Annotated in this window: 52 protein-coding genes and 1 pseudogene (1 of these 53 cut by a window edge); 24 read left to right on the forward strand and 29 right to left on the reverse strand. The window is 70.8% G+C overall.

Annotated features, from left to right (window positions below; genetic code table 11):
* Positions 1-52: 52 nt before the first annotated feature.
* The 4 genes from ABT294_RS44170 to ABT294_RS44185 form a co-directional block, all read right to left on the reverse strand.
* Complete coding sequence (locus tag ABT294_RS44170) at positions 53-700, reverse strand: hypothetical protein (RefSeq protein ID WP_350812474.1); 648 nt, start codon at positions 698-700, stop codon at positions 53-55.
* A gap of 173 nt (positions 701-873) precedes the next feature.
* The gene (locus ABT294_RS44175) at positions 874-2109 is read right to left on the reverse strand and encodes an RNA polymerase sigma factor (RefSeq protein WP_350812475.1); all 1236 of its coding nucleotides are present in this window, start codon (positions 2107-2109) and stop codon (positions 874-876) included.
* 18 nt (positions 2110-2127) lie between these two features.
* Positions 2128-2520 (reverse strand): YciI family protein, encoded by a 393-nt coding sequence (locus tag ABT294_RS44180; protein WP_350812476.1) that lies wholly within the window; start codon positions 2518-2520, stop codon positions 2128-2130.
* Between the two features lie 183 nt (positions 2521-2703).
* Positions 2704-3642, reverse strand: a complete 939-nt coding sequence (locus ABT294_RS44185; RefSeq protein ID WP_350812477.1) for a zinc-dependent alcohol dehydrogenase — start codon at positions 3640-3642, stop codon at positions 2704-2706.
* Positions 3643-3885: 243 nt separating this feature from the next.
* On the opposite strand from ABT294_RS44185, the gene ABT294_RS44190 reads away from it, so the two are divergent.
* Entirely contained in the window at positions 3886-4530 is a 645-nt protein-coding gene (locus tag ABT294_RS44190) for a TetR/AcrR family transcriptional regulator (protein WP_350812478.1), read from the forward strand.
* Between the two features lie 111 nt (positions 4531-4641).
* Positions 4642-5538: a TIGR03619 family F420-dependent LLM class oxidoreductase gene (locus tag ABT294_RS44195; protein ID WP_350812479.1), complete on the forward strand. Its 897-nt coding sequence runs from the start codon at positions 4642-4644 to the stop codon at positions 5536-5538.
* 170 nt (positions 5539-5708) lie between these two features.
* On the opposite strand, the gene ABT294_RS44200 is transcribed toward ABT294_RS44195, so the two are convergent.
* Both ABT294_RS44200 and murQ read right to left on the reverse strand, forming a co-directional pair.
* On the reverse strand, positions 5709-6785 hold the full coding sequence (locus ABT294_RS44200; protein ID WP_350812480.1) for a serine hydrolase domain-containing protein: 1077 nt from the start codon (positions 6783-6785) through the stop codon (positions 5709-5711).
* Positions 6786-6912: 127 nt separating this feature from the next.
* Positions 6913-7812: an N-acetylmuramic acid 6-phosphate etherase gene (gene murQ / locus ABT294_RS44205; RefSeq protein WP_350812481.1), complete on the reverse strand. Its 900-nt coding sequence runs from the start codon at positions 7810-7812 to the stop codon at positions 6913-6915.
* Positions 7813-7869: 57 nt separating this feature from the next.
* Between murQ and ABT294_RS44210 the strand changes: the two genes are divergently transcribed.
* The gene (locus ABT294_RS44210; protein WP_350812482.1) at positions 7870-8982 is read left to right on the forward strand and encodes an exo-beta-N-acetylmuramidase NamZ family protein; all 1113 of its coding nucleotides are present in this window, start codon (positions 7870-7872) and stop codon (positions 8980-8982) included.
* 2 nt (positions 8983-8984) lie between these two features.
* Here the strand turns inward: ABT294_RS44210 and ABT294_RS44215 are convergent, their stop codons facing one another.
* The 8 genes from ABT294_RS44215 to ABT294_RS44250 all read right to left on the reverse strand — a co-directional run bounded on the left by ABT294_RS44215 (position 8985) and on the right by ABT294_RS44250 (position 18099).
* On the reverse strand, positions 8985-9848 hold the full coding sequence (locus ABT294_RS44215) for a GNAT family N-acetyltransferase (protein WP_350812483.1): 864 nt from the start codon (positions 9846-9848) through the stop codon (positions 8985-8987).
* Positions 9849-9852: 4 nt separating this feature from the next.
* Positions 9853-10863 (reverse strand): ABC transporter ATP-binding protein, encoded by a 1011-nt coding sequence (locus ABT294_RS44220; RefSeq protein WP_350812484.1) that lies wholly within the window; start codon positions 10861-10863, stop codon positions 9853-9855.
* The gene (locus ABT294_RS44225) at positions 10860-11882 is read right to left on the reverse strand and encodes an ABC transporter ATP-binding protein (protein WP_350812485.1); all 1023 of its coding nucleotides are present in this window, start codon (positions 11880-11882) and stop codon (positions 10860-10862) included. Before ABT294_RS44225 ends, ABT294_RS44220 begins: the two co-directional genes overlap by 4 nt.
* A 2-nt stretch (positions 11883-11884) precedes the next feature.
* Complete coding sequence (locus tag ABT294_RS44230; RefSeq protein WP_350812486.1) at positions 11885-12790, reverse strand: ABC transporter permease; 906 nt, start codon at positions 12788-12790, stop codon at positions 11885-11887.
* Complete coding sequence (locus ABT294_RS44235) at positions 12787-13794, reverse strand: ABC transporter permease (RefSeq protein WP_350812487.1); 1008 nt, start codon at positions 13792-13794, stop codon at positions 12787-12789. Before ABT294_RS44235 ends, ABT294_RS44230 begins: the two co-directional genes overlap by 4 nt.
* A 3-nt stretch (positions 13795-13797) precedes the next feature.
* The gene (locus ABT294_RS44240; protein WP_350812488.1) at positions 13798-15624 is read right to left on the reverse strand and encodes an ABC transporter substrate-binding protein; all 1827 of its coding nucleotides are present in this window, start codon (positions 15622-15624) and stop codon (positions 13798-13800) included.
* A gap of 158 nt (positions 15625-15782) precedes the next feature.
* A complete protein-coding gene (locus tag ABT294_RS44245; RefSeq protein WP_350812489.1) occupies positions 15783-16781 on the reverse strand; it encodes a zinc-dependent alcohol dehydrogenase family protein in 999 nt (332 codons plus the stop codon).
* Positions 16782-16905: 124 nt separating this feature from the next.
* Positions 16906-18099 (reverse strand): M20 metallopeptidase family protein, encoded by a 1194-nt coding sequence (locus tag ABT294_RS44250; protein ID WP_350812490.1) that lies wholly within the window; start codon positions 18097-18099, stop codon positions 16906-16908.
* A gap of 61 nt (positions 18100-18160) precedes the next feature.
* Here ABT294_RS44250 and ABT294_RS44255 point away from each other — a divergent pair, with 61 nt between their 5' ends.
* Together ABT294_RS44255 and ABT294_RS44260 are read left to right on the forward strand one after the other, a co-directional pair.
* Positions 18161-18940, forward strand: a complete 780-nt coding sequence (locus ABT294_RS44255; protein WP_502912220.1) for an HAD-IIA family hydrolase — start codon at positions 18161-18163, stop codon at positions 18938-18940.
* A gap of 42 nt (positions 18941-18982) precedes the next feature.
* Positions 18983-19624: a hypothetical protein gene (locus tag ABT294_RS44260; protein ID WP_350812491.1), complete on the forward strand. Its 642-nt coding sequence runs from the start codon at positions 18983-18985 to the stop codon at positions 19622-19624.
* A gap of 12 nt (positions 19625-19636) precedes the next feature.
* On the opposite strand, the gene ABT294_RS44265 is transcribed toward ABT294_RS44260, so the two are convergent.
* Complete coding sequence (locus tag ABT294_RS44265) at positions 19637-20101, reverse strand: NUDIX domain-containing protein (protein WP_350812492.1); 465 nt, start codon at positions 20099-20101, stop codon at positions 19637-19639.
* Positions 20102-20180: 79 nt separating this feature from the next.
* Between ABT294_RS44265 and ABT294_RS44270 the strand changes: the two genes are divergently transcribed.
* Both ABT294_RS44270 and ABT294_RS44275 read left to right on the forward strand, forming a co-directional pair.
* Positions 20181-21107 (forward strand): acyl-ACP desaturase, encoded by a 927-nt coding sequence (locus ABT294_RS44270; RefSeq protein ID WP_350812493.1) that lies wholly within the window; start codon positions 20181-20183, stop codon positions 21105-21107.
* 9 nt (positions 21108-21116) lie between these two features.
* The gene (locus ABT294_RS44275; protein ID WP_350812494.1) at positions 21117-23105 is read left to right on the forward strand and encodes an ABC1 kinase family protein; all 1989 of its coding nucleotides are present in this window, start codon (positions 21117-21119) and stop codon (positions 23103-23105) included.
* Here the strand turns inward: ABT294_RS44275 and ABT294_RS44280 are convergent.
* On the reverse strand, positions 23069-23428 hold the full coding sequence (locus tag ABT294_RS44280; RefSeq protein WP_350812576.1) for an aldo/keto reductase: 360 nt from the start codon (positions 23426-23428) through the stop codon (positions 23069-23071). The two genes, ABT294_RS44275 and ABT294_RS44280, sit on opposite strands and share 37 nt — an antisense overlap.
* Before the next feature lie 188 nt (positions 23429-23616).
* Here ABT294_RS44280 and ABT294_RS44285 point away from each other — a divergent pair, with 188 nt between their 5' ends.
* Positions 23617-24186, forward strand: a complete 570-nt coding sequence (locus ABT294_RS44285; RefSeq protein WP_350812495.1) for an NAD(P)H-dependent oxidoreductase — start codon at positions 23617-23619, stop codon at positions 24184-24186.
* 51 nt (positions 24187-24237) lie between these two features.
* Here the strand turns inward: ABT294_RS44285 and arfB are convergent, their stop codons facing one another.
* Positions 24238-24645 carry an alternative ribosome rescue aminoacyl-tRNA hydrolase ArfB gene (arfB, locus tag ABT294_RS44290; protein ID WP_350812577.1) on the reverse strand — a complete coding sequence of 136 codons (408 nt, stop codon included), beginning with the start codon at positions 24643-24645 and terminating at the stop codon, positions 24238-24240.
* Between the two features lie 171 nt (positions 24646-24816).
* Between arfB and ABT294_RS44295 the strand changes: the two genes are divergently transcribed.
* A complete protein-coding gene (locus ABT294_RS44295) occupies positions 24817-25635 on the forward strand; it encodes a hypothetical protein (protein ID WP_350812496.1) in 819 nt (272 codons plus the stop codon).
* A gap of 34 nt (positions 25636-25669) precedes the next feature.
* Here ABT294_RS44295 and ABT294_RS44300 read toward each other — a convergent pair.
* A pseudogene (locus ABT294_RS44300) lies at positions 25670-26863 on the reverse strand (RNA-guided endonuclease InsQ/TnpB family protein); the annotation flags it as partial.
* A 115-nt stretch (positions 26864-26978) separates the two neighbouring features.
* On the opposite strand from ABT294_RS44300, the gene ABT294_RS44305 reads away from it, so the two are divergent.
* Together ABT294_RS44305 and ABT294_RS44310 are read left to right on the forward strand one after the other, a co-directional pair.
* Positions 26979-27557, forward strand: coding sequence for an HAD family hydrolase (locus ABT294_RS44305; RefSeq protein WP_350812497.1), 579 nt, complete (start codon positions 26979-26981; stop codon positions 27555-27557).
* A 131-nt stretch (positions 27558-27688) separates the two neighbouring features.
* On the forward strand, positions 27689-29215 hold the full coding sequence (locus ABT294_RS44310) for an alkaline phosphatase D family protein (RefSeq protein ID WP_350812498.1): 1527 nt from the start codon (positions 27689-27691) through the stop codon (positions 29213-29215).
* A 53-nt stretch (positions 29216-29268) separates the two neighbouring features.
* On the opposite strand, the gene ABT294_RS44315 is transcribed toward ABT294_RS44310, so the two are convergent.
* Complete coding sequence (locus ABT294_RS44315; protein WP_350812499.1) at positions 29269-30783, reverse strand: efflux RND transporter periplasmic adaptor subunit; 1515 nt, start codon at positions 30781-30783, stop codon at positions 29269-29271.
* Positions 30784-30959: 176 nt separating this feature from the next.
* Here ABT294_RS44315 and ABT294_RS44320 point away from each other — a divergent pair, with 176 nt between their 5' ends.
* From ABT294_RS44320 to ABT294_RS44345, 6 genes are read left to right on the forward strand one after another with little or no spacing between them, the layout of a single operon-like run.
* The gene (locus tag ABT294_RS44320) at positions 30960-32063 is read left to right on the forward strand and encodes an efflux RND transporter periplasmic adaptor subunit (RefSeq protein ID WP_350812500.1); all 1104 of its coding nucleotides are present in this window, start codon (positions 30960-30962) and stop codon (positions 32061-32063) included.
* Complete coding sequence (locus ABT294_RS44325) at positions 32060-32791, forward strand: ABC transporter ATP-binding protein (protein WP_350812501.1); 732 nt, start codon at positions 32060-32062, stop codon at positions 32789-32791. Before ABT294_RS44320 ends, ABT294_RS44325 begins: the two co-directional genes overlap by 4 nt.
* On the forward strand, positions 32788-34047 hold the full coding sequence (locus ABT294_RS44330) for an ABC transporter permease (RefSeq protein ID WP_350812502.1): 1260 nt from the start codon (positions 32788-32790) through the stop codon (positions 34045-34047). The genes ABT294_RS44325 and ABT294_RS44330 overlap by 4 nt, the downstream gene beginning before the upstream one ends.
* 21 nt (positions 34048-34068) lie before the next feature.
* Positions 34069-34602 carry a hypothetical protein gene (locus ABT294_RS44335; protein ID WP_350812503.1) on the forward strand — a complete coding sequence of 178 codons (534 nt, stop codon included), beginning with the start codon at positions 34069-34071 and terminating at the stop codon, positions 34600-34602.
* Positions 34599-35291, forward strand: a complete 693-nt coding sequence (locus ABT294_RS44340; RefSeq protein ID WP_350812504.1) for a response regulator transcription factor — start codon at positions 34599-34601, stop codon at positions 35289-35291. Before ABT294_RS44335 ends, ABT294_RS44340 begins: the two co-directional genes overlap by 4 nt.
* Complete coding sequence (locus ABT294_RS44345) at positions 35288-36739, forward strand: sensor histidine kinase (RefSeq protein ID WP_350812505.1); 1452 nt, start codon at positions 35288-35290, stop codon at positions 36737-36739. The genes ABT294_RS44340 and ABT294_RS44345 overlap by 4 nt, the downstream gene beginning before the upstream one ends.
* 114 nt (positions 36740-36853) lie before the next feature.
* Here ABT294_RS44345 and ABT294_RS44350 read toward each other — a convergent pair whose 3' ends face one another.
* On the reverse strand, positions 36854-38245 hold the full coding sequence (locus tag ABT294_RS44350; RefSeq protein ID WP_350812506.1) for an FG-GAP and VCBS repeat-containing protein: 1392 nt from the start codon (positions 38243-38245) through the stop codon (positions 36854-36856).
* 67 nt (positions 38246-38312) lie between these two features.
* On the opposite strand from ABT294_RS44350, the gene ABT294_RS44355 reads away from it, so the two are divergent.
* Entirely contained in the window at positions 38313-39542 is a 1230-nt protein-coding gene (locus ABT294_RS44355) for a cytochrome P450 (protein WP_350812507.1), read from the forward strand.
* A gap of 6 nt (positions 39543-39548) precedes the next feature.
* On the opposite strand, the gene ABT294_RS44360 is transcribed toward ABT294_RS44355, so the two are convergent.
* From ABT294_RS44360 to ABT294_RS44380, 5 genes are all read right to left on the reverse strand, one after another.
* The gene (locus tag ABT294_RS44360; protein ID WP_350812508.1) at positions 39549-40961 is read right to left on the reverse strand and encodes an MFS transporter; all 1413 of its coding nucleotides are present in this window, start codon (positions 40959-40961) and stop codon (positions 39549-39551) included.
* Between the two features lie 13 nt (positions 40962-40974).
* A complete protein-coding gene (locus tag ABT294_RS44365; RefSeq protein WP_350812509.1) occupies positions 40975-41571 on the reverse strand; it encodes a TetR/AcrR family transcriptional regulator in 597 nt (198 codons plus the stop codon).
* 164 nt (positions 41572-41735) lie between these two features.
* Positions 41736-42377, reverse strand: a complete 642-nt coding sequence (locus ABT294_RS44370; protein ID WP_350812510.1) for a biliverdin-producing heme oxygenase — start codon at positions 42375-42377, stop codon at positions 41736-41738.
* Positions 42378-42525: 148 nt separating this feature from the next.
* Entirely contained in the window at positions 42526-43899 is a 1374-nt protein-coding gene (locus ABT294_RS44375) for an FAD-dependent oxidoreductase (protein WP_350812511.1), read from the reverse strand.
* A 30-nt stretch (positions 43900-43929) separates the two neighbouring features.
* Positions 43930-44580 carry a PadR family transcriptional regulator gene (locus tag ABT294_RS44380; RefSeq protein ID WP_350812512.1) on the reverse strand — a complete coding sequence of 217 codons (651 nt, stop codon included), beginning with the start codon at positions 44578-44580 and terminating at the stop codon, positions 43930-43932.
* A 371-nt stretch (positions 44581-44951) separates the two neighbouring features.
* On the opposite strand from ABT294_RS44380, the gene ABT294_RS44385 reads away from it, so the two are divergent.
* Together ABT294_RS44385 and ABT294_RS44390 are read left to right on the forward strand one after the other, a co-directional pair.
* Complete coding sequence (locus ABT294_RS44385; RefSeq protein ID WP_350812578.1) at positions 44952-45422, forward strand: RrF2 family transcriptional regulator; 471 nt, start codon at positions 44952-44954, stop codon at positions 45420-45422.
* Positions 45423-45827: 405 nt separating this feature from the next.
* On the forward strand, positions 45828-46994 hold the full coding sequence (locus tag ABT294_RS44390; RefSeq protein WP_350812513.1) for an MFS transporter: 1167 nt from the start codon (positions 45828-45830) through the stop codon (positions 46992-46994).
* Between the two features lie 171 nt (positions 46995-47165).
* On the opposite strand, the gene ABT294_RS44395 is transcribed toward ABT294_RS44390, so the two are convergent.
* The gene (locus ABT294_RS44395; RefSeq protein ID WP_502912221.1) at positions 47166-48260 is read right to left on the reverse strand and encodes a serine hydrolase domain-containing protein; all 1095 of its coding nucleotides are present in this window, start codon (positions 48258-48260) and stop codon (positions 47166-47168) included.
* A 943-nt stretch (positions 48261-49203) separates the two neighbouring features.
* On the opposite strand from ABT294_RS44395, the gene ABT294_RS44400 reads away from it, so the two are divergent.
* On the forward strand, positions 49204-49344 hold the full coding sequence (locus ABT294_RS44400; RefSeq protein WP_350812515.1) for a hypothetical protein: 141 nt from the start codon (positions 49204-49206) through the stop codon (positions 49342-49344).
* A gap of 10 nt (positions 49345-49354) precedes the next feature.
* Entirely contained in the window at positions 49355-49804 is a 450-nt protein-coding gene (locus ABT294_RS44405) for a hypothetical protein (protein WP_350812516.1), read from the forward strand.
* On the opposite strand, the gene ABT294_RS44410 is transcribed toward ABT294_RS44405, so the two are convergent.
* The gene (locus ABT294_RS44410; protein WP_350812517.1) at positions 49771-50433 is read right to left on the reverse strand and encodes a response regulator; all 663 of its coding nucleotides are present in this window, start codon (positions 50431-50433) and stop codon (positions 49771-49773) included. The two genes, ABT294_RS44405 and ABT294_RS44410, sit on opposite strands and share 34 nt — an antisense overlap.
* Positions 50430-51695: a sensor histidine kinase gene (locus ABT294_RS44415; RefSeq protein ID WP_350812518.1), complete on the reverse strand. Its 1266-nt coding sequence runs from the start codon at positions 51693-51695 to the stop codon at positions 50430-50432. Before ABT294_RS44415 ends, ABT294_RS44410 begins: the two co-directional genes overlap by 4 nt.
* Positions 51696-51870: 175 nt before the next feature.
* Between ABT294_RS44415 and lon the strand changes: the two genes are divergently transcribed.
* Both lon and ABT294_RS44425 read left to right on the forward strand, forming a co-directional pair.
* Positions 51871-54231: an endopeptidase La gene (gene lon, locus ABT294_RS44420; protein ID WP_350812519.1), complete on the forward strand. Its 2361-nt coding sequence runs from the start codon at positions 51871-51873 to the stop codon at positions 54229-54231.
* 197 nt (positions 54232-54428) lie between these two features.
* The gene (locus ABT294_RS44425; RefSeq protein ID WP_350812520.1) at positions 54429-55604 is read left to right on the forward strand and encodes a Fic family protein; all 1176 of its coding nucleotides are present in this window, start codon (positions 54429-54431) and stop codon (positions 55602-55604) included.
* Here ABT294_RS44425 and ABT294_RS44430 read toward each other — a convergent pair.
* Positions 55528-55816: the 3' portion of a MarR family winged helix-turn-helix transcriptional regulator gene (locus ABT294_RS44430; RefSeq protein WP_350812521.1), read on the reverse strand. 176 nt of this gene lie beyond the right edge of the window; the window shows 289 of its 465 coding nt (coding positions 177-465); the start codon falls outside the window, past its right edge — the gene reads right to left on this strand; it ends in the stop codon at positions 55528-55530. The genes ABT294_RS44425 and ABT294_RS44430 overlap by 77 nt on opposite strands.

Consider the following 55816-nt stretch of genomic DNA (forward strand, 5'->3'; position numbering starts at 1 on the left):
AAGATCTTGGGGACCGCTCACCGCCCGCCGCGGAGCGGGCGGCGTGGTGACATCACGCGACCTTGGCGTCCGAGGCCGTCCAGGTGTTGCAGGCCTGGGGTCCGCCCGCCTTGTAGCCCTGCTCGAACCAGTAGAGTTCGTTGCCCTTCAGCGCTGGGTTCCTCGCCGGTCGCCCGAGCGCCCAGGCCGCCGCGCCGGCCAGGCAGTCCTGCTGGTAGGTGTACCGGCGCTCGTGCTGCTCGTGGACCTTCAGGTCGCCGCCGAAGTCCAGCTTCTCGTGAGCCGTCGAGATCCCCGCCCGGATCAGGATGTAATGCCCGTAGACGGAGGCCATCTCGTGGAAGACCCGATGGTCGTCGCCGGCCTTGATCCAGTCGTCTCCGAGGGCGACGGAGATGCCTTCAAAGCCGTACACGGTCATGGTCGGCAAATGCTTCTGGATGGGCGAATAGTGGAGCGCGAGCCGCATGTCCTTCACGCCCCAGACCTTCTTGAGGCAAGCGTGCACGATCCCGATGTACTTCTCGGTGGCGGCCCTGCCCTTGCCCTTCTTCGCCGCGCACGCCACCTTGGGGAGCTTGCCCGCCTTGTAGAGGGCGTTGTCGGTCAGAAGGGGCTTGCCGGTGATGGGGTCGGCGGCCGCCGTACCGGACAGCACGGTCAGACCGAGTGCCGCTCCCGCCAGGAGTCGAGTGATCATCGTGGCAGCCTAGCCAGCGGGATTGGCGCGGAATTGGCGCGATCCTTAGGCGCCGGGTGCTGGTGCCGAGGGAAGGCATGGTGGTCCGCTGGTCGCGGGCTACGGGTGCGGGGCCTGGGCGTGGAACTCGCGGGCGGCCGCGGACAGGCCGGCGATCACGCTCTCGACCTCGGCTATAGCTGGCGCAGTCGCCGGTTGAGGTAGCGCTGCTCCGGCAGGCTCGTCGTCAGTTGCGCGGCCCGCCGGTAATGGTCGGCCGCGGCCTCCACATCGCCGTTCAGCTCCAGCAGATGGGCGCGTACGGCATACAGCCGGTGATGCCGCTGCATCGCGGGATCGGTCAGCAGCGGATCGAGCAGAGCCAAGCCGATCGTCGGGCCGTGGGCCATCGCGACGGCGATGGCATGGTTGAGCGTCACAGTCGGGGCGGGAGCAACTCGGCTCAGCATGTCGTACAGAACGCTGATCTGCATCCAGTCGGTGGCCTGGTAGGTCGATGCCTCCGCGTGAACTGCGGCGATCGCCGCCTGGATCTGGTAACGGCCGACGTGACCCCGCGGCAGCGTCCGTTCCAACAGCGCGACACCCTCGGCGATCAGATCGCGCCGCCAGCGGGAGCGGTCCTGCTCGGCCAGCGGCACCAGATCACCGGCAGAGTCGGTCCGCGCCGGCAGCCGCGCGTGCGTGAGGAGCATCAGCGCCAACGCGCCGGACACCTCGTCATGGTCGGGCAGTGCGACGTGCACCTGACGGGTGAGCCGGATCGCCTCCTCGGCGAGTTCGACGTCGACCAGGGTCCCGCCGGAGGTGCGTGTGTAGCCCTCGGTGAACACCAGGTGGCAGACGTCGAGCACAGCTGCCACCCGGGACGGCAGTTCCTCGTCCGACGGCATCGCGAACCGTGCGCCTGCGCCACGCAGCGTCGCGCGGGCGCGGCTGAGACGCTGGGTCATGGTGCGGACCGGCACCAGGTACGCGGCCGCGATCTGCTCCACGCTCAACCCGGCCACCGCCCGCAGGCTGAGCGCCACCTGCGACGGCCTGCTCAGCGCGGGATGACAGCACAGGAACAGCAGGCGAAGTGTGTCGTCGACCTCAGTTGCGGGAACCTCGTCCGCTCCAGGCGCCACGCCGATGTCATCTGGCTGTCGTGCCGCGTCCAGCGCCTCGCGGCGGGCACGGGCCGAGTCGGCCCGCGCCCGGTCGATCAGGCGCCGCGACGCGACCCGGATCAGCCAGGCCCTCGGATTGTCGGGCACTCCACCGATGGGCCATTGAGAAGCGGCGGCCTCCGCAGCTTCCTGGGCGGCGTCCTCGCAGTCGCCGAGATCGCTGTACCTTCGCAGGAGCGCGCCGAGGACGTGTGGCGCCTCCCGACGCCACACGTCCGCGAGTATCCGCTGCACCATACGATCTGCTTGAGATCGCTATTGGTCGTCGCCGCCTGGCCACATCATCGGCCGCAGCTCCACCGTCTCTCCGGGGCCGGCGAACTTCGCGGCGACCTCTTCTGCGCGGGCCTGGCTCTCGACGTCGATGAGGAAGAACCCGGCCAGATGCTCCTTGGCCTCCGAGTATGGGCCGTCGCTCGCCAGCGGGGAGCCGTCCTGCCACCAGTACAGTCGTGCGGCTGCGGGGTCGCCGAGTGCCTCTCCGCCGAGCAGTTCGCCGTTGGCCTGCAGTTCGGACATCACCTGCTCGAATTCGGCGTCCAGCCGCTTGCGCACGTCATCGGGCAGCTGGTGGTAGGGAGCAAGGTAGTCGATGGTGGGGTGTCCCCACGGCTGCGGATTGGAGTGGATCAGGATCACGTACTTCATGGCTGTCAGCTCTCGTCTCGTGCGACGGCCGCTCCGTCGCTTAACCGGGACGTCGGTGCGGACTCGCTGATGTCGACACTATCCAGGAGTTCGAGACGTGCTGGTCCCGTCCCATCTCGTCGCTGACTCAGTTGCCAGGTCCGGTCGGCGTCCTTCTCCCTGCCGCACGCTGCCGGAAGGCTCCTATCGGGAGGGCTCCAGCACCACCTTGATCGCTCCTGCGGACCTGTCGCGGGCCACTCGAAACGCCTCGACGGCGTCGTTCAGCGGGAACCGGTGAGTGATGACGGTTTCTGCGATCTCCGGCCGGGCGGCGAGCATGTCCGCAACCTGGCCGAACTCCCGCACGCCGTCGGGTCGGCCGTAGGCCATGGCATTGACGTAGGTCAGCTCCTTGATCAGGCTATGTGTCGCCGGGAGGCCGATCGTGTCGTTGTAGACGCCCAACACGACGACCCGGCCACCCACCGCAGCCAGTTCGGCGCATCGGGCCAGGCCCGACGGGCTGCCGGCGGCGTCGATGACGACGTCGTAGTCGCCCTTCGGGCGTCCGGCGCCGAGGCGCTCTGCGGCTGACCTCTGGTGCTCGTAACGAGCTTCCACATCGACGTCGAAGCCCAGATGGCGCGCGACGGCCGCCGCGAGGAGCGCGATGGATCCCCCGCCGACGACAACCATCCTCTCACCGGGCCGCATCTCGGCCTTCCGCACTCCGTGCCACGCGACGGCACCGGGCTCCACCAGGCAGGCGTCTCGCACGGGCAGGGCGGCGGGCAGCGGCAGCAGCGTGTATTCCGGGACCACCACGGATTCCGTCATTCCGCCATCCCGGAAGATGCCCAGCGTGCCGTGCGCCGGGTCGGCGCAGCGCTGGGTATTGCCCGCCGCGCATTCCGGGCAACGACCGCAGTAGATGGACGGCTCGACCACGAACGCGGCACCGTCGGCCGTCGTTCCGGCGAACTCGTGGCCGAACGTGAAGCCTTGGAGTCCGCTCGCGACGAACGCGACATCCGTGCCGCAGATCCCCGCCGATGCGATGTCCAGCCGGACACCCGACCCCTCCGGGGCGACCACGTCCTGCACCTGGATCCCAGCGTCCGTGTTCCTGACAGCCAGCACTCTCTTTCCTCCCCCGTGGCTCCGTCTGGTTGCCAGACATGACCCACCTCTTAAGCAAACGACGTTCGCTTAAGTTAGCGATCTCGTTTTGCTTATGCAAGGCATGGGAGGCTGGACTTCGACATGACACGAGAGAAGCCCAGCTCACCGAACCGCGCCCGAACCTCATCGCCGGACCGGCCGGGCTCTGCATCCTGGTGGCTCGCGCGCGGCGAGCCACCCACGCGCAGGCGGCGGAATCGGATGCTTTCCCTGGAGGCGATCGCCGACACCGCGCTACGACTGCTGGACGAGCACGGCATCGAGGCGATGACCATGCGGCGACTCGCCGAGGACCTGGGGTGCAGCCAGTCCTCGCTCTATCGGCACGTCCGCAGCCGGGACGAGCTGACGATCATCGTGGCCGACCAAGCCATCCGGCTGGGGCTGCAACCACCACCCCCGGGTCTGGACTGGCGGTCGGAGGCGGAGCGGTTGGCGCGCGCCTTCCGCCGCTTCCTCCTCGGTCATCCCTCCGTCGCCCTGCTCCTGCGCGGCACCGAGCGCCTCGGTCCGAATTCGCTCCAGGGAGTGGAGTTCGCGGTCGATCGGTTCATCGGCGCGGGCCTGAGCCCGAGACACGCAGCGGCAGCCGCAGGCGCGTTGGCCACCTTGGTCATCGGCTCTGTGCAGTTCAACCTGTACCTCGACGCCACCGACCCCGGGGAACAGCAGGCACGTCAAGCGCTCTACGAACGTCTCGACCCGCAGACCCATCCCCGGATGGTGCAGCATGCCACCGACATCGCCGGGGTGGGAAGCGATGAGGAATTCGAGTTCGGGCTAAGGATGTTTCTGGACGGCATCGCGGTCGCGGTCCGCGGTACGACCGATCAGCTCGATCTCTGACGCGGGTCCGGCGGGGTGCCGATACCACGCCGGTGGGCGGCTCGTCTCGTGCTTCTTCGCAGGTCACAGGCTCCTTGCTGGAGAGAATTCGCGTCGGTCAGACTAGGGCGCATGAGAGTCGGTTTCGCCGTGCCGCAGTCAGGCCCCTGGGCCACGCCGCAGAACATGCGCACCATCGCCACGAAGGCCGAGCGGCTGGGCTACCACGAGCTGTGGACGTTCCAGCGGTTGCTCTACCCGGTCGGCCACCCGATGGGCGCCACCTACCGCAGCGTCCACGACCCGGTGGTGACCCTCGCGTACCTGGCGGGCGTGACGAGCACGATCAGGCTGGGCGTCGCGGTGATCAACGCGTTCGTGCAGCCGGTGCCGCTGGCCAAGCAGCTCGCCACCCTCCAGACGGTCTCGGACGGCAGGCTGACGGCCGGGATCGGGCTCGGCTGGCTCCTGGAGGAGTTCGAAGCCGCGGGCGTGGGTTACGAGGGGCGCGGGCGCCGGGGTGAGGAGTTCGTGGAGGTGCTGCGCAAGTCCTGGACGGACGACGTGGTGGAGCACCAGGGGCGTTTCTACCGGGTCCCGCCGTCCCACATGGACCCCAAGCCGTCCCCGGCGCCGCCGCCGATCCTGCTCGGTGGCACGGCCGAGGTGGCGCTGCGCCGCGCCGGGCGGCTCGGCGACGGCTGGGTCAGCTCCAGCCGCGAGGATCTGTCGCGCATCGGCCCCCGGATCGACCTCATCAGGTCCTCGGCCCGCGAGGCGGGCAGGGATTCCGACGCGCTCCGGTTCGTCTGCCGGGGCGTCACCCAGGTCCGTCAGGGCGGCCTCCCGGACCGGCGGCCCCTCACGGGCTCCTACGAGGAGATCAGGGCCGACGTGGCGTCCCTGGCGGCTCATGGGGTGACGGACGTCTTCCACGACCTCAACTTCGACGAGGAGATCGCCACAGCGGACCCCAAGGACGCGATGCGCCGCGCGGAAGAAGCCCTGGAAGCCCTCGCCCCCGCCTGACGCGCCTACAGCGCGGAGGGGGCTCTGGAGGTCGGTTCCCCGCCTGTCGCGTTGGAAGCTCCCGGAGGTGTCCCCGCCTGTCGTGGGGCGCCTGTTGATGAGGGGTAACGTCCCTGATGAGCGGGCTGTCCGGGGGCGTCGCTCTGGTGTGGGCGGCTTGGGCGCCGGTGTCATGCCTGGTCGGCCAGGCGCAGGGCCTCGGCTGCGACCGCGTGGCGCAGCGTGCGGATGCCGTCCCGGCCCCGTACCGGGTGGACGGCGTTGGTCAGCAGCACCGCGGTCAGCTGGTGCGCCGGGTCGACCACGAGCGAGGTGCCGGTGAAGCCCGAGTGGCCGAAGGCGCCGGTCAGGGGGCCCACGATGCCGGGGTCGCCGATCCGGACGCCGAGCCCGTGCCGGAACGCCGCACCCTCCGCCCCCTGGTCGCGCCGCATCTCGGCGACGGTACCCGGACGCAGCATGGCCCCGCCGTCCAGCCGCAGCGTCTCGCCGAACACGAGCAGGTCGTCGGCGGTGGAGAAGACGCCCGCGTGCCCGGCCACCCCGCCCAGCGCGTAGCACGTCTCGTCGTGCACGTCCCCCCGGACGCACCCGGGGCCAGGACGCTCCGCCTTCCACTCGGTGGCCGCGATCCGCGACAGGCCGGCCGGTTCCCACCGGGCACGGGCCGTCGGGCGGTAGCCGGTGTCGGGCAGGCCCAGGACGCTTGTGACGCGGGCGTGGACGAGCTCGTCCAGGGGCGCTTCGCCCGCCACCTCCGCGACGTGGCCCGCCATCACCAGCCCGACGTCCGAGTACAGGTACGGCCCGCCGACCGGCGCGGTGATCGGCGTGTCGGTGATCGCCGCCAGCCGGGCGGCCGGGTCCGCGCCGGGCAGTTCCAGGTCGATGCGGCGGGTCGGCTGGAGACCCGCCGTGTGCGTCAGCAGGCGCCGCAGCGTGATTCGCGGGTCACGCCCCGGCAGCCAGGTGGCCACTGGTTCGTCGAGGTCCAGGCGGCCCGCTTCGACCAGCGACAGGATGGCGGACGTGGTGAACAGCTTGCTGATCGACGCCAGGTCGAAGACGGAGTCGCGGCGCACGGGCGGCCGGTCCTCCGCGAGGGTGCCTTCGGCGTCGGCGTACCGCACCAGCTCGCCGGTGGCCGACGCGGCCACCACGGAGCCGTTGACGGCGATCAGCGCGACCGCGGCGGAGCACACCCGCGGCACCCCGTCGGCCAGGATCGCGTCCAGCCGGTCCGCCATCGTCCGTCCTCCCCGTCAGTGGTACGAAAACCCCGAAACCCGCCCAGTCGGGCCGCCCAAGTCAGGTCACCCAGGCAGGCCGTCCCATCGGGCCGCCCAGGTCAGGTCGCTCGGGCGAGCCGATCGGTCAGCTGCTCAGCGCGTCGCTGAGCCGCTCGCCGTGCGACTCCAGCAGCGCCCGCGCCCCTTCGGGGTCGAGCCCGTGCTGGATCATCAGCACCGCGATCTTCGCCTGGCCGCCGGCCGCGTCGAGCGCCTGGGTGGCGGTGTCCTGGTCGGCGCCGGTGATGTCGCTGACCATGCGGACCGCCCGCCCGGCCAGCTTGTTGTTCATCGCCGACATCTCGATCATCTGGTTCCCGTACGTACGGCCGAGCCTGACCATCGAGATCGTCGAGATCATGTTGAGCACCAGCTTCTGCGCGGTGCCCGCCTTGAGCCGCGTCGAGCCGGTGACCACCTCGGGCCCGACGACGACCTCGATCGCATGCTCGGCGGCGGCCGACAGCGGCGCGTCGTTGTTGCACGACAGGCCGACGGTCAGCGCGCCCCGCCGGGCGGCCTCGCCCAGGGCGCCGAGCACGAACGGCGCGCGCCCGCTGGCGGACACGCCCACCACCGAGTCGAACGTTCCCACCTCGAGGTTCGCGATGGCGGCGGCGCCGGCGGCGTCGTCGTCCTCGGCGCCCTCGACGGAGCGGGTCAGCGCGTCCGGGCCGCCGGCGATGATGCCCTGCACCAGCTCGGGGTCGGTGCCGAAGGTGGGCGGGCATTCGGACGCGTCGAGGACGGCGAGCCGTCCGGACGTGCCCGCGCCGACGTAGAGCAGGCGCCCGCCCGAGGCCATGCGCTCGGCGATCGCGTCGATCGCGGCGGAGATGGCCGGGACGACCACGGCGACGGCGGCGGGCACCGCGGCGTCGGCCTGGTTCATCAGTCGGGCGATCTGCTCGGTGGGCAGCCGGTCGATCTGGCTGTAACGAGGATCGCTCTGCTCGGTGGACAGCTCGGGTAGTGGATCGATCATGACGCTAATTTCCACCCTTTACTTCTCTCTTGTAAATATCTTTCAGACAATGGGTTCATGTCATACGTACGCACCGGAGCTGAACGGCTGGCCGCGGATCCCGCACTCGCCGGAGGAGCCCGTCTCGGCCTGATCACCAATCCCACTGGCGTCCTGCCTGATCTGACCCTCACCCTCGACGCGCTGAGCGCGGCGGGAGCGCCGCTGACCGCCCTGTTCGGCCCGGAACACGGCATGCGGGGAACCGCGCAGGCGAACTTCAGCGAGGGGGACACCACGGACCCCAGGACGGGCCTGCCCGTCTTCGACACCCACAAGATCGATGGGGCGGCGCTGGACGAGGTGGTGGCGCGTTCCGGCGTGGACACGCTGGTCTTCGACATCGCCGACGTGGGCGCCCGCTTCTACACCTACATGTGGACCATGTACGACCTGATGGCGTCGGCGTCCAGGCTCGGGGTGCGGTTCGTGGTGCTGGACCGTCCCAACCCGCTGGGGGGCCTGGTGACGGAGGGGCCGCTGCTCGACCCGGCGTTCGCCAGCTTCGTCGGCAGGTTCCCGCTGCCCGTGCGGCACGGCAGGACCGCGGGGGAGCTCGCCACGCTGTTCGGCTTCGACCTGGACCTGCACGTCGTCACGATGGACGGCTGGCGGCGCGACATGGGCTTCGACGAGACCGGGCTGCCGTGGGTGATGCCGTCGGTCAACGTGCCGACCCTGGACACCGTGACAGTATACCCGGGAACCGCGCTGTTCGAGGGGACCGACTTCTCCGAGGGGCGGGGCACCACCCGCCCGTTCGAGCTGGTCGGCGCCCCGTACGTGGACGACAGGTTCGCGCCCGAGCTCAACGCGCTCGGGCTGCCGGGGGTGCGCTTCCGTGACACCTGGTTCACGCCCACGTTCCACAAGCACGCGGGCGTCCCGGTCAGGGGGGCGCAGCTGCACGTGTCCGACAGGACGGCCTTCAGGCCGGTGCTGACCGGCCTGTCGATGCTGCACGTGGCCCGCGTCCTCTACCCGGACCACTTCAGCTGGCGGGGCCCCGACCTGTTCATGGACCACCTGTGGGGCTCCGACACCCTCACCAGGTGCCTGGACGCGGGGGAGGACCCGCGCGAGCTCTGCCCCGACCCCGCACACCCCGAAGGACCACTGCTCTACGCGTGACATCACGCCAGGTCGCGACGGTAGAGCCAGAAGACGCGTTCCGCTCGCGCGCCCACGGCGCGCGAGTAGAACCGCAGCGGACCCACCCAGCCGATCTGGGCGTCGGACTGGCCGGCGGCGCGCTGCTCGGCCAGGCACCGCCTGAGCAGCACCCTGCCGACCCCCAGGCCCGTCGCCGTGGGGGCGGTGCCCATCGGCCCGAACCACGTCGGCCGGGCGCCCCACGCGGCGAATCCCAGGATCTCGCCCTCGCGCTCGGCGTAGTGCAGCCCGGCCGCGTGGGCGGCCTCCCAGGCCCAGCTGTCGTTCCACTGCTCGCGGACGAACTCCACGACCCGCTCGCGGCTCTCGCCGGCGGCGTGGACGGCCACCCCGGCACGCGCGAGCCGCGCCACCTCGGAGTCCACCGACAGGTCCACGGACAGGTCGGCCGTCATGTTCCAGGCGACGTCGTACCGCTCGTACCCCAGGCTCTCGGCCAGGCACGCGGCGGCCGTGTAGCGGACGTCGATGCCCGGCCAGGCGTAGCACGGCGGATTACCGGTGAAGCGGGCCTGCGTCGCCCCCTCGATCCGCAGCCACTCCTCGGCCGCGCGCACCAGCTCCCTGCCGCGCCCCCGCCCCTGCACGCGCGGGTGCACCGCCAGCAGGTCGAGGTGCCCGACCGCGGGGTCCCGCGTGGAGACGGACGCCATCACCACGCCCCCGTCGTCGCCGATGGCGGTCCACCGCCGGCCGGGCGGCGGCTCGGCCAGCCTCCGGACGAGCGCCGCGGCCTCGCCGGCGTCGTACACCAGCGCGGCTTGCGCCACCTCCGCGGCCCCCAGGAGCAGGTCGCTGCTCACCGCGTCTCCGGCATCGGACAACGGGTCACACCTCGCTCATCGGGCGGGCGATGACGCTGCGGCGCTCTGGGTAGAAGCACGCGTGCTCCTGCGGGAACCCGTTCGTCACCCCGAGGAGCGGCAGCTCCGACTCGCAGCGGTCGGTACGGAACGGGCAGCGGCCCGCGAACAGGCAGCCCTCCTCCGACTGGGCGCCGTTGAGCGACTCCACCGGCACCACCGGCTGCTCGCCGGGCTGCTCCAGCCCGTGCAGCACCGGGATGGCCGACAGCAGCGACTGCGTGTACGGATGCACCGGGTCGGCGATGATCGTGTCGACCGGGCCGCGCTCCACGACCTGCCCCCGGTAGATGACGTACAGCTCGCCGTCGTCGCCGATGTACCGCGCCGTCGCCACGTCGTGCGTGATGAACAGGACGCTCACCCCGAGCTGCTCCCGCAGGTCCTTCAGCAGGGCCAGGATGCCGAGCCGCAGCGACACGTCGATCATGGAGACGGCCTCGTCGGCGACGAGCATCTCCGGGTCCACGGTCAGCGCGCGGGCGATCACCACGCGCTGGCGCATGCCGCCGGACAGCTGGTGCGGGTAGCGCGCGAGCACCGTGCCCGGGTCCAGGCCGACCAGCGACAGCACCTCGGCCGCCCGCTCCTCGATCCACGCCTTCGACCGCCCCGTCTGCCCGGCCCGCAGGGCCAGCGGCGCGTACAGGGTCTGGTGGATGGTCCTGGTCGGGTTCAGGGCCGAGTACGGGTCCTGGTGGATCATCTGGATCTTGCGGAAGTGCGGTTGCCGCTGCTTGGGCTTGAGCGGCGACAGGGGGGTCCCGTCGATCGAGACCTCGCCCCCGTCGTACGACTCCAGCCCGGCGATGATCCGCCCGAGCGTGGTCTTCCCGCAGCCGGACTCGCCGATGAACGATGCCGCCCCGCCCTTGGCGATGGAGAAGTCCACGCCGCGCAGGGCATGCACCTCCCGCCCGCCGAGGACGTTGCCCCGCTGCTTGAAGGTCTTGGTGATGCCCTTCCCCGTAATCACGCGTGCTCCTTCACGGTCACCGCATGGCAGGCGACGATCCTCGATCCGTGGGCGACGGCCTCAGGGTCGTCGGTGTCGCAGACGTCCATCCGCACCGCGCACCGCTCCCTGAACACGCAGCCCAGCTTCGGCACGGTCGCCAGCGTCGGCGGGCGGCCGGGCAGCGCCCGCGCCTCGTCGATGTCGCCGACGAGCCGGGGGATGGCGTTGATCAGGCCCCTGGTGTACGGGTGCTTGGGCGCGCCGAGCACCTCCCTGGTGGGGCCCTGCTCGACCAGGCGCCCGCCGTACATGACCGCGAGCCTGTCGGCGACCTCGGCGACCACGCCGATGTCGTGCGTGATGACCAGCGTGGTGAGCCCGCGCTCGGCGTGCACCTCACGGACGATCTTCAGGATGTTCGACTGCGTGATCATGTCGAGCGCGGTGGTCGGCTCGTCCAGCACGACCAGGTGCGCGTTGAGCACCAGGGCCAGCATGATGCCGACCCGCTGGCGCATGCCGCCGGACAGCTCGTGCTGGTGCGAGTCGAGCACCCTGGCGCCGTCGAGCCCCATCCGGCCCAGCAGCTCCCTGGCCTCGCGCACCAGCCCGCGCAGGTCCTCGACCCCGTGGGAGCGGCCGAGGTCGAGCAGCTGCTTGCCGACCGTCTTGAGCGGGTTGAGGGAGTTCTGCGCCGCTTGGAACACGTACCCGACGTGCGCCCCCCTGGCCTTGCGGAGCTGCTCACCCTCGAACGTCACGACGTCGCCCAGCCCGTCGATCTCCACGCTGCCCGCCGAGATCCTGCCGGGCGGCTGGACCGCGTTCAGCAGCGACAGCGCGAGCGTGGACTTGCCGGAGCCCGACTCGCCGACGATGCCGGTGATCGTGCCGGGTTCCAGCGTCAGGCTGACGTTCCTGACGGCGGGCAACTCGCCCGCGGGCGTCTTGTAGACGACCGTGAGGCTGTCGATGCGCACTCCCGGCGCCTGGCCCGTCGCCCGCTGGGGGACCTGCTGGCTTGCCTGCTGTGCCACTTTCACTCCTCACGCAGCCTGGGGTTGAAGATCTCGTCCATGGCGTCGACCACGAGCACGATCCCGAGCGTGAGCAGCAGGATCGCCAGCAGCGGCGCCAGCAGGTAGCCGAGCGCGTTCGGCGTGATCATGGCGCCTGCCTGGAACACGGCGAGGTTGAGCATCACGCCCCAGTTGTCCGACTCATACGGCAGCACGCCCAGGAAGAACAGGCCCACCTGCGAGTAGACGGCGCCGGTGACCGCGATGAGCATGTTCATCGCGATGTACGGCGCCATGCTCGGCAGCAGCTCCTTGCCGATGATGTGCTTCGTGGACAGGCCGAGCCCGCGTGCCGCCTCGATGAAGCCCCGCTCGCGCAGCGACAGCGTCTGCGAGCGCACGGCCCGCGCCACGCCGCCCCAGCCGAGCAGACCGAGGACGAGGCCCATCTGGAGGGGGCTGCCGAACTGCCACACGGTCGCGAGCACCAGCAGCAGCGGCAAACCGGGGATGGTGAGCTTCATGTCGGTGAGCCGCATGAGCACGGTGTCCCAGCGGCCCCGCTTGAACCCGGAGAACAGGCCGATCCCGGTGCCGGCGATGACCGTGATGAGCGCGGTCACCGCGGCGGTCAGCAGGACGTAGCGGGAGCCTTTGACGACCAGCGCGAGCACATCCTTGCCCTGCGGGTCGGTGCCGAACCAGTGCTCCCAGCTCGGCGGCCGCGTGATGGCGTTGGCGTCGCCCGGCAGGTGCTCGGGCAGGAGCATCGGCCCGAAGACCGCCATGAGGACGAAGCCCGCGATGATGATCACCCCGGCCATCCGGCTGGGCTTGCGCTTCATCACCCGCCACACGCCGTGCCAGAAGTTGCGGCGCATGGTCGAGGCGGCCGAGGCCGTCTCGGGAATGAGCGTGGCGCTCACGACGCCCCCTCTCCGCTGCGCACCCGCGGGTCGATCACCGTGTAGAACAGGTCGGCCACGATGTTGGCGACGATGGTCCCGACGGTGATCAGCAGGAAGGCCCCGCCCATGAGCGCGTAGTCACGGTCTTGGACACCGCTGATGAGCAGCCATCCGAGCCCTGGATAGTTGAAGATCTTCTCGATGAAGACCGCGCCGCCGAGCAGCAGGCCCAGGGACAGGGCGAGCATGGTGAACAGCGGCAGGATCGCGTTGCGCGCGATGTAGCGGAAGACGATCGAGCGCTTCACGCCGCGCAGCTCGGCGGCCAGGATGAAGTCGTCGCCGAGCACGGTGACCACGCTCGACTTCATCGCCAGGATCCAGCCGCCGTAGGCCGACACGGCGTACGTCAGGACCGGCAGCACGGCGTGCTCGACGAGCGAGCCGATGTAGCCGGAGTTGAAGCCCGGCTCGAACAGGATGTCCACCGACCCGTCGGCGGGCAGGATCGGGATGAGCGTCGCGAAGATCACCACAAGCAGCATCGCCAGCACGTACTGCGGGATGCCGTGCAGCAGCGAGCCGGAGATGGCCAGGGCGTCACCCAGCTTGCCGGTGCGCTTGATCGCCGCGTACACGCCGAGAATGACCCCGACGAGGAAGCTGAGCAGCGTGCCGACCAGTACGGGTAGAACGGTCCACTTGGCGGCGTCGGTGAGCACGTCGAGCACGGGGGTGCCCGGCCTGGTGACCGAGACGCCGAGGTCGAGGTGGAGCAGGCCGGACATGTAGTCCCGGTACTGCTCCCAGAGGGTGCCGTCCGGCAGGAAGCCGTAGAGCACCTTCACGGCCTGCGAGGCCGCCTCCGGCGCCATGCCCCCCTCGATCAGCTTCTCGTACCGGGCGGCCATGGGGTCGCCGGGGATGTTGTTGATGATGAAGAAGCTGATCGTCGCGACTACGAGGATCATGACGAAACCGCGGGCCAGGTGGCCCGCGAGTCGTCGTGCGATGAGTGTCATAGGCTACTGCTTCGCCTTGATCAGACCTTGCTGGATCCACACGCCCGAGGGGAGCACACCGGTGCCCATGCGGAGAACCTCGTCGTCGTGCGGCCAGCCGGTGAAGCGGCTGTTGTTGACGAACTGGGTGTTGACGTAGTCCCAGAGCTGGATGACCGGCAGGTCCTGGTTCGCGGCCTTGGCGAGCTGCGCCATGATCGGCTTGGCCTGGTCCTCGGTGGCGGAGTTCAGCTTGCCGGTCAGCTCACCGGGGTTGATCTTGGTGCCGTCGACCTCGATCTTCTCCGGGCTGCCCATCCAGTTGCCGCCCTTGCCGGGCGCGGCGTGCGTCACCTTGCCGGCCACGTTGGTCCAGCCGTTGGAGGCACCGTAGAGGCGCTGGAAGATGTCGTACGGCGCAGGGCCGAGCGCCATCAGCCAGAAGCCGACGTCGTACTTGCCTGCGGCCAGCTCCTCGAGGTAGAGCGGGTAGTCGGCGGTCGTCACGACCTCGGCGTCGACGCCGGCCTTGACGAGCTGGCCCTTGATGTTCTCCTGCGCCGACAGCCAGTCGGAGAAGCCGGCGGGCGCGTGCATGGACACCTTCCACGCCGTGCCGTCGGCCAGCGTCCACTTGCCGTCCTTCTTGGTCAGGCCGGCCTGCTTGAACTCCGCCTCCGCCTTGGCCACGTCCGGCTTGTACTGCTCCAGCTTCGGCAGCGTGTCCGGGATCCACGCCTGCGCGGCCTTCTGGTGGATGCCGGTGGTCGTGGTGGCGGGCGTGCCGCCCTCGGGCGAGGCGACCTTGGTGACCTGGTCGCGGTCGATCAGGAAGGCCAGGCCCCTGCGCACGTGCACGTTGTCGTACGGCTTCTTGGACTGGTTGAAGGCCATGCTCACGGCCACTGGCGAGTAGCCCTTGATGACCTCGTTGCCCGGGGCCTGCTTGATCCGGTTCATCACGTCCGTCGGGGCGGCCGTGAAGCCGGCGTGGTCGAGCTTGCCCGCGGTGAGGTAGTTCCAGATCTGCTCGTTGCCGGTGTAGTTGAGGAACTTCACCTGGGACGGGGCCACGTTCGCGGCGTTGAAGAAGTACTTGTTCTTGACAAGCAGCGCCTCGGAGGGGTTGACCCGCTCCAGCACGAACGGGCCGGCGGAGACGTCCTTGGGCGGGGCGAAGGCGATCACCTTCTGGCCCAGCGTCGTGACCTCCGCGCGCGCCTTCTCGGCGTCGGCGCCGTCGCCGCGTGCGGCCTTGAGCTTGTCCCAGAAGTCCGCGGGCAGGACGCTGCTCCACACGTGGGAGGGCAGGACGGTCGTGTCGAGCACGCCGCGGGCGAACTTCGGACTGGGGTTGGCCATGTCCTGCGTGATCTTCACGGTCTGGGGGTCGACGACCGTGACCTCGGCGGCCGCGCCCGCCGCTCCCGGTGTGACCGAGAAGGCCGTGCTGCCCTGCGTGTAGGCGATGCCGATGGACATCTTGACGTCGTCGGCGGTGACCGGCTTGCCGTCGGACCACTTGGCGTTCGGCTGCAGCTTCAGCGTGATGGCCGAGTTGTCAGGCGCGATCTCCCAGCTCGCCGCGATGCCAGGAAGAGCCTGGTTGGGGTCGGTGAGGTGGTTCTTGACCCAGCCCAGCTTCATGGAGCTGTAGCCGGGGAAAGAGTTGCCCTTGGGGTTGTACGGGTTGGCCGGGGCCGATGCGTCTAGGCCCGGCCTGTTCACGTCGATCGTGGTGAAGAGCCCGCCACCGCCGCCCGAGCCGGACGTCTTGGTGGAACCACCGCTGCATGCTGCTGTGACGGTGGCAAGGCCCAGCAACGCCACTACCGCTGCCAGTCGCTTCATGTACCGCTCCGGGGATGTCGGACCTGTTGAGGGTCTGTGGGGTTGTCCGGACCCTACGGTCGCGCGAATCCTGCGTCAATAATCTCCAGGTGTTGTGAGTGTAATGTAACTTTCCTTCATGAGGGCCCTGGATGACGCTCGTCGCCACGCGACTCACCTCACTGTACGAGAAGGACGGCAGCCCCTCTGACCTGCTCATTCGCCAAATCGGCAAGCGCGCGCCCGGCATCCTCGAAGGGATAGGGGCTCGTGTGCACGTCAGGGGGATAAGTAAAAGCTTGCTGGAGGTACGCGCGACCGTCCGCCCGGGTGTTGGCGGTGACGCTGCGCAGCGTCCTTTCCTGGAACAGGTCCCGCTCGTAGTTCAGGGTGGGAATGTCGGTGAGATGGATGCCCGCGACCGCCAGCGTGCCGCCCCTGTCGAGCGCTTCCAGCGCGTCGGGCACCAGCGTCCCGACCGGCGCGAACAGGATCGCCGAGTCCAGCGGCTCCGGCGGCCGGTCGTCGGACGCCGAGGCGGCCCCCAACTCGAGCGCGAGCTCCCTGGCGGCCCGTGACCGGGTCACGACGTGCACGACGGCCCCCTGGGCGATGGCCGCCTGCGCCGTCAGGTGCGCCGACGCGCCGAACCCGTAGATCCCCAGCCGCCCGCCTTTCGGCAGGTCCGACCGGAGCAGCGCCCGGTAGCCGATGATCCCCGCGCACAGCAGCGGCGCCAGGTGCTCGGCGGGCGGATCGTCGGGCAGCGCGTACACGTACGCGGCGGGGGCTGTGAGGTACTCGGCGTACCCGCCGTCGGCGTCCCATCCGGTGTAGGTCGAGGACGGGCAGAGGTTCTCCAGCCCCCGGCGGCAGTAAGGGCAGACGCCGCAGGTGCTCCGCAGCCAGGCGACACCCACCCGCGCCCCCTCGGCGGGCCAGGAGGACTCGTCGTCGCCGCGCCCGACGACCCGTCCGACCACCTGGTGGCCGGGCGAGGTCAGCGGCCGCCGCGGCGGCAGGTCGCCCTCGGCCAGGTGCAGGTCGGTCCGGCAGACGCCGCACGCCTCGACCCGGACGAGCACCTCGTCGGGGCCCGGCGCGGGCACCGGCCGCTCCACCAGGGCGAGCGGCCAGGTCGCCGCCGGCCCGGGGTTCTCCACCACCCAAGCCCGCATCAGGCCCGCCTCCTTCGTCCGCCGAGCACTGAGAGCGCCGAGCGCTGAGAGCGCCGAGCGCTGAGAACCCCGTGCCCTGTCAGGCGGCCTCCCAACCGGGCGCAGCCGATCTCCGGGCGGACCCTCAGGAGGACGCCAGCCGGGAGAAGGCGAGAGAGGCGTACAGCGCCGCGCCGTCAGGGAGGACCGAGTCGTCGAAGACCGCCTCGGGGGAGTGGTTGTACGGCGCGGTGGCCGGGTCGCGGTCGGGCGGGCAGGCGCCCAGGAAGAGGAAGGCCCCCGGCACCTCCTCCAGCACGAACGAGAAGTCCTCCGACCCCATGATCGGCTGCGGGGCGACGAAGAACCGGCCGGGGCCGAACAACTCGTCGGCGGTCCTGCCGGCGAACTCCGCCTCGGCGGGGTCGTTGACCGTCACCGGGTAGCCCATGCCGAACGACGCCTCCACGGCGAGCCCGTGCGCGGCGGCGACGCCCTCGACCACCTCGACCAGGCGGCGCATCACCGCGGCCCGGGTGTCCTTGCTGAACGTGCGCACCGTCGCCTCGAAGTGCGCCTCGTCCGGGATCACGTTGTCGACCGTCCCGCCGTGGAAGGAGCCGACGGTCACCACCACCGGGTCGAAGACGTCGAACGAGCGGGTCACCATCGACTGCAGCGCCGTCACCATCTCGCACCCCGCCTGGATCGGGTCGAGCGCCCGGTGCGGGGTGGAGCCGTGGCCGCCGCGGCCCTTCACGGTCACCCTGAACACGTCCGCCGCCGCCATCACCGGCCCCGGCCGCGTGGCGAACAGCCCCGACGGCAGGAACGACGAGATCACGTGCATGCCGTACGCGGCCACCGGGCGCTCGCCCGCCGCGTCGAGCACCCCCTCCTCGATCATGTGCCTGGCGCCCTCGTGCCCCTCCTCGCCGGGCTGGAACATGAAGATCACGTCTCCGGCGAGCTCCTCGCGCCGCGCGCTGAGCAGGTGCGCCGACCCCGCCAGCATGGCGGTGTGCAGGTCGTGGCCGCAGGCGTGCATCTGGCCGTCGATCCGCGAGATGTAGGGCAGGTCGTTGCGTTCGGTCACGGGCAGCGCGTCCATGTCGCCGCGCAGGAGCACCGCGGGCCCCGGCCGGCCGCCCCTCAGGACGGCGGTGACCGAGCTGAGGTTCGTGCCGGTGGTGATCTCCAGTGGCAGCCCGTCGAGCGCCGCCAGGACCTTCTCCTGGGTACGAGGCAGTGAGAGTCCCAGCTCCGGGGTGGCGTGCAGGGAGTGGCGGAGCCGGACGAGTTCGTCCCGCATGTCCTGGGCGGAATCAGTGAACGACATGAAAGCCATTCTTCACATCCCGGACGGGAAGTCGATGAGCCGCTCTCGGTAGCATGGCCGGGTGACCGAGCGTAAGCGGATCGACTCCTGGCTCTCCGACATGGACGGCGTCCTGGTGCACGAGGGGCGTCCGGTGCCCGGCGCCGACGAGTTCATCAAACGGCTCAGCGAGTCCGGCAAGCCGTTCAGGGTCCTGACGAACAACTCCATCTACACCCAGCGCGATCTGTCGGTGCGGCTGCGCGCGGCCGGCCTCCACGTGCCCGCCGAGTCGATCTGGACCTCCGCCCTGGCCACCGCGGAGTTCCTCCACGACCAGCGCCCCGGCGGCTCCGCCTACGTCATCGGCGAGGCCGGGCTGACCACGGCGCTGCACGAGGTGGGGTACGTGCTCACCGACCTCGACCCCGACTACGTGGTGCTCGGCGAGACCCGCACCTACAGCTTCACCCAGATCACCCGGGCGATCCGCCTCATCGAGAGCGGCGCCCGCTTCATCGCGACGAACCCGGACCCGGTCGGCCCGTCCACCGAGGGCTCGCTGCCCGCGTGCGGCGCGGTCGCCGCCATGATCACCAAGGCGACCGGCGTCGCCCCCTACTTCGTCGGCAAGCCCAACCCCCGCATGATGCGCAGCGCCCTCAACTCCATCGAAGGCCACAGCGAGACCACCGCGATGATCGGCGACCGGATGGACACCGACGTCGTGTGCGGCATGGAGGCCGGGCTGTTCACCATCCTGGTGCTCACCGGCGTCACCCAGAAGGCCCAGATCGACCGCTACCCCTACCGGCCGTCGCTGGTGGTCGACTCGGTGGCCGACCTCATCGACATGATCTGAACCTGACAGGCGCCGGCAGGTACGGGTGGCAGGGTGAGCCCCATGACCCGCATCTACCTGGAGACAGGCCCCAAGAAGGTGTTCGCCTGCTCGCTCGACTGGCCCGGCTGGTGCCGGGTCGCCAGGGGCGAGGAGGCCGCCGTCGACCTGCTCGTGGAGTACGCGCCGCGCTACCGGGTGGTCGCCGACCGTGCCGGGCTGCCGTTCGAGCCCGGTGATCCCGAGGTGGTCGCCCGGGTGGCCGGCAGCGACATGACGGATTTCGGCGCCCCGTACGCGGTGCCGGATCTCGACTTCGAGCCGATCGGCGCGGCGGCGGCCGGGCGCCACGTGGCTCTGCTCAGGGCCGCCTGGGAGCTGTTCGACGAGGTCGCGGCCGAGTCGCCGGAGGAGCTGCGCAAGGGGCCGCGGGGTGGCGGACGCGACCTGTCGAAGATCGTCGCCCACGTGGAGGAGGCCGAGCGCGCGTACGCCCGCAAGGTGGGCGTCCGTCACCGGCCGTACAGGTTCCGCCTGGACCGCGACGCCATGCGCGCGGAGCTGGCGGAGGTCCTGTCACGTTCCTGGGAGCCGCCGTCGACCACCGGCTGGCCGCCGCGCTACGCCCTGCGCAGGACCGCCTGGCACGTCATCGACCACCTCTGGGAGATCGAGGACCGCCGATCAGCCGGGGGAGCGCTCTGAGGTGTCGTGAGATCAGCTGAGGGAGCGTTCTGAGGGGCCGTCGATCAGCCGGGGGAGCGCCGTGATGTGGCACGAGAGGTAGGCGGCCACGGCCTCCGGGACGACGTGGCGCGAGGTGATCTCCGACTCCGCGAGCGGCAGCCGCACCACCTCGTACCCGCCCCGCGACGGGTCCTCGAGCTCGGGACCGTGGCGCAGCGCCGGATCGAGTTCCACCAGGCGGCAGCCGTAGAGGTGCTGGGTTTTGAGCCCGCCCTGCCATGGGTAACTGAGCGTGGTCAGCGGTGTCACGCTCGACACGGTGGCGCCCAGTTCCTCCAGCAACTCCCTGCGCAGGGTGTGCTCCAGGCTGGCGTCCTCCGGCTCCACGTGGCCTCCCGGCACCGACCAGTAGACCTCCCGCCCTGGGATGGTACGCCGGAAGATCATCAGACGGTCGTCGTGATCAAGCAGGACACCGCGGACACTGGGTCGCATACGGGCACCCTAATTGACCGGTATGTCCTTCCGGTAGCCTAACCTACGGTACCGTAACCAGACAGGGAGACGAACTTTCATGGCGATGACTCAGACGGAACTGCTGCACGAGCTGGAGCCCGTGGTCGCCGGGGAGCTCGATCGCCATCACACGATGGCCAAGGAGTGGTTCCCGCACGAGTACGTCCCGTGGAGCGAAGGCCGCGACTTCGACGGCGTCTACGGGGGCGAGGCCTGGCAGGACAGCGACTCCAAGATCCCGGAGGCCGCCCGCATCTCCCTCATCGTCAACCTGCTGACGGAGGACAACCTCCCCAGCTACCACCACGAGATCGCCACCACCTTCGGCCGCGACGGCGCCTGGGGCACCTGGGTGCACCGCTGGACCGCCGAGGAGGACCGGCACGGCACCGCCATCCGCGACTACCTCACCGTGACCCGCGCGGTCGACCCCGTCGCGCTGGAGCGCGCCCGCATGGTCCACATGGAGAGCGGCTTCGCCACCGAGTACGGCACCATGCTCCAGCAGCTCGCCTACGTCTCCTTCCAGGAGCTGGCGACCCGCATCGCGCACCGCAACACCGGCAGGGCCTCCGGCGACGAGGGCTGCGAGCGGCTGCTGGCCAGGATCGCCGCCGACGAGAACCTGCACATGCTCTTCTACCGCAACCTGCTCAAGGCCGCCTTCGAGCTGGACCCGAACCAGACCATGCGGGCCGTGACCGACGTCGTCACCACCTTCCAGATGCCGGGTTCCAGCATCGAGGGCTTCACCCGCAAGGCGATGATCATCGCCAACGAGGGCATCTACGACCTGCGGCTGCACCTCGACGACGTGCTCATGCCGGTGCTGCGCCAGTGGGCGGTCTTCGACAAGACCGGTCTGGACGCCGGAGGCGAGCAGGCCCGCGAGGAGCTGGCCGCGTTCCTGACCAAGACCGAGACCACGGCCGCCAGGTTCGTGGCCCGCAGGGAGGAGCGCAGGGCGCGCACCGCCATGGGATGATCGAGCCTCATGAGCCTCCCCCTCACGCTGGTCTTCTCCGTCACCGTCCTGTTAACGATCGCCGGGCTGGCGGTGGTGGCCCAGCGGCTGCTCGGGGTCAGGCTCGGCGTGATCCGCACGTCCCTCGCGGCACTGGTCGCCCTCGCGCTGTCGCGGCCGGTGCTGGAGCCGATCTTCGCCTCGTTCGGGCCCGACGGGGTCGCGGAGGACGACAACATCATCGGCCCCCTGGCGCTGGCGCTCCTCGCGGTGATGTGCGTCGTGCTCATCCCCATGGTGGTCCTGGTGCTCGCCGAGGCGCTGGTGCCGCCGGGGTCGATCCCCGGCCCGCTGGAGTTCCTCAGGTCCCTGCGCGGGCGCCTGTCGCGGGGCAGGCGCTACTCGCAGATCACCAGGATCGCCTTCAGGCACGGCCTCGGCCCCTACCTGCGGGGCCGGGGCGGCTCGCTCGGCGACCGGCCCGGCAGGGCGCGGCTGGCCCGCTCGCTGCGCGAGGCCCTCGACGACGGCGGCGTCACCTTCGTCAAGCTCGGCCAGGTGCTGTCCACCAGGCGTGACCTGCTGCCGTCCGAGTTCGTGGAGGAGCTCGGCAAGCTCCAGGACCAGGTCTCGCCCGCGCCGTGGGAGCAGATCGAACCGGTCCTGGTCGCCGAGCTGGGCGGCCCGGTCGAGGACGTGTTCGCCGCGTTCGACAGGAAACCGCTGGCCGCCGCGTCGATCGGGCAGGTCCACACCGCCCGCCTGCACAGCGGTGAGAGCGTCGTGGTCAAGGTGCTTCGTCCGGGCATCGGCCAGGTCGTCGCCAGAGACCTCGACATCGTCAGGCGGCTGGCCGGCACGCTGGAGACCCGCACCCGCTGGGGGCGCTCCCTCGGCCTGCGCGACCTGGCCGAGGGGTTCGCGGTCGCGATCCGCGAGGAGCTCGACTTCCGCGTCGAGGCGGGCAACATGGCGGCCGTCGCCGCGTCCAACGGCGGCAACGTCGCCTACCCCGCGCCGGTGAGCGCCATGTGCACCGAGCGCGTCCTGGTCATGCAGCGCCTGTCGGGCGGGCCGGTCACGGCCGCCGGCCCGGAGCAGGGCCACACGCTCGCCCGCGACCTGCTCGACTGCCTGCTCAGGCAGATCCTCGTCGAGGGCGTCTTCCACGCCGACCCGCACCCGGGCAACCTGATGCTGCTCGACGACGGGACGCTCGGCCTGCTCGACTTCGGCTCCGTCGGCAGGCTCGACGCCTCCGTCCGCTCCGCCCTGCAGCGCTTCCTGCTGGCCATGAACCGCCAGGACCCGCTCGGCGTGACCGACGCGCTGCTGGAGGTCGTCCCGCGCCCCGAGGACATCGACGAGGCCGCGCTGGAGCGGGCGCTCGGCCAGTTCATGGCCAAGCACCTGGCGCCCGGCACCGATAGCGCCGCCATGTTCACCGACCTGTTCAAGATCGTCTCACAGTACGGGCTGTCGATCCCGCCCGAGGTCGCCGCCGTCTTCCGGGCGCTCGCCACCCTGGAGGGCACCCTCGTCCGGCTCTCGCCCGGGTTCAACCTCATCGGCGAGGCCCGCTCGTTCGCGTCCCGCTATCTGACCGAGCAGTTCGGCGTCGACAGCGTCAAGGAGGCCGCCGCCACCGAGCTGGCCGCGCTGCTGCCGATGCTGCGCCGCCTGCCGCGCCGCGTCGAGCGCATCGCCAGCGCCGCCGAGCACGGGCGCTTCACGCTGAACGTCCGGCTCCTGGCCGACGAGCGCGACCGCCGCTTCCTGACCGGCCTGCTGCACCAGGTGCTGCTCACGGTGCTCGGCGCGACGGCGGGAGTGATGGCGGTCCTGCTGCTCGGCGCCGACGGCGGGCCCGAGGTGATCAAGGGCTCGGTCAGTCTGTTCCAGCTGATCGGCTACAACCTGCTGGTGATCGCCTCGATCCTGGTGCTGCGCGTGCTCGTGCTCGTCTTCCGCCGCCCGCCGGATCACCACGCGTACCCGCACGGCGACCGCGGCGTGTAAGGCGCCTCCAGCCTGGCCGCCTCCTCCGCGTCCAGGGGCAGGTCGAGGGCGGCGAGGGCGTCGTCCAGATGGCCCGGCCTGGTCGCGCCGGTGATCGGCGCGGCCACCGGCTGCTTGCCCAGCAGCCAGGCCGGCGCCACCCGCGCGGGCGGCACGCCGCGCCCCGCGGCGACGGCCCGCAGCGCCTCGACCACCCCTTCGCTCTCCGGCGGGCGGTCCTCGTGCGCCGCCCTCGCGCCGGCGCGCTCGCCCGCCCTCGACGGCGCGGCGCACGATCGGCTCCGCGGCCGCCTCCGGCAGGAACCACGGCGCGGACCCGGGATCGCCGTAGCTCATCATGCCCAGGCCGAGCCGCGACACCCTCAAACCCGACAAGCCTCCGCGTGTGTGCTTCATCCCCTCATGATCCGCCTTGACCGACAAACGACGACCCTTGACTGGGCGCTGGTCTTCGCGGACGCGGTCGCCGGGAAGGTCTTCGCTACCGGCACCGAGACCCTGGGAGGCGAGGGTGAGAGTCATCGGGATCGCCGCCGGCTTCCACGCGGGGTCCTTCAACAACCGTCTGCTGGAGGCGGCGGCACGCGAGCTGCCCGCCTGGGCGGAGTTCGAGAGCTGGCAGGGCCTCGGCGACATCCCGCCGTTCACTTCCGGGCCCGTTCCCTGGCCGGTGGGCGAGCTGCGCAAGACGCTGGACGAGTCCGACGCGATGCTGGTGACGGCGCCCGAGTACTGCCTGCTGCCCGCCGAGCTGTACCACGCGCTGCACTGGTTGCGCGCGGACCGGGCGCTGGAGGGCAGGCTCGTGGCGGTGCTCTGCGCGAGCGCGCGGGCCTGCGGTGCGATGTGGGCGCAAACGGATCTGGTCAAGGAGTTCACGGCCGCGGGAGCGGTGGTGGTCGGCTCCGAGCTGGTGGTCACGCCGCCCGGGCCGCACTTCGACGACAGGGGCCGCCTGCTGCGCCGTGACCTGCTCGACCAGGTGCGGGAGACCATCGGCCAGCTCTGCCCCGCCCCCGTCAGACGGCCGCAGCCCGTCAGGACCCGCGCCCTGGCGCGAGAGCCCGCCCTGTCGCGCTGAGCGCGTGCCGGGCCCCCGGGACTTCCCTGCGGGCCGATGTCCGGCTCGCGGTCAGGGAGCGCGGCGCAGGCGTTTCAGATCGGAGCGCTGCTTCTTGGCGGTGATGCGGCGCTCCACGGCGCCCCGGCTGGGCTTGGTCGGGCGGCGGCGCTTCGGCGGGGGCGCGATGGCCTCGCGCAGCCGCTGGGCGAGGCGCTGCTCGGCGGCCTCCCGGTTGCGCAGCTGGGAGCGGTGCTCCGAGGCGGCGATCGTGATGACGGGGGAGCCCAGGCGATCCAGGGCCCGCGCCTTCAGCGCCGCCGGCAGGGCGGTGCTGGACGAGACGTCGAAGGAGAGCTCCACCCGGCTGTCGGTGGTGTTGACCCCCTGCCCGCCGGGGCCGGAGGAGCGGGAGAAACGCCAGACCAGCTCGGCGTCGGGAATGACGACCGAGTCGTTGACGACCAGCGGGCCTGGCATGGCGGTGTGCTCCTTCACGTCCTCGTAAGCGAATGTCACCGTATCTGGCTGATATATGCGGATAGCAAGTGCATTTCCGTGGCATCGTCTTCCCAGCGAACCAGGTTGACGGTCAGGCGCAAGCGTCGTATGCCAATATCGCGAAAGCTACGGGGTCAGGTGGGAGGCGCAGTGACGGGCATCGTCGGCGTGCACGGGATCGGCAAGTACAACTACTACGTCGAGGCGGGGAACTCGGTGCAGGGGGCGGCCGAGGCCATGCGCCTCAAGTGGGACCGCTACCTGCGGGCGGCCCTCGGCGGCGAGGCCCGGACGTACTTCAGCGAGGTGGCGTACTTCTCCCACCTCCTGCACGACGGCGAGCCCTCCGACGGGCCGCAGGCGTTCGCCGCCATGAACACCTCCGCGCAGCAGGTGCTGACGGGCTGGGCCAAGCACCTGGGCCTCGGCGAGCACCTCACCGGGGCGCTCAGGACCTTCACGGGATGGCTGCTCACCCGGCTCGACACCAGGTCCGCGGCGTTCGCGAAGCTCTTCGCGCCGGAGGTCGCCGCCTACCTCACCGACCCGGTCAAGCGCGAGAGCTCCCGGCAGGTCGTCGCCGACGTCATCCGGAAGAACCGTCCCAAGGTGGTGATCGCCCACTCCCTCGGCAGCGTCGTCACCTACGAGGCGCTCTGGGCCCACCCCGATCTCGAGGTCGACCTGCTCCTCACGCTCGGCAGCCCCCTCGGCATGCGCAACGTGATCTTCGAGCGGCTCCTGCCCGCCCCGATCAACGGCCGCGGCGAGCGCCCGAAAGGCGTCAAACGCTGGGTGAACATCGCCGACAAGGACGACATCGCCGCCATCCCGCCCAACCTGCGGAGCAGCTTCACCGGCGTGGACGTCGAAGAGCTGGTCAACCTCGACTGGATCGACTTCCACACCGCCGAGAAGTACCTGGGCTGCCCGGCACTCGATCCCCATCTGCGACCATTCCTGACTTGACCTCGTCCCCATCATGAACGATGAGGACTCCCACGGTCGCCCGTGAGGTTTCCTGCTTCACCGCCGATCGCCCGCCGAGGAGGTTGGTCTCCTGTTGAGGTCTTACATCAGCTCCACAGGCGTTTCACCTCTCCGCCAGCCCGGCGGCGAGGATGTTCTTCGCGGCGTTGACGTCCCGGTCGTGAGAGGCGCCGCAGGCGCATTCCCAGGTCCGGACGTTCAGCGGCATCTTGTCCTGCAGAGTGCCGCATGCCGAGCACAGCTTGGAGGAGGGGAACCAGCGGTCCACGACCACCAGTTTCCGCCCGTACCAGGCGGCTTTGTACTCCAGCATCGAGCGCAGTTCCCGCCACGACGCGTCACAGACGGCTCGGGCCAGGCGGTGGTTCTTGACCAGGTTGCGGACGGTCAGGTCTTCCACGGCGATCACTTGGTTCTCGCGAACAAGCCGTGTGCTGACCTGGTGCAGATAATCACGCCTGCGGTCAAGGATCCGGGCGTACACCTTGGCGAGGCGGAGTCTGGCCTTGGTCCGATTTGCCGAGCCTTTCTCCTTGCGGGCCAAAGCCCGCTGGGCCTTGGCCAGTTTGCGCCGGTCAGCCCGCTCGTGCCGGGGGTTGACGATCTTCTCCCCGGTGGACAGCGCCACCAGCGCGGTGATGCCTGCGTCCACGCCCACCGCGTTCTCGGCCGGGTCGTGTGGGCGGATGGCGTCCTCGCACAGCAGGGACACGAACCACCGTCCGGCCGCGTCCCGGGACTCCGTCACCGTGGACGGCCGCGCCCCCTCGGGAAGATGACGCGACCACACCACAGCCAGCGGCTCATCCATCTTCGCCAGAGTGAGTCGACCGTCGCGGTAGGTGAAGGCCGAGCGGGTGTACTCGGCCGACAGCCGCGACTTCTTACGGGACTTGAACCTCGGGTACCTGGCCCGCCCGGCGAAGAAGTTGCCGAACGCCGCCTGCAAGTGACGCAGCGCCTGCTGCAACGGCACCGACGACACCTGCGACAGGAACCCCAACTCCTCGCTACGCTTCCATTCCGTGAGTGCTGCCGAGGACTCCACGTAGGAGACCCTCCGGCCTTCCGCGTAGGCGCGGGCGCGTTCCTCCAACGCCCTGTTGTAGACCAGGCGGACGCAACCGAACGTCCGGGCAAGCTCCTCAGCCTGCTCGGGGGTCGGATAGAAGCGGTACTTGAACGCCCGCTTGACCAACTGCGCCACGCGCACAAGCTACTACGCTCAGTAAAGCCTCGTACACAGGTTCGACTCAAACGTGCGGCACTATGCCGCCTTCAGCCCCGTCTGAAGGCGGGAGTCTCCACTCCCAAGGAGTTCGATGATGTGGATTGTCTTCGACTACGGCAACGTCCTGTCCCTTCCGCAGCCCGAGTCCGAGGCCGAGGAGATGGCGCGGACGGTGCGCGCCGATCCCGCGGCGTTCAGCCGTCGCTACTGGGAGCACCGCCTCGACTTCGACCGCGCCACGCTCACCCCTGAGGACTACTGGTCGGAGGTGACCGGCAGGCAGGTCACCTCCGCCGAGCTCGACCAGCTGATCTCCATGGACGTCGCGAGCTGGGCCCACCCCGACGAGGGCACGGTCTCCCTCCTGCGTGAGCTGCTCGACCAGGGCGGCGACGTGGCCCTGCTGTCCAACGCCCCGGCCTGCGTGGCCGACGGCCTGGACGAGCTGCCCTGGATCGCGGCCATCGACCGGCGCTTCTACAGCGGCCGGATGGGCATGGTGAAGCCGGACAAGGAGATCTTCGACCGCCTGGCAGAGGATCTCGCCGCCGACCCGGCCGAGATCGTCTTCATCGACGACCGCCCGGAGAACGTCGAGGGCGCGCGCCGCGCGGGCATGACCGGCGTCCGCTTCACCACCGCGGACGCGCTCCGCGAAGCCCTCCGCTGACCTGCCGGACCCCGCCGAAGCCGAACCTGAAGCCGGACCTGGAACCGGACATCGCAGGACGACCGACGCTGTTCATCTCCGCTTGACTCCGCTGTCATAGCGGTGTCAGCGGAGCTGGACATACCTGGAGCGTGGACCGCAGATCCTTCCTCACAGCGGCGACCGCGAGCCTCTTCCTCCCGGCCTCGCAGACCCTCCCCACCTCCGCGAGCAGGACCCTCAGAGCCGACCCGTTCACGCTCGGAGTCGCCTCCGGCGACCCGTCAGCCGACGGGTTCGTCCTGTGGACCCGCCTCGCCGCCGACCCCCTCTCCCCGGACGGCCGCGGCGGCATGCCCGGCCGCGACCTCGACGTCGAGTGGCAGGTCGCCACCGACGAGCGCTTCTCGTCCGTCGTCAGGTCCGGCACGGCCACCGCCAGGTCACGCGACGCCCACAGCGTCCACGTCGAGCTGACCGGCCTGGAACCGGGACGCGACTACTTCTACCGCTTCAGGAGCGAGGGCAGGCTCTCGCCCGAAGGCCGCACCAGGACCACGCCGACCGGCGAGCAGCCGCTCACGTTCGCCGTCGCCGCGTGCGCCCACTACGAGCACGGCTACTACACCGCCTACCGCCGCCTGGCCGAGCAGGAGCCCGACCTGGTCGTCTTCCTCGGCGACTACATGTACGAGTACGGCCCCAGCGGCTACACGGCCCTGGCCGGGCGGGTGCGCACGCACACGCCCGGCAAGTGCGCCACGCTCGCCGATTACCGGCTGCGGCACGCGCAGTACAAGAGCGACCACGACCTCCAGCACGCCCACGCGGTGGCGCCGTGGCTGGTGGCCTTCGACGACCACGAGGTGGAGAACAACTGGGCCGGCTCGGTGTCCAGCACCGGCGCGCCCGGCTTCGCCGAGCGCAGGGCCGACGCGTTCCGCGCGTACTACGAGAACATGCCGCTGCGCCGCGGCAGCCTGCGCGGCGCGGTGCTGCGGATCAACAGGCGCGTCTCGTGGGGGTCGCTGGCCCGCTTCCACCTGCTGGACACCCGCCAGTTCCGCGACGACCAGGCCTGCCTGGACGGCGTGCGCGCCGGCTGCGACGACCGGCTGGACACCGGGCGCACCCTGCTGGGCGCCGACCAGTGGCGCTGGCTGGAGGACGGCCTGAGCGGCTCCGACACCAGGTGGAACCTGCTCGGCCAGCAGATCCTGATGGCCCAGCGCGACTACAAGGTCGGCCCGGGACGCGAGGTGAACCTGGACTCCTGGGACGGCTACGCCTCCGAGCGGACCAGGCTACTGTCGTCGCTGTCGGGCACGTCCAACCCGGTGGTGCTGACGGGGGACGCGCACATGCACCACCAGGCCGACCTCAAAACCGACTTCGACGACCCCGACTCGCCGGTCGTCGCCAGGGAGCTGGTCACCTCGTCGATCGCCAGCGACGGCGACGGCTACCGGGACCGGACCTGGATCGCCGAGGCCCTGGCCGAGAACCCGCACATCTCCTACATCGACCAGCGGCGCGGCTACCTGATGGCCCGGCTCACCCGCGACGACCTGTCCGTGGACTTCCGCACGCTCGACTACATCTCCCGCAAGGGCGCGCCCGCCAAGACCGCGCACCGGCTGACGATCCCGGCGGGCGAGGCGGCCGAGCACCGGCGCTAGCCGTGGCTGAAGGTCGGCGAACACCGGCGGCGGCGACCTCGCCGGGCGTCGTGCTAGCCGTGGCTGAAGGTCGGCTGGGAGGTCGCTGAAGGTTCGCTCGACGTTCCGGGCCAGGACCCGTCGGGGAACTCGCCGGTGTCGGCGCCCGCCATCACCACCTGGTCGCTCTCCTCCAGCCCGGACGTGACCTCCACGTACTGGTCGCCGCGCACTCCCGTGCGCACCACCCGCGCCGCGTCGCGCCCGCCGGAACGCACGGTGACCACCGAGGTGCCGTCCGCCCTGCTGCGCACCGCCTCGGCCGGCACGTAGACGGCGTCGGCGGCGGTTGCGGTGCTGACCGAGACCGAGGCGGTCTGGCCGAGCATCAACCCCTTCGGCGGGTCGTCGAAGGCGAGCGTGACGGAGTAGCGGACGAGCTGGCCGTCGACCGTGGCCGTCGGCGCGATCCCGGTGACCCTGCCGGTGTGGCGCTCGCCGTTCCTGGCCGCCAGCGTGATCTGGGCCCGCTGGCCGAGCTTGAGCCGGCTCACGTCCGACTCGGTGACCATCGCCTGCACCTGCAGCTCGTTCAGGTCGCCCAGGCTGACGAAGGTGCCGGTCGCGGCGCTGTCGCCGGCCGCGCCCGCCAGCGAGAGGACGGTCCCCGCCGCCGGGGCGACGATCCTGGTGCCGCGGACCGCGTCGGCGGCCTGCTCCACTGCCGCCTCGGCCCTGTCCACGTCGGCGGCGGCCTGCTCCTCGCTGAGGCCGCCGCGTCCGCAGCCGCCCGCGCTCTGGGACGGCCGAGGCCCGCCCGTCGGCTGCCTGCTGGGCCTGGCCGATGGCCCGCCCGTGGGCCGCCCCGTGGCGGTCGGCCGTCCCGACGGCGTGGCCGTCGGCTTCCCTGTGGGCTTTCCCGTGGGCCTTCCCGTGGGCTTCGCCGTGCTGGACGGCTTGGCGCCGGACGTCGGCGCGCCGCTCGGGGTGGCGGTGACGGTCTCCGTCACGGTGGCATTCACGGTGGCCGTCATGGTGGCGGTCTCAGTCACTGTCACGGTGACCGTCGGCTGCGGCTCCTGACCGGGCGGCTCAGCAGGCCCGGAGGTCGGCGGGTGGGTGGGCGAGGGCGTCGGGCTGACGCTCGCCGATGGAGCCTCGGAGGGCCCGAAACCCCCACCACCGGCGCCCGTCGCGGCGGTGGGCGGGCAGGTGGCGGTGCTGGACGACGCCGACTCCAGGGCTTCCCTCGCCGCGGCCAGGTCGGCCTCGGCGGCCGCGTGCGCCTCGCGGGCGGCGCGGCTGTCGATCCTGGCCAGCACCTGCCCCTTCGCCACCTTGGCGCCGACCTTCACGTAGACCTTGGTCACCGTCCCCGAGGAGGCGAAGGCCAGGTCGCGGCGCGAGCCGTCCACGGTGCTGCCCGCGGCCGTCACCGAGGCGGTGACCGCGCCCCGCTTGGCGGCGGCCAGCCGTACCTGGACGCCGGGCGGTGCGTCGTCGCGCAGCGCGAACACCAGGCCGGACCCGGCCACCAGGACGGCGAGGGCCAGCCCGCCCAGCGTGCGCGCGCGGAAAGTCGGTCTCATGGAGGCCCATCCTGGCCCGGCAGGTTGGCGCCAGGCTGCGAGCGAGCTCAGAGTTGCCTGTGCGTCCCGGCGGGACACGGGGTTGTCAGCGAACCTTCAGCTGGCTCGCGGCTGTGGCGCAGGCTGGTGTGCAAGGGTCACGGCCTGTGAAGGTGTCGACAAGGCGCAGAGCGCTGATGACCAACGGAGCGCTAGGGGCGCTCCTGCTGGGCGGTGCCGCGTTCGCGTACGCCCAGCTCGGCACGGGACAGGCGGCAGGCGAGACGAGCGTGCGCACGGTGACCGCGTCCCGCGCCTCCGTGGTGGCCGCGGTGTCGGCCTCGGGAGCGGTCGCGAGCTCCAGGAGCAGGTCGCTCGCGTTCGGGACGAACGGCACGGTCGAGCGCGTCTACGTCAAGGCGGGCGACAAGGTCAGCAAGGGCGACATCCTCGCCAGGCTCGACGACGACGCCGCCCAGGACGGCCTCTCGGCCGCCAAGGCCACGTACCAGACCGCCGTGGACGACGGGACCTCGACCGCCCAGCTGTACGCGAGCTACGTCAAGGCCCGCAACGCCTACAGGGAGGCCGAACGGGCGGTGGCGGCCACCGTGCTGAAGGCCCCGTTCAGCGGGACGGTCACGGCGGTGAACGGCGCGGTCGGCGGCTCCTCCTCGGGCGGCTCGGCGGCGCAGTCCCAGTCGAGCCAGTCCGGCCAGTCGAACCAGTCCGGCCAGCCGGCCTCCCAGGGCGGCTCGGGCTTCGTCGAGCTGGCCGACACGAAGAAGCTCCAGCTCGTCGGCTCCTTCACCGAGGCGGACGTCTCCCAGCTCAAGGTCGGCCAGCAGGCCACCGTCACCTTCGACGCGCTGCCGGGCGTCACCGCGACCGGCAAGGTCACCCAGATCGATCCGGTCGCCGCCACCACCGACAACGTCGTCCAGTACCCGGTCACGGTGTCCTTCACCAAGGTCCCCGGCCAGGTGCGGCTCGGGCAGACCGCCACCGTCGAGGTCGTGGCCGACCGGGCCGAGAACGTCGTCGCCGTCCCGTCCACCGCGATCTCGACCAGCGGCGGGCAGAGCACGGTCACGATCCTCAGGAACGGGCAGCAGAGCAGGACACCGGTCGTGCTCGGCGTGCGGGGCACGACGCTCACCGAGATCAAGTCCGGCGTGTCGGAAGGCGACCAGCTCGTCCCGCCCATCACCGGCACCACCGGCGGCAACCTGCGCCAGGGCGGTTTCGGCGGCGGCTTCCCCGGTGGCGGTCCGGGCGGCGTGCCAGGAGGCGGCCGATGACGGCTCCCGTCCTGCGCGTGCAGGACCTCGTCAAGGAGTACGGCGAGGGCGACGCCAAGGTCCGCGCGCTGCGCGGCGTCAGCCTGGACGTCGAGCGCGGCGACTACGTCGCCATCATGGGCGCCTCCGGGTCGGGCAAGTCCACGCTGATGAACATCCTCGGCTGCCTGGACGTCCCGACCTCCGGCCGCTACCTGATCGACGGCGCCGACGTGGGGCGGCTCGACGAGCACCAGCTCGCCGTGCTGCGCAACCGCAGGGTCGGCTTCGTCTTCCAGTCGTTCAACCTGATCCCGCGCATGAGCGCGCTGGCCAACGTCGAGCTGCCGCTCGTCTACGGCGGGGTCGGCCAGGCCGAGCGGCGCTCGCGGGCGCTGGCCGCGCTGGAGCAGGTCGGCCTGGCCGATCGGATCCACCACGAGCCCAACCAGCTCTCCGGCGGCCAGCAGCAGCGCGTGGCCGTCGCCAGGGCCCTGGTCACCGCCCCCGCGCTGCTGCTGGCGGACGAGCCCACCGGAAACCTCGACACCGCCTCCACCCGTGACGTGCTGGAGATCCTGGACCGGCTCAGCCAGTCGGGCCGCACGATCGTGCTCATCACCCACGAGAACGACGTGTCCGCGCACGCCAAGCGGGTGATCAGGCTGGTCGACGGCGAGATCGTGGAGGACGTCCGCCAGGCCCCGGTCGACGGTCCGCCGCCGCGGCTGGTGGAGGCGGCCCGATGAACCAGCTCGAGATCCTGCGCTTCGCGCTGCGCGGGCTGCTGGCCAACAAGCTGCGCAGCGCGCTGACCACGCTCGGCATCCTCATCGGGGTCGCCGCGGTCATCATGCTCGTCGCCGTCGGTGAGGGCTCCTCGCAGAGCATCCAGAAGAACATCCAGCGGCTCGGCGCGAACACGCTGACGATCTCCCCGTCCTTCTCCGGAGGCGGCGGAGGCGGCGGAGGTGGAGGCAGGGGCGGCGGCTTCCAGGGGCAGAACACCGGGCCGCGCACCCAGGCCAGGCAGCTCAGCCTGGCCGACGCCAAGGCGCTGACCGACAGGACCCTGGCCCCGTCCGTCAGGACGGTCTCGCCGGTGGTGTCCGCGAACGCGTCCGCCGCCGCGTACGGGGGGGCCAGCCACACGATCTCCCAGCTCGTCGGCACCTACCCCAGCTACTTCGAGGCCACCAACAAGCCCGTCGCCAAGGGCACCTACTTCTTCAACGACGACGTGCTGGCCGCCAGGAAGGTTGTGGTCCTCGGTCAGACCGTGGTCGAGGAGCTGTTCGGCTCGGTCGACCCGGTCGGCAAGCAGGTCAGCATCTCCGGCGTGCCCTTCACGGTCGTCGGCGTGCTCAAGGAGACCGGCTCGACCGGCGGCCAGGACGCCGACGACGTGGCCGTCGCGCCGCTGCCCGCCGTGCAGCAGAGCCTGACCGGGTTCGGGACGCTCAACTCGATCGTCGTCCAGGCGACCGGGGCGGAGGCCACCCAGGCGGCGCAGTCCGAGGTCACGGCCATCCTCAACCAGCGGCACGGCATCACGGGCGACAACCCCGACTACCGGCTGCTGAACCAGGCCACCCTCCAGGAGACGGTGAGCCAGGCGACCGGCACGTTCACCGTGCTGCTCGGCGCCGTCGCCGCCATCTCCCTGCTGGTCGGCGGCATCGGCATCACCAACATCATGCTGGTGACCGTCACCGAGCGGACCCGCGAGATCGGCATCCGCAAGGCCATCGGCGCGCCCCGGAGCGCCATCCTGGGCCAGTTCCTGCTGGAGGCGACGCTGCTGAGCCTGGTGGGAGGGCTGTCAGGGGTGCTGGTGGCGTTCGCGGGCACCCGGGTCACCGTCGCCGGCATCCAGCCGGTGCTCGTGCCGTCGTCGGTCGTGCTGGCGCTCGGCGTCTCGGTGGGCATCGGCCTGTTCTTCGGCGGCTATCCCGCCAACCGGGCCGCGAAACTCCGGCCCATCCAGGCCCTGCGCCACGAGTGACGCACCCAAAGGAGACAACACATGGCCAAGCTTGACGCCTCGCCGTACCCCGACGACCTGCAGGCCGAGCTGGCAGTCCAGCCTCGGCGGCAGACCTCCAGGCTGACGCTCGCGCTGGCGGCGGGCGTCGTCCTGGTGGCGGGCATCCTGATCGGCATCCAGGCGCACAAGTCGCTGGGCGGCGACGCCGGGCCGGCCGCGGCGGCCGGAGACAGGCAGCAGAGCCCCGGCCAGATGCGGGGCTACGGACGGCAGGGCGGCAGCGGGCAGCCGCCCGGCTACGGCGGCCCCGGCGGCCAGCCCGGATTCGGCCAGCGTCAGGGCGGCGGTACGGTCGGCACCGTGGAGAAGGTCGAGGACGGCAAGGTCTACCTGAAGACCATGGACGGCGCCACCGTCACCGTCACCACGACCGGCCAGACCACGGTCCAGGTCGCCAAGCCCGGCAAGGTGTCCGACCTGCGCAGCGGCAGCACCGTCGTGGTGCGCGGCGAGCAGGCGGGCGACGGCACGGTCTCGGCCGCCTCGATCACCCAGGGAGGCGTCGGCCGATGACCGAGCCCGAGGCCAGGCTGCTGGTGGTCGACGACGAACCCAACATCAGGGAGCTGTTCTCGGCCAGCCTGCGGATGGCCGGGTTCGAGGTGCTGACCGCCGCCGACGGCATGGAGGCACTCAGGGTGGCCGAGCAGAGCACGCCTGACCTGGTGATGCTCGACGTGATGCTGCCCGACCTGGACGGCCTGGCGGTCGCGGGCAGGCTGCGGTCCCGCGGCCGCCGGGTCCCGGTGCTGTTCGTCACCGCCAAGGACACCCCGGAGGACCGGATCGCCGGCCTCGGGCTCGGCGAGGACTACGTGACCAAGCCGTTCAGCCTGGAGGAGGTCATCGCCAGGATCCGGGCGGTGCTGCGCAGGACCCGGCGGGGCGTGCCGCCGCCGAACCGGCTGCAGGTGGCCGACCTGGAACTGGACGAGGAGACCCACGAGGCGTGGCGCGACGGCGTCCCGGTGAGACTGTCGCCCACCGAGTTCAGGCTGCTGCAGTACTTCATGCTCAACGCCGGCAGGGTGCTGTCGAAGACGCAGATCCTCGACCACGTCTGGAACGGCGACTGGCGCACCGACGTCGGCCTGGTCGAGTCGTACGTGTCGTACCTGCGCCGCAAGGTCGACACGGGTGAGTCCAGGTACCTGCACACGCTGCGCGGGGTCGGCTACATCCTGCGCCCGCCGCGCGAATGAGGAAGCACCTCGCCCGCACCCCGCTCTGGCTGCGGCTGGTCTCGGTGACGCTGCTGCTGGTCACCCTGGCCATCACGGTGACCGGGCTGTTCGCGGTCCGGCTGCTGCGCGGCTACCTGGTGGAGCGGGTCGACAACCAGCTGCGCGCGGCCAGCGTGCCGCGACCGGGCCCGCCGCCGCCCGACCCGCCGCCCAGCGGCCGTCCGCAGCGCCTCCTCGGCCTGTTCCACCAGGTCCTCGTCGACTCCGACGGCACGGTGATCAGGACGTTCGCCGAGTCGACGGAGGAGCACACGCCGAACCTGCCCCGGCTCACCACCGCCGACGTGGCCGCCCGCGGCGGGCGGCCCTTCACCGTGGACTCGCGCGGCTCCGGCGGCCCCGCGTGGCGGGTGGTCGCCGCGCCGTGGCGCGACGGCCGGAGCAGGGTGATCGCGATCAATCTGGGGGACGTGGACGCGACCGTCTCCCAGCTCCTGCTGATCGTGGCGGTCGCCGGCGGAGGCACGCTGGTCGTCCTCGGCAGCGCCTGCTACTGGCTGGTTCGGCGCAGCCTGCGCCCCCTCGGCGAGATCGCCCAGACCGCCCGCCACATCGCCGACGGCGACCTGTCACGGCGCGTGCCGCTCTGGGCGGGCACCACCGAGGTCGGCAAGCTCGGCAGGGCGCTCAACGGCATGCTCGGCCGCATCGAGGTCGCCGTCAGGGAGCGGGAGGCGGCGGCCGAGTCGGCCCGCCAGTCCGCCGTCGCCGCACGGCGCTCGGAGGAGCTGATGCGCCGGTTCATGGCCGACGCCTCGCACGAGCTGCGCACCCCGCTCACCTCCATCAGGGGCTTCGCCGAGCTGTACCGGCTGGGGGAGGAGCGGGACCTGGACGAGGCCGTCAGGCTGCTGCACCGCATCGAGGGGCAGGCGGCGCGGATGGGGCTGCTCGTCGAGGACATGCTGCTGCTGGCCAGGCTGGACCAGCGTCGCGCCCTCGACCTGCGTCCCGTGGACCTGCTCAGCCTCGCGGCGACCGCCGTGATCGACGCCCAGACGCTCGCCCCCGACCGGAGGATCGAGCTGGTGCGGCTGCACGGAGGCGAGGGGCCGGTGGTCGTGACAGGCGACGAGTCGCGGCTCGGGCAGGTGGTCGGCAACCTGGTGAGCAACGCGCTCACCCACACGCCGTCCGGGACGGCGTTCCACCTCGGGGTCGGCGTGACCGGCGGGCGGGCCGTCCTGGAGGTCGCCGACGAGGGACCCGGGCTCTCGCCGGAGGTGGCGGAGCGGGTGTTCGAGCGGTTCTACCGGGCCGACCCCGCGCGCAGCCCCGGCGGGTCCGGGCTGGGCCTGTCGATCGCCGCCACGCTGGTGGAGGCGCATGGCGGGACGATCTCCGCCACCGGCGAACCGGGCAAGGGCGCGATCTTCCGCGTCACTATCCCTCTCGCACCCACCTGAACGGGCCCGCCACCTGAAGACGCCTCACGCCTTTAGACGCCCCACGCCTGAAGACGTCCGCCACCTGAAGTCGTTTGCCACCGCCTGAAAGGGGCTCGCGTTCTTGGGGCGGGGTCAGCCGAACGTGTAGCCGTACAGGCCGGGGCCGCTGCCGAGCCGGCGGATCCGGTCCGGGCGCAGGCCGGGGGAGGTGCCGGGCTTGCGCAATCCGGGCACGTACTGCACCAGGCCCTGGTCCGGGGCGGCCACGACCAGCCCGTACAGCGGCGGCTGCTTGGAGAGCCCGCGGTAGCGGCCGCCCAGCGCCGGGATCGCGGCCATGGACGCGCCGAAGTCACGGCCCTTGCCCTTGATCAGCAGATCGCCGTGCCGGGTGAGCCCGCCCGCCCTGGTCCCCGCCAGCACCTGGACGGCCCGCTCGCCGGGCACGCCGACGGCCAGCTCGTCGTCGCCGTCGCCGTTGAAGTCGCCGGCGGCCAGTGACGCGCCGAACCGGTCGTAGTAGCGCGGCTCGCCCTTGAGCGTCCGCTGCGACCACGCCTCGCTGCCGGACGCGCCGAGCCCGCCGCGCGTGCCGTACAGGACGTCCACGGTGCCGTCGCCGTAGTCCATCGCCCGCTGGTTCTCGCTCAGCCCCTCGCCGGGCACGCCGATGGCCAGGTCGGCGCGCCCGTCGCCGTTGAAGTCACCGGACGCCAGGGACGAGCCGAACGCGTCCCACTTCTCCGAGGCGCCCTTGATGCCCGGGGTGCTCTGCGTGAGGAGCCGCGCGCGCCTGCGCACCGGGTCGAGGACGGTGACGGAGCCCTGGCCGTCCTGGGTGACGCTGTCGGCGGGCGCGCCGACGGCCAGCTCGTCGCGGCCGTCGCCGTCGAAGTCGCCGGTCGCGAGCGCCGCCCCCCACTGGTCGGTCACGCTCGCCGTCTGCCGCACCCACGACGTCTTCTGGGTGATCTGGTAAGGCTTGCGGCCCTTCATCCAGTAGATGATGACGCCGCCGCCCGTGCCCCGTCCTGGCGCGCCCACGACGAGCTCGTCCCGCCCGTCGCCGTCGAGGTCGCCCGCCGCCAGCGCGGCGCCGAACCTGTCGCTGGACGGCTTGTCCAGCGCGAGCCGCCTCCCGGGGCGCAGCCCCTCGGCCGAGCCGTTGAACAGCTCGACGACCCCGTTCCCGTCGCCGCCCGGCACCCGCTCGCCGGTGAACTCCTCCGACACGCCCACGGCCAGGTCCGAGCAGCCGTCGCCGTCGAAGTCGCCCACGGCCAGCGCCGACCCGAACGAGTCGCCGGGCTCGGCGTCGCGCTGGGTGAGCTTCACCGTCCGTCCGTCGCCGTAGACGATGCTCACGGAGCCGGCCCGCTTGTTGTCGTACGGAGCGGCCACGGCGAGGTCGGGACGGCCGTCGCCGTCGAAGTCGGAGGGGAGGCCGCCACACGTCCTGGCGGGGCTGTGGGCCGTACCGGAAGCCAGGGGGAGGACCAGGCAGGCGGCGAGCAGTACGTTCATACCTGTAGGTATCGCCGCTGTCCCCGAACCCGGCCTTAACTCCATGGGAACGTGCCAGGATGGACGGGTGCACATCGACCTCGCGGACCTGAATTTCTGGCGCAAACCCCTCAAGGAACGCTACGAGGCATTCGCCCAGCTCAGGCAGGTCGAGCATCCGGTGTTCTTCCCCGAGAAGAAGGTGCCGCTCCTCCGCTCGGGCAAGGGTTTCTACGCCCTCGTGCGGCACGCGGACGTGGTCGAGGCCAGCCGCAACGCCAAGATCTTCTCCAGCGAGCCCGCCGTCACCAACCCCGAGCCGCCCGGGTGGGTCAAGCAGGTGTTCGGCGAGTCGATGGTGAACATGGACGACCCCCGCCACGCCCGCCTGCGCCGGATCGTCACCCGCTCGTTCAGCCCCCGCATGCTCGCGGGCCTGCAGAGCGACATCGAGGCGGCCTGCGCGCGCATCGTCGACGACGTGGTCGGCGACGGCCCGCGCGACTTCGTCTCGCAGGTGGCCGCCAGGCTCCCCATTCACGTCATCTGCGACATGATGGGCATCCCCGACGAACTGCGGGCGAAGGTCCACGAACACGTCGACATCTCCACCGCCTACACCGGCGTCCGTCCGAGTCTGGCCCGCAGCGTCCAGATGGCCGGGCAGAACATGCTCGCCCTGCTCGCCCTGCAACGCATGGTCATCAAGCTCGGCCACGAGCGCGTAGCGGAACCTCGGGGTGACCTGGTGTCGCTGCTGGTCAACGCCAACCCCGACGGCGAGAAGCTCACCGACCGCGAGCTGGGCTCGTTCTTCGCGCTGCTGCTGGTCGCGGGCAACGAGACCGCCCGCAACACCATGGCCCACGGCATCAAGCTACTCACCGACAACCCGGCCCAGCGAGAGCTGCTGATGAGCGACTTCGACGCGCACATCAACGGCGCCATCGAGGAGATGGTCCGGTTCGTCTCGCCCATCATGCAGTTCCGCCGCACCGTCACCGCCGACTACTCGCTGCGCGGCCTCGACCTGAAGAAGGGCGACAAGGTCGTCCTGTTCTACGGCTCGGCCAACCGCGACGAGTCGGTCTTCCCCGACCCCGACAGCTTCGACATCACCCGCGACACCAAGCCGCACGTCGGCTTCGGCGGCCCCGGCCCGCACTTCTGCCTCGGCGCCAACCTGGCCAGGCAGGAGATGCGGACGATGTTCCGCGAACTGCTGACCCGCCTGCCGGGCATCCGCTCGCTCGGGGAGCCCGAACTGCTGCTGTCGAACTTCGACAACAGCGTCCGCAGTCAGCAGTTCACGTTCTGAGGGCTGTCAGGTCTCGCTGGTTCCGGCCTTCGTGAGCTGCGGATCCAGGACGTTCGTCCGGATCGTGAAGAAGGTGATCAGCGCCGAGACGCCCATCATGACCGCGCTGATCAGCATCGCGCGCGTGAAGCCCGCGTCGAACACCTGCGGCTTCTCGAACGCGTCGCCGACCAGCCCGACCAGCGGCGGCACCGCGGCCACCGCCAGCAGGCTGCCCGTGCGGGCCACCGCGTTGTTGACACCGCTCGCCGTACCGGCGTAACGCTCGTCCGCGGTGGCCAGCACGGTCGCCGTCAGCGGCGCGACCGCCGCCGACAGGCCGAGCCCGAACACCGTGACCGCCGGGAGGACCTGGAGCACGTAGGACGCGCCCGGCCCGATCGTGCTCATCAACAGGAAGCCGAGCCCGGCCACGAGGATGCCGATCGTCATCGGCCAGCGCGGGCCGATCCGCTTGGAGACCTCGCCCGCTCGCGCCGACAGCAGCAGCATCAGGATCGTCGTCGGCAGCAGCGCCAGGCCGGCGGCGATGGGCCCGAACCCCGACACCACCTGGAGCTGCACGACCAGCAGGAAGAACACCACGCCCATCGCCGCGTACATGATCAGCGTGACCACGTTCACGGCCGTGAACACCCGGTCGCGGAAGAGGCCGAGCGGCACGAGGGCGTCCGGCGAGCGGTGCCTCTCGACCCAGACGAACGCCACCGCCAGCACCACGCCGGCGATCAGCGGCACGCCCACGCCCTTCTCGATGAGGCCGTAGGTGATCCCGGCCAGCGCGAGCGCGGCCAGCACCGAGCCGAGGACGTCGAAGCGGCCCACCGCCTGCTCGTCCCTGCTCTCCGGGACGTGCTTGATCGTGACGAGCACGACCATCGCGGCGAACGGCAGGTTGAGCAGGAACGCCCACCGCCAGCCCGCCGTCTCCACCAGCCAGCCGCCGAGCAGCGGGCCGAGCGCGCTCGCCACACCGCCCAGCCCCGACCAGGCGCCCACCGCGCGCGGCCGGTCGTCCCTGACGAACGACGCCTGGATGATCGCCAGCGAGCCGGGCGTGAGCAGTGCGCCGCCGACGCCCTGCAGCGCGCGGGCGGCGATGAGGAACTCGATGTTCGGCGCAAGGCCGCACAGCGCGGACGCGAGCGCGAACCAGATCGTCCCGATGAGGAAGACCTTGCGGCGGCTGTAGCGGTCGCCGAGGGAGCCGCCCAGCAGGATCAGCCCGGCCAGCGTGAGCGTGTACGCGTTGATCGTCCACTGGAGCCCGGCCATGTCGGCCTTGAGCTCCCTGCCGAGAAAGGGGAGAGCGACGTTGACTACCGTGCTGTCGAGCATGGCCAGACCCGAGCCGAGCACGGTCGCCGCCAGGATCCACCGCCCCTGAGGGGATTTGAGCGCGATGTGGCCGTTGTCCATACGGCTCATGGTCTCAGCCGGAACCCAGTGCTCTGAGCACGAACCCCGAGACCAGCTCGCCCGCGTCCTCCACCGACACGGCGCCGCTGATCAGCGGGACCCGCTCGGCGCCGATGACCGCGAGGATCATCCGTGCCGTGGAGGCGACGTCGGGAACCTGGAAGTCGCCCGCCTCGCTGCCGCTGTCGAGGATGTCCACCAGGATCCGCTGCATCGGCGCCACGTGCTCGGCCAGCTGCTGGTAGGCGTCGGGGCCCAGCGCGGCGCTCAGGTCGGCCGCGCCCGGGTGCGGGTGCGCCAGCAGGCCGCTCAACTGCAGCCGGACGAACGCGCGCAGGCGGTCGGCGGGGGAGGCGCCGGCGGGCAGCTCCCGCTCGTAGCTCTCGATGAAGTAGTGGGTGACCTGCTCGGTGAAGGCGAGCAGGAGGGCCGCCTTGTCCGGGTAGTAGTTGTACAGGACGGTCCGGGTGATGCCCGCCTCGTTGGCCACGTCCGTCATGGAGATCCCGTCGATGCCCTGCACCCTCGACAGGCGGGAGACCGCCTGGAGGATACGCTCGCGCGTCTGTGCACGGTGCTCACCGATGGTGGCGGCGGAGATCCGGGGCATATGCCCATGGTAGGGCGAAAGCCATGCTCGTCGGTGAAGCCGGCGACACAATGCCTTGGACGCCCGCCGTACGTGCTGAGGGCGCGCCCTTTGCCGCGTCGGCGGCCCAGCCGGTGTACGCCGACCACGGCTCCACATGGAGTGCCGAGGGCGCCGGCCGGGTGTCAGGCGGCGGCTTTGACGACGTGCAGGAGTTCGGCGAGCACCTCGGTGTTGAGCTGGTAGGCGAGCCTGACCTCGCGGATGATCCGCTGCCGTTCCCTGTCATCCAGGTTCAGCGCGTCGAGCCGGGCGCGGTACTCGTTCTTGAACCTCGGCAGGCTGCCGACCTGGTCGAACACGTAGAAGTCGACGCCGCCGCCCTTGGCGTAGCCGTAGATCTTCTGCAGCTCCATCCGGATGAACTGGCCGCCCGACAGGTCGCCCATGTACCGGGTGTAGTGGTGCGCGATGTACCCGCCAGGCCAGTCGGCCACCTGCTCGATCCGCGCGACCAGCGTCCGCGTGGCCTTGGACGGCCCGATCCGCTCCCGCCACCCCGCACCGAAGATCGTCCGCAGGTCCCGTTCGAGCGCGTCCTCGCGGTAGAGTTCGGGAAACACGAACCGCCCGGCGACCGGATGGCTCTCCAGAGCCCTGGCGGCCCTGTCGAGGGCGACGTAGGCGAAATAGTGCTGGGCGACCATCTCGCCGTACTCCAGCTCGGTCAACCGCCCGCCCATCAGCTCCTTGAGGTAGCTCTCATCCTCCGCCGACTGATGGTCGCTCCAGGTGGCGGACTTCAAGGTGTCAGAGAACGACGTCACGGTACTTCCCAACGTACGCAGGCTGTTTCATGACACAGTGTCACAAACCTTGGGCTCCTGCGTCAAGCTGATGGCGACACCATGTCATTAAACCTTCCCCCGGCTCGACCTGCGCACACTCGCCCCTGATGGGTCCGCTGCCGGAGGTTCAGCCCTCCTCGTCGCGTCCCGCGCCCCGGAAGCTCGACTCCGCGGCGGCGATCCTGCGCTTCACCGGCGGCAGGTGGTCCATGACGCGCATCGCGGTCCGCATGCCGGCGCGGGCCAGCGAACCGCCCAGGCCGCCCTTGTGCATGATCGAGTGCCCGTCCATCTGCGCGCGTGACTTGATGACCGCGTCCCAGGCGTATCCGGTCATCGTGGTCTCATACCGGTGCACCGCGTCGAGCAGCGGTGCCTCGCCCCTGGCCGCCTGGACGAGCAGGCGGGTCAGCAGCCGCGCGTCACGCAACGCGGTGTTGGCGCCGACGCCCCGGCCAGGGGTCATCGTGTGGATGGCGTCGCCGATGAGGCTGACGTTCGTCGTCGGCCACGGGTCGATCGGCTCGGACGTCCGGATCGCCAGCGGGAAGCTGCTGGACGGATCGCCCAGCGCGAAGATCCTGCGCAGGTCCGGATGCCAGTTCCGGGTCAGGTCGAGCACCACCTGCTGGACCTCCTGGCCGCGCATCCGGAGCACCGACTCCGGCAGCCAGGTGTCGGCGGCGGCGAAACCCCACATGATGTAGTCGCGGCTGTTGTCGTACAGCAGGCCCGGCCAGTTGCGGATGGCGTCGGCGTCCGTGCCGCCGATGCCGTCCTTGAGCTCACCCCTGGTGTCCCACTTGAACTGCATCACGTGGAAGATGCACATGGAGCCCTTGTCGCCGTGCACCATGCTGACGCCTTCGATCATGCGCTGCGGCAGCAGCCCGCGGGTCTCGTCGGTCAGCGGCGTCTTGCCGGTGATGCCGACGAGCCCGGTGTCGACGAGCCTGGCGTGCGGCAGGTACTGCCCGCGCACCCTGGAGTTCGCGCCGTCGGCGCCGATCAGCAGGTCCCCGGTGGCGGACGTGCCATCGGCGAAGTACGCGGTCACCGTGCCGTCGGCGTGCTGCTCGTAGTGGGAGAACGTCTTGTCGAAGGTGACGACGTCCTCGACGCCGGTCAGCAGCACCTGGCGCAGGGTCATCCGGCTGACCGACTCGTCCAGCTCGTCCTCGGACGGCCGGTCCTCCTCGCTGAGCAGCTCGGGCCCGGCGGAGAAGAGGACCTTCTTGTCCTTGGTCATCTGGTTGCCGTAGCGGGGCCGCTGCGCGCACGTCGCGACGAAGGTCTCGTAGAGCTCCGGCGACAGGTTCGCCTTGAGGGCGCGCTTGCCGTCCGCGTCGATGCCGACCCGGTAGCCCTGCAGGCCGTCGCGCCAGGTGCGGTCGCGTTCGTACACCGCGACGCTGACACCGGCCCGCTTGAGGCCCTGCGCCAGGCACAGGCCGCCGGTTCCGGCGCCGATGATGAGCACGTGGAAGGGGGAGGTAGGCATGCTGGCCCTTTCGGTCTATTTCGGCATTCGCTAGTGCGCGGCGTCCTGGCCGTGTTCCTCGTCGGCTCCTCCGGGTGGCTGCTGGGATGCCATCGCGGCCAGCCACTCGGCGCTCCACGTGACGCTTCCGGCCCGGAGGTCGCCGACGAGTGACTCGACCCACCCCAGCTCCGCGGCGGTGGTCGCCCGCAGGTACTCCATCTCGAGGGTGAACAGGCGCGCCCACTGCGCCGACTCGGCGAGGACCGTCTCGACGCGTTCGAGCTCGCTGACGAGCTTCACCCGTCGCTTCTCCAGCTGTTCGAGCACCTCCGCGGGCTCGAGCAGCGGGATGAACGCGATCGCGGCCGGGAACTCCGGATAGTGGCGGGTCGGCGTGGACAGCGCGTCGAGCATCCATGTCCGCCAGGTCCGGCGGCCTTCGTCGGTGAGCGCGAACAAGGTCCGTTCGGGACGGTTGTCTTGGCGTTCGCTCTCCAGCACCCTGACCAGCCCGGCCTTGTGGAGCCGGTCGATGGTGCGGTAGAGGCTCGCGCGCTGCCCGACGTTGACCACTTCGTCCTTGCCGCGCTCCTTGATGAGCTGCTGCATCTTGTACGGGTGCATGGCCGCCTGCCCTTTCAGCTCGGCCTCTCCGAGCATGGACAGCACAGCCAGTGCCAACGTTGAAGGTCGACTCATAGTTGCCATGCTACTAGTCTCCTGGCGACTATTGCACACCCTTTCGACTGCGTCCCTCGGCCGCGTCACTTGACCACGGCGGGCTCCAACTGCGGCGGCCGACCGTAGCGCCCCCCGACCGCGCCCGCGGCCGAGCCCCCGGGCCGAGCCCCCGGGCCGAGCCCTCCGGCCGCGGCGGCCCCGGTCGCAGCGGTTGCCGGGCACCGGCGGAGATCTTGGCCGGTCCGGCCTCCACGCCCACGGTGATCGCGCTGAAAGGTGGACGTTCTCGCCGTGCTCCGGGGAGATGGGCGCGGACCGTCGGCCCTCGCGCGGGGGTACCTGCCGGATTGCCCTGCCTAAAAGGGATATGTAGTATCCCGGTTGTGAATATGGGTGAGGGAGTCGAGTGGGGTCTGCACTGCTGCGTGACGCTCGCCTGGCTCACGGACGAGGGGCCGGTGTCGATTCGCAAACTCGCCGCCTGGTTCGACCTGCCGCAGGAGTACCTGAAGAAGCGCCTACAGGCGCTCGCCAAGGCCGGGATCCTGACCTCGACACCAGGTGTCCGTGGCGGCTTCGCTCTGGCGCGGCCGCCGGAGCGGATCACCCTGATGGACGTCGTCGTCGCCCTGGAAGGGGCCGACGAAGCGTTCCGCTGCGCCGAGATCCGGCAGCGCGGCGCGGGGGCGGTAGGCGCCGAAGGAGAGTTCGGCCGCCCCTGCGGAATCGCCGCCGCGATGCGCCGTGCCGAGCTGGCCTGGCGGCGCGAACTGGCCGCCCAGACCATAGCCGACCTGATGGCTCACGCCCCAGCGGGGGCCGAGCGCACCCGCCGAAACTACGCCCGCATGGGCGGCTGACCCCGAACCACCCGCACGGAGCGACGTTCGTAGAGCCTGCTCACCTCGACAGCCCCGCCCGGAACCACGTTCGTACGGGCCTCTCACCCGGAACTGCCCACGCGGGATGCGTTCCTACGAGGCTCACCCCGCACCACCCACGCGGAACCGCGCTCGAACGAGCGGCTCACTCCGAAACGCCCGCCCGCGTGGAACGACGTCCATACGGGCGGCAGGTCCCGAACCAACCGTGCGGAACGACGTTCGTACGGGCGGCCGGCCCGCACACGACGCGCGTGTAGAGGGCCACACCGCCTGCGCACACGCCCCGAGCCGGTGCCGCCGAGAGCCGCCGAATCCGGGCGCCCAGCAGCGACTACGAAAGGAACCGGGATGGCGAATATCCCGATTGAACGAAGAACAGCCGTGCCAGCGCCCCCCGCTCCGCGCGGGCTCGGTGCGACGTTGGTCCTGGCGCTCGGCACCTTCGCCGTCGGCACCGACGCGTACGTGGTGGCCGGGTTCCTGCCGGACATGGCCCGCTCCCTGGACGTGTCCGAGGGCGCGGCCGGGCAGTCCGCGGCCGTCTTCGCCATCACCTACGCCGTGCTCTCTCCCGTCCTGGCCACCCTCGCCGCCAGGGTCCCGCGCCGCGCCCTGCTGGTGTGCGCGCTGGTGGTGCTCGCGCTGGCCAACCTCGGCTCGGCGCTGGCTCCCAGCTATCCGCTGTTGATGGTCACCCGTGTTCTGGCCGCGTTCGGCGCCGCCGCCTTCACTCCCAACGCGGGCGCCGTCGCCGCCTCTCTGGTCGCACCCGCGCAGCGGGCTCGCGCGCTGGCCGTGGTCGTCGGCGGACTGACCGTCGCGACCGCGCTGGGGGTGCCGCTGGGCAACCTCGCCGACAAGGTCCTGGACTGGCGTGCCGCGCTCGGGCTGGTTGCGGCGCTGTGCGCGGTCTGCGCGGCTGCCGTGCGCGGCGTCATGCCCGTGCTGCCCGGCAATCCCCGCGTCCCCCTGCGTGATCGTCTCGCCGCGCTGCGTCGACCGGGAGTGGTGGCGGTGCTGCCGCTGACCGTCCTCGGCCTGGCCGCCAGCTACGGGCTGTACGCCTACGCCGTCCCCATCGTGCACGCGCTCGGTGCCGGACCGGCGGCGGAGATGTGGCTGTTGTTCCTGTATGGCGTGGGCGCGGTGGCCGGCAACCTGGTGGCGGGCGCGGCGGCTGACCGGCGCGGGCCCATCCGCGTCCTTGCGGTCGGGTACGCGGCGCTCGCCGTGACCCTGACCGCGTTCGCCTGGACGGCAGGTGCGAACGTCCGCTGGCTGCCGCTGGCCGGGCTGCTGATGGCGGCCTGGGGCGCCGGCACCTGGTTCCAGACCCCGGCCCAGCAGCTGCGGCTGATCTCCGCGGCCCCGCGGGAGACGGCCGTGGTCGTCGGCCTCAACGCCTCGGCGCTCTACCTCGGCATCGCCCTGGGCACTGCTCTCGGTGGCGTCCTGTTGCCTGTCGGCGTCCCGGTGGCGCTGGCGGCCTGCGCGGGGCTGGCCGTGCTCTGCCTCGCCTACCTCGCGATCACCCGCCGGTACCGGTGACGCGCCGCGCGGCCCCCGACGACGGACGCTGCTGGAGCTGGCGCTCGGAAAGGCGGACCGTCCACGGCGCGCCGGTTCGATCACTCCGCGCAGGACAGGCATGGCAGCGAGTGCCCACGCCACCGGCCGATCTCCGTGATCGTGACAATCCACATCCACCGCACCCGGTCTTCAGCGGTTCTCGCACAGTGCGGTGGTGACCACCGCATCGAGGTCCGCGTTGCGGACGCCGTCGATGCGGTACAGGTTCGTCATGACGGTGACCTGCCTGCCGTCGAGGGTGGCCCCGCCGCTGGTTCTGAAGCCGAGCGTGTCACCCGCGTGGCCCCACAGCAGGCCGCCGCAGGGCAGCGGCGTGCTCATCAGCCCCAGGCCGTACGCCGCGCCGCCGGGGCCGTCCAGTGGACGGGTGGTCATCATCTCTTTCAGCTCGGCCGGACGGAGCAGGCGGCCGTGCAGGAGAGCATCGTAGAAGCGGTTCAGGTCCGACGCGCTGGAGATCATCCCGCCTGACGCGCCGGCCACCGAGGGGTTGTGACGGGTGATGTCGAGCAGGCCGTCGCCGGTCTTGAGGTAGCCGCTCGGGTGCGGGCCGGGGATGTCGAGCGCGTCGTCGGGGACGGAGGTGGCGTTCAGTCGCAGGGGGGGCAGGATGCGCCTTCGGATCTCCGTACCGAAGGTGTTGCCGGTCGTCTTCTCGATGATCATTCCGACGATCAGGTAGTTGGTGTTGGAGTAGCTCCAGTCCGTGCCGGGCGGGAACTCCGCCAGCCGTTGCAGGGCCAGTTCGACCAGGTCTGCCGCGTTCCAGTGATCGTAGCGGTGGGCCAGGATGTCGGCGGGATCGAGCAGGGGCAGGTAGTCGGGCAGGCCGCTGGTGTGCTGGAGGAGATGGCGCACAGTGATGTCCGGCCCCACCAGCCCGGGCAGGTAGCGTTCTACGGGCGCGTCCAGCTCGATCCTGCCCTCACCGACGAGCTGGAGTGCGACCGTGGCGACGAACGTCTTGGTCTTGCTGCCGATTCTGAACCTGCTGTTTGTCTGCACGGGACGCTTGGTCTCCACGTCGGCGACGCCGCTGGTGATCACGGTGTCGCCGTGTGCGTCGTGAATCCGCGCCAACGCTCCTGGTACGTCGTTGTCTTCGGTCAGGCGCTGGAGGGCTTGCCGTAACCCTGAGTGGGCACCGGTCGCCGCCGCCGGGCTCGACAGTAGTGAGATCGCTAACATACCGGCCAGTCCCGCGCACATCGCTCGCTTGTACATGGTCAACACACTCCCAGCCGGGTCGCGAGGCGGCACCGTCCGCACGGATGAAGATCGGCTCATCCAGATGGGGGACAGGCCCCTGAGCTGAATCAGGGGCCTGTGCGGGGGTGCGAGCCTGTCCGCCGAGACGTCTGAACATGGCCACGACCGTACGGACACGACCTCGTGGTCCGCGTCAGCGCAGGGTTTGAATGTGGCGGTAGTACCGGAGGATGACTCGGTGCGATCCCTGCCGTCGCGAGGTGGAATTCGGGGCGCGTGCCGAGCCGCCCCGCTGCCGAATATGGTCAGATATCTGAAATATCGGCCGAACCGGACAATCCCGAAAGGGTGCCATCGATCTCGCCGCCATGGCACAGTTCGGATGAACGACAACGGCGCGCGGCCGCGTCCCTTGTCAATTGCATTTATCCCGTGAAGGCCCCAAAAATCGCGACTTGCGGGAGTCTGGCCGCGTCTCCAGGCCGGAGCCGCTCCCCGTTGGATCTCCACGCCCGCCACCTGCGGAAGAGCCGTGCGTGAGGCCGGCCGGCCAGCCGTGCGCGGCCTCGGGTAGCGCATCCGGTGGGACGGGTGGGGCCGCTGTGGCCGAATTGATCTGGCCTTGATTCACGAGTACGTGAGGTGCCGGGGCTTGATGTTATGTACGCTTCGACCAAGCGCCGGCGGCCTCACCTGGCCTTCAGCGTGAACGCGAATCTGATTCGTTTTCACGTTCGGCGCCATCCGGGGAAAACCGACCTATGATCCGGTTTTCATGGGTCTCTCGCGTTCCTGAAACGGGAATCGAGAGGCCCGTTGTGCATTACAGGAAAACTCGCTCGTTGGTGGGGCGAGGGGGTTGGCGACATCCTGTTGCAGCAGGAGTCTCCCCCTCGCCCCGTCGACGCCCCATCACGCAAGCAAACGAGGCTTCGACATGACTCAACACCATTGGCCCATGTTCGTCACCCCGAATGAGCTACCTGATTCGGCAATCGTCACCGGCTACCCAGAGTATCTGCTCGGTCACCCGAGCGTGGTCAGAACGCCCCCTCCTGAGGGTGACGAGGTCACTGACGGCGACGATCCGGCCGAGTAGGCCGCCGGAGATGGCCTTTCCGCGGGTCAGGAGCGCCGCCCGCTCACCCTGGATCCCGGGGCTCCTGATCTCGCCCGCGCTGGGCACCGGTTCGGGAGTGCTCGCCAGGGTCTGGCTGGGCGCGCCGTCGGAGGCGGCGGTGCACTACGCCGCCTGGGTCACCGTCGGCGGGTACGTGTTCGCCGCCCTCGTCGCGGGCTGGATCTACCTGCCCAAGGTGGTGACGGCGTGGTCGGAGGCCAAGCAGGCCCAGCAGCTCTGCAAGGACCTGCACGACGACCCGAAGGCCGTCGCCGAGGCCTATGACCGGCTGCTGCGGGCCAGGCTCGGCAGCCACGCCATCGAGCTGGGCGCCATCAACAGCCCCGACATCGTGCGCATCGCCACCGGCCAGGTCAGGGTGCGCGCGGCGAAGGGGAGACGCGCTCAGTCGCCCGGCCGCACCAAGCCGGTCTCGTAGGCGAACACGATCGCCTGGGCCCTGTCGCGCAGGCCGAGCTTCATCAGGACGCGCCCCACATGCGTCTTGACCGTCTGCTCGGCCACCACCAGCTTCTGGGCGATCTCCTGGTTCGACAGGGCCTGGGCGACCAGCGTGAGCACCTCGGCCTCACGCTCGGTCAGCTCCGCCGGACGTTTGGGCGCGGGGCCACGGGGGCCGCCCAGCCGGGCGAACTCGTGGATCAGCCGTTTGGTGATCGCCGGAGCGATCAGCGCCTCGCCGGCGGCCACCACCCGCACGGCGTCTGCGAGCTGCGCGGCGGAGGCGTCCTTCAGCAGGAACCCGCTGGCCCCCGCCCGCAGCGCCTCGTAGACGTAGTCGTCGAGGTCGAAGGTGGTGAGGATGAGCACCTTCGGTGCCGAGGCCGCGTCGGACGACAGCAGCCGCCTGGTCGCCTCCAGCCCGTTCATGACCGGCATCCGGACGTCCATCAGCACCACGTCGGGCTTCAGCGCCGCGGCCCGCTGGACCGCCTCCAGCCCGTCGGCCGCCTCGCCGACCACCTCGATGTCGGGCTGGGCGCTCAGGAACACGGTGAACCCGGTGCGCACCATCCCCTGGTCGTCGGCGATCAGGACCCGGATCACGCCGTCTCCTCGACCGGCAGCCTCGCCGTCACCTGGAAACCTCCCCCTTCGACTCCGGCCGCCTCCAGCTCGCCGCCCAGCAGCGCCGCCCGCTCCCGCATGCCCACCAGCCCCTGGCCGGCTCCCGGGGGCCCGCCGGGCGACGACCCGGGGCCGTTCACCACCCGGAGCCGCACCGCGCCGGACTCGCGGGAGATGCCGACCGAGACCGTGGCGCCGGGCGCGTGGCGCATCGCGTTGCTCAGCGACTCCTGCACGATCCGGTAGGCCGACAGGCTCACCGCGGGGGGCACCCCGGCGACCGGCTCCGGCTGCTCGACCAGCACGGACAGCCCGGCGGCCCGCGCGTTGGCGACCAGCTCGCCGACCCGGTCGAGGCCGGGTTGCGGCGCGGTGTCGGTGCGGCCGTCCTGGTCGCGCAGCACGCCCAGCACCTGGCGCAGCTCGGCGATCGCCTCCAGCGACAGGCTCCGGATCTCGGTCAGCCCCGCCTCCAGCTGCGCCGGATCGCCCGCCGCCTTGAGCGGCACCGCCTCCGCCTGGATCGCGATCACCGACATGTGGTGGGCGACCACGTCGTGCAGCTCGCGCGCGATGCGGGCCCGCTCCTCCAGCACGGCCTGCGCGCTCTCCGCCTGCCGGGATCGGCGCTCCTCCAGCAGGAGCCTGGCCGTGGCGTTGCGCCGCACCCGCACGTTGTAGCCGAACAGCACCGCGACGCCGGTGATGACCGCACCGAGGGGCGCGGAGCCGCGGTCGGCGATCCACAGACCCAGGACCGTGATGAGCCACACCGCCAGCGCGATCCGCCGGTCGCAGCGGACGGCGACCGAGTAGATCACGAGCAGGTACGTCACGACCATGCCCGGCGTGTACGGCGCGTCGGAACCGGCTAACGCGGCGGTCACGTAGACCGGGACGGGGAGCAGCACCAGGGCGACCCGCCAGGCGGCCAGTGGCCAGCGGTCGCGCAGCGCCATCGGCGCCGAGACCGCGACCGCGCTCAGCAAGATCCACCCATCCCAGACGCGCGGGAGGGCGCCGTTGTTCAGGTCGGCCATCTGGCTGAAGGTGGTGCCCAACAGGACCCAGGCCGTCATGACATCGGCGGCCTGCACGAGGACGATGCGGCGGACCGGCAGCAGCGCGGCCAGTCGGCGCGGCAGGCCGAGCGTCAGGCGCCGCGACCCGGGCGGCGGCTCGGCCGCGCCCCGGAAGAGCGCGAGCGCGAAGGGCCGCACGGCTGCCGCTGCTGAGAACACGCGCCCAGCTTACGAACGGCGACGGCGGCAGGCGTCACCCCCAGGTCTGATCCTCAGGTCACTCCCAAGTATCGATTACATGCTTACGATCGCCGTGAGCGAACATCGGCAACGAAGGGAACAATCCAGGGCTCCAATGAATTGAGTCGGTATAACTCAACCCTTTGGAGTTCGCATGAGTGAGAGCCTGATCCTCCCGGTCCTGCCGCTGGACGACGAGGTCGTCCTGCCGGGCATGGTGGTCCCGCTGAACCTGTCCGACTCCGAGGTGCGGGCGGCCATAGACGCGGCCCAGGCATCTGGTGGCAACAAGCCGCGGGTCCTCCTCGTTCCCCGCATCGACGGCCGTTACGGCGCCGTCGGCGTACAGGCCGTGGTCGAGCAGGTCGGGAGGCTCCCCGGCGGCGAGCCCGCGGCGGTCGTGCGGGGCGTCGACCGGGTGCGCGTGGGCACCGGCACGACCGGCCCCGGCGCCGCCCTCTGGGTGGAGGCCATCACGGTCGACACCGTCGCGGCGGGCGAGCGCGCCCACGAGCTGGCCAAGGAGTACAAGTCCCTGGCCACCACCATCCTGCAGAAGCGCGGCGCCTGGCAGGTGGTCGACCAGGTCAACCAGATCGACGACCCGTCCGTGCTGGCCGACAGCTCCGGCTACACCCCGTGGCTGACCACCGCCCAGAAGGTCGAGCTGCTGGAGGCCGCCGACCCGGCCGAGCGGCTGGCCAAGCTGGTCGAGTGGTCCCGCGAGCACCTCGCCGAACTGGACGTGGCCGAGACGATCCGCAAGGACGTCCAGGAGGGCATGGAGAAGCAGCAGCGCGAGTTCCTGCTGCGCCAGCAGCTCGCCGCGGTCCGCAAGGAGCTCAAGGAGCTCAACGGCGACTCGGCCGAGACCGAGGAAGAGGACTATCGGGCCCGCGTGGAGGCCGCCGACCTGCCCGAGAAGGTGCGCGAGGCCGCGCTCAAGGAGGTCGACAAGCTGGAGCGGACGTCCGACCAGTCTCCCGAGACCGGCTGGATCCGCACCTGGCTCGACACCGTCCTCGACGTCCCATGGAACGAGCGGACCGAGGACAACTACGACATCACCGGCGCGCGGGCCGTCCTCGACGCCGACCACACGGGGCTCGACGACGTCAAGGACCGCATCATCGAGCATCTGGCCGTGCGCAAGCGCCGCCAGGACAAGGGCCTCGGAGTCGTCGGCGGGCGCCGCAGCGGCGCCGTGCTCGCCCTCGCCGGCCCTCCCGGAGTCGGCAAGACGTCGCTCGGCGAGTCCGTGGCGCGTGCGATGGGACGCAAGTTCGTCCGCGTCGCCCTCGGCGGCGTCCGCGACGAGGCGGAGATCCGCGGCCACCGGCGCACCTACGTCGGCGCGCTGCCCGGCCGCGTCGTCCGCGCCATCCGCGAGGCGGGCTCGATGAACCCCGTCGTCCTGCTGGACGAGATCGACAAGGTCGGCTCCGACTACCGCGGCGACCCCACCGCGGCCCTGCTCGAAGTGCTCGACCCGGCGCAGAACCACACGTTCCGCGACCACTACCTCGAGGTCGAACTGGACCTGAGCGACGTGCTCTTCCTGGCCACGGCCAACGTGCTCGAAGCCATCCCCGGGCCGCTGCTCGACCGGATGGAGGTCGTCACGCTCGACGGCTACACCGAGGACGAGAAGGTCTCGATCGCCCGCGACCACCTGCTGCCGCGCCAGCTCGAACTCGCCGGCCTGACCGCCGACGAGGTGACCGTCGCGGACGCGGCCCTGCGCAAGCTGGCCGCCGAGTACACCCGTGAGGCGGGAGTCCGGTCGCTGGAGCGCTCGGTCGGACGGATCCTGCGCAAGGTGGCGGCCAAGGACGAACTGCCCGTCACGGTCGGCGAGGACGACCTGGTCGGCTACATCGGACGTCCCAGGTTCGTGCCGGAGTCGTCGCTGCCCGAGTCCACCCAGCGCACCTCGGTGCCGGGCGTGGCCACCGGCCTGGCGGTCACCGGAGCCGGGGGCGACGTCCTCTACGTGGAGGCGTCGCTGGCCGACCCCGAGACCGGCGAGACGGGCCTGACCCTGACCGGCCAGCTCGGCGACGTGATGAAGGAGTCGGCCCGGATCGCGCTGTCCTACCTGCGCTCGCACGGCGCGGAGCTGGAGCTGCCGGTCACCGCGCTGAAGGACCGCTCGGTGCACGTCCACTTCCCGGCGGGCGCCGTGCCCAAGGACGGTCCCTCGGCGGGCGTGACGCTGACCACCGCGCTGGCCTCGCTCCTGTCGGGACGCCAGGTCCGCGGCGACGTGGCGATGACCGGCGAGATCTCGCTCACCGGGCGGGTCCTGCCGATCGGCGGCGTCAAGCAGAAGCTGCTGGCGGCCCACCGGGCGGGCATCAGCACGGTGCTCATCCCGGCGCGCAACGAGCCCGACCTGGACGACGTCCCCGAGGAGGTCCGCAACGAGCTGACCATCCACGCGGTCAGCGACGTGCGCGAGGTCCTCGACATCGCCCTGACCCCGGCCCAGGTCGCCTCCTCGGTCGCGGCCTGACCCACCCGCCGCCCGCCGTCCTCCAGGAGAGGGCGGCGGGCGGCGGCATGCCGGCCCTGCGGGAAGCCCCCGCGGGAAGCGCAGCCGCTGTCGCTTCCCGCGCGGCCCGCATCCTGTCTCACTGACGACTCTGGGTGATAGATGGATAAATCATCCCAGTGTTTGACGAGATGATTTGTTCATGCTTGCATGAGGGCATGCTGTACGAGACGCCCGTGCTCGAACCCGCCGACAAAGCGGTGTTGGAAGAGATCGAGGACATGCGCCGCGACCTCAAGTACCGCCTGGCCGAGACCCACCGCTGGGATGGCCAGCTCCGCAGGCAACTCCAGGCGCGCGCGATCCAGGGCTCCAACTCGATCGAGGGCTACCGGGCCAGCGTCGAGGACATCGAGTCCATCATGTCGGGCGAGGAGCCGCTGGAGACCTCTGCTTCCGTGGCGCGCGAGATCGCCGGTTACCAGCAGGCGCTGACCTACATCCAGGTGCTGTCGCGGGCTTCCGGTTTCCGTTACGACGTGGGGCTCCTCAACGGGCTCAACTTCATGATGATCGGCCACCACCGCCACAAGACACCAGGAGCGCTGCGGCCCGGCCTCGTCTACATCCGCGATTCCGAGTCCGGGCAGGTGGTCTACGAGGGGCCTGACGCCGAACTCGTGCCCGATCTTCTCGACGAGCTGATCGTGTGGCTCAACGCGGGCGACCGGGAGGCGCCGAGCTATGTCCGGGCTGCCATGGCGCACCTGAACCTCGTCAAGATCCATCCCTGGTGCGATGGCAACGGCCGCATGTCCCGCGCGCTGCAGACGCTCGTCCTGGGCAGGGATCAGATCACGACCCCCGAGTTCTCCTCGATCGAGGAGTGGCTCGGCCAGCAGCGCACCACCGTCGACTACTACGACGTGCTCGGCGAGGTGGGCCGGAGACAGTGGAGCCCGCACGGCGACACGCTCGCGTGGGTCCGGTTCTGCCTGCGCGCCCATCACATGCAGGCCCAGCGGGTGGGGCGTCGCCTGGCCGAGGCCGGGGAGATCTGGATGCTGCTGGAGAAGCAGGTCGACGACGAGGGGCTCAACATCCGGTCGGTGTCCGCCCTCTACGAGGTCTTCGTCAACCGGCGGCTGCGCAGGAGCCGCTACCAGGCCGACGAGGGGCTCAGCCAGGGGCAGGCGGCCCGCGACCTGCGCGACCTGGCCGCCAAGGGCTGGCTCCAGCCGTACGGAGAGACGAAGGGACGCTTCTACGCGCCGGGCCCCCGCATGGTCGAGATCAAGACCGCTCACGCCGAGCGCGTCACGCCTCTGCGCGACCCCTACCTGGAGCGGGCGGATCTTCGAGGAGCTGGTCGATCAGGCCGGCCGCCACGCTGAGGATGCGGCACTCGGCCGGGGTGAGCGTGCGGGACATCGTCTCGGCCAGTCGCGTGTCGGAGTCGCTGACCTGCTCGGTGAGCGCGGCGGCGCCCTGGTCGGTCAGGACGATGTGATGGCGCCGGCGGTCGTCCGGGTCGCGGGAGCGGCGGATCAGGCCCCGCTCCTCCAGCGTGGCGAGCACGCGGGTGACCGACTGCGGCTGGAGGTGC

The sequence above is a fragment of the Nonomuraea sp. NPDC000554 genome, assembly GCF_040300065.1.
Taxonomy (GTDB): Bacteria; Actinomycetota; Actinomycetes; order Streptosporangiales; family Streptosporangiaceae; genus Nonomuraea.

Bases quoted from the DNA above. Each gene is read 5' to 3' on its own strand.
- ABT294_RS44170 (WP_350812474.1), bottom strand. From the start codon at position 700: ATGATCACTCGACTCCTGGCGGGAGCGGCACTCGGTCTGACCGTGCTG.
- ABT294_RS44175 (WP_350812475.1), bottom strand. From the start codon at position 2,109: ATGGTGCAGCGGATACTCGCGGACGTGTGGCGTCGGGAGGCGCCACAC.
- ABT294_RS44180 (WP_350812476.1), bottom strand. From the start codon at position 2,520: ATGAAGTACGTGATCCTGATCCACTCCAATCCGCAGCCGTGGGGACAC.
- ABT294_RS44190 (WP_350812478.1), top strand. From the start codon at position 3,886: ATGCTTTCCCTGGAGGCGATCGCCGACACCGCGCTACGACTGCTGGAC.
- ABT294_RS44195 (WP_350812479.1), top strand. From the start codon at position 4,642: ATGAGAGTCGGTTTCGCCGTGCCGCAGTCAGGCCCCTGGGCCACGCCG.
- ABT294_RS44200 (WP_350812480.1), bottom strand. From the start codon at position 6,785: ATGGCGGACCGGCTGGACGCGATCCTGGCCGACGGGGTGCCGCGGGTG.
- murQ (WP_350812481.1), bottom strand. From the start codon at position 7,812: ATGATCGATCCACTACCCGAGCTGTCCACCGAGCAGAGCGATCCTCGT.
- ABT294_RS44210 (WP_350812482.1), top strand. From the start codon at position 7,870: ATGTCATACGTACGCACCGGAGCTGAACGGCTGGCCGCGGATCCCGCA.
- ABT294_RS44235 (WP_350812487.1), bottom strand. From the start codon at position 13,794: ATGACACTCATCGCACGACGACTCGCGGGCCACCTGGCCCGCGGTTTC.
- ABT294_RS44240 (WP_350812488.1), bottom strand. From the start codon at position 15,624: ATGAAGCGACTGGCAGCGGTAGTGGCGTTGCTGGGCCTTGCCACCGTC.
- ABT294_RS44245 (WP_350812489.1), bottom strand. From the start codon at position 16,781: ATGCGGGCTTGGGTGGTGGAGAACCCCGGGCCGGCGGCGACCTGGCCG.
- ABT294_RS44250 (WP_350812490.1), bottom strand. From the start codon at position 18,099: ATGTCGTTCACTGATTCCGCCCAGGACATGCGGGACGAACTCGTCCGG.
- ABT294_RS44260 (WP_350812491.1), top strand. From the start codon at position 18,983: ATGACCCGCATCTACCTGGAGACAGGCCCCAAGAAGGTGTTCGCCTGC.
- ABT294_RS44265 (WP_350812492.1), bottom strand. From the start codon at position 20,101: ATGCGACCCAGTGTCCGCGGTGTCCTGCTTGATCACGACGACCGTCTG.
- ABT294_RS44270 (WP_350812493.1), top strand. From the start codon at position 20,181: ATGGCGATGACTCAGACGGAACTGCTGCACGAGCTGGAGCCCGTGGTC.
- ABT294_RS44275 (WP_350812494.1), top strand. From the start codon at position 21,117: ATGAGCCTCCCCCTCACGCTGGTCTTCTCCGTCACCGTCCTGTTAACG.
- arfB (WP_350812577.1), bottom strand. From the start codon at position 24,645: ATGCCAGGCCCGCTGGTCGTCAACGACTCGGTCGTCATTCCCGACGCC.
- ABT294_RS44305 (WP_350812497.1), top strand. From the start codon at position 26,979: ATGATGTGGATTGTCTTCGACTACGGCAACGTCCTGTCCCTTCCGCAG.
- ABT294_RS44315 (WP_350812499.1), bottom strand. From the start codon at position 30,783: ATGAGACCGACTTTCCGCGCGCGCACGCTGGGCGGGCTGGCCCTCGCC.
- ABT294_RS44320 (WP_350812500.1), top strand. From the start codon at position 30,960: ATGACCAACGGAGCGCTAGGGGCGCTCCTGCTGGGCGGTGCCGCGTTC.
- ABT294_RS44325 (WP_350812501.1), top strand. From the start codon at position 32,060: ATGACGGCTCCCGTCCTGCGCGTGCAGGACCTCGTCAAGGAGTACGGC.
- ABT294_RS44330 (WP_350812502.1), top strand. From the start codon at position 32,788: ATGAACCAGCTCGAGATCCTGCGCTTCGCGCTGCGCGGGCTGCTGGCC.
- ABT294_RS44335 (WP_350812503.1), top strand. From the start codon at position 34,069: ATGGCCAAGCTTGACGCCTCGCCGTACCCCGACGACCTGCAGGCCGAG.
- ABT294_RS44340 (WP_350812504.1), top strand. From the start codon at position 34,599: ATGACCGAGCCCGAGGCCAGGCTGCTGGTGGTCGACGACGAACCCAAC.
- ABT294_RS44345 (WP_350812505.1), top strand. From the start codon at position 35,288: ATGAGGAAGCACCTCGCCCGCACCCCGCTCTGGCTGCGGCTGGTCTCG.
- ABT294_RS44350 (WP_350812506.1), bottom strand. From the start codon at position 38,245: ATGAACGTACTGCTCGCCGCCTGCCTGGTCCTCCCCCTGGCTTCCGGT.
- ABT294_RS44360 (WP_350812508.1), bottom strand. From the start codon at position 40,961: ATGGACAACGGCCACATCGCGCTCAAATCCCCTCAGGGGCGGTGGATC.
- ABT294_RS44365 (WP_350812509.1), bottom strand. From the start codon at position 41,571: ATGCCCCGGATCTCCGCCGCCACCATCGGTGAGCACCGTGCACAGACG.
- ABT294_RS44375 (WP_350812511.1), bottom strand. From the start codon at position 43,899: ATGCCTACCTCCCCCTTCCACGTGCTCATCATCGGCGCCGGAACCGGC.
- ABT294_RS44380 (WP_350812512.1), bottom strand. From the start codon at position 44,580: ATGAGTCGACCTTCAACGTTGGCACTGGCTGTGCTGTCCATGCTCGGA.
- ABT294_RS44385 (WP_350812578.1), top strand. From the start codon at position 44,952: ATGGGTGAGGGAGTCGAGTGGGGTCTGCACTGCTGCGTGACGCTCGCC.
- ABT294_RS44395 (WP_502912221.1), bottom strand. From the start codon at position 48,260: ATGTACAAGCGAGCGATGTGCGCGGGACTGGCCGGTATGTTAGCGATC.
- ABT294_RS44400 (WP_350812515.1), top strand. From the start codon at position 49,204: ATGTTCGTCACCCCGAATGAGCTACCTGATTCGGCAATCGTCACCGGC.
- ABT294_RS44405 (WP_350812516.1), top strand. From the start codon at position 49,355: ATGGCCTTTCCGCGGGTCAGGAGCGCCGCCCGCTCACCCTGGATCCCG.
- lon (WP_350812519.1), top strand. From the start codon at position 51,871: ATGAGTGAGAGCCTGATCCTCCCGGTCCTGCCGCTGGACGACGAGGTC.
- ABT294_RS44425 (WP_350812520.1), top strand. From the start codon at position 54,429: ATGCTGTACGAGACGCCCGTGCTCGAACCCGCCGACAAAGCGGTGTTG.